At 71.2% G+C, this 56,133-nt stretch carries 57 protein-coding genes (2 of these 57 running past the window's edge); 34 read left to right on the top strand and 23 right to left on the bottom strand.

Annotation, left to right across the window (positions count from 1 at the left end):
* Positions 1–889 carry the 5' portion of a DNA recombination protein RmuC gene (locus AB4Y83_RS03665; RefSeq protein ID WP_442296060.1) on the bottom strand. 371 nt of this gene lie to the left of the window's left edge, so only the first 889 of its 1,260 coding nucleotides appear in the window; the start codon lies at positions 887–889; the stop codon falls past the left edge of the window.
* A 141-nt stretch (positions 890–1,030) separates the two neighbouring features.
* On the opposite strand from AB4Y83_RS03665, the gene AB4Y83_RS03660 reads away from it, so the two are divergent.
* From AB4Y83_RS03660 to AB4Y83_RS03645, 4 genes are all read left to right on the top strand, one after another.
* Complete coding sequence (locus AB4Y83_RS03660; RefSeq protein WP_442275170.1) at positions 1,031–1,879, top strand: thioesterase family protein; 849 nt, start codon at positions 1,031–1,033, stop codon at positions 1,877–1,879.
* On the top strand, positions 1,876–2,415 hold the full coding sequence (locus AB4Y83_RS03655) for a histidine phosphatase family protein (RefSeq protein ID WP_442275169.1): 540 nt from the start codon (positions 1,876–1,878) through the stop codon (positions 2,413–2,415). The genes AB4Y83_RS03660 and AB4Y83_RS03655 overlap by 4 nt, the downstream gene beginning before the upstream one ends.
* Before the next feature lie 67 nt (positions 2,416–2,482).
* Positions 2,483–3,577, top strand: a complete 1,095-nt coding sequence (gene ychF, locus AB4Y83_RS03650; protein WP_442296059.1) for a redox-regulated ATPase YchF — start codon at positions 2,483–2,485, stop codon at positions 3,575–3,577.
* 122 nt (positions 3,578–3,699) lie between these two features.
* On the top strand, positions 3,700–4,113 hold the full coding sequence (locus tag AB4Y83_RS03645; protein ID WP_442296058.1) for an acyltransferase: 414 nt from the start codon (positions 3,700–3,702) through the stop codon (positions 4,111–4,113).
* Positions 4,114–4,340: 227 nt separating this feature from the next.
* On the opposite strand, the gene AB4Y83_RS03640 is transcribed toward AB4Y83_RS03645, so the two are convergent.
* Together AB4Y83_RS03640 and AB4Y83_RS03635 are read right to left on the bottom strand one after the other, a co-directional pair.
* A complete protein-coding gene (locus AB4Y83_RS03640) occupies positions 4,341–4,625 on the bottom strand; it encodes a hypothetical protein (protein WP_442296057.1) in 285 nt (94 codons plus the stop codon).
* A 197-nt stretch (positions 4,626–4,822) separates the two neighbouring features.
* Positions 4,823–5,026 (bottom strand): cold-shock protein, encoded by a 204-nt coding sequence (locus tag AB4Y83_RS03635; protein WP_009777120.1) that lies wholly within the window; start codon positions 5,024–5,026, stop codon positions 4,823–4,825.
* 359 nt (positions 5,027–5,385) lie between these two features.
* On the opposite strand from AB4Y83_RS03635, the gene AB4Y83_RS03630 reads away from it, so the two are divergent.
* Positions 5,386–5,721, top strand: coding sequence for a DUF4760 domain-containing protein (locus tag AB4Y83_RS03630; protein WP_442275166.1), 336 nt, complete (start codon positions 5,386–5,388; stop codon positions 5,719–5,721).
* Between the two features lie 17 nt (positions 5,722–5,738).
* Here AB4Y83_RS03630 and AB4Y83_RS03625 read toward each other — a convergent pair whose 3' ends face one another.
* Complete coding sequence (locus AB4Y83_RS03625; protein WP_442296056.1) at positions 5,739–6,305, bottom strand: hypothetical protein; 567 nt, start codon at positions 6,303–6,305, stop codon at positions 5,739–5,741.
* 138 nt (positions 6,306–6,443) lie between these two features.
* Between AB4Y83_RS03625 and AB4Y83_RS03620 the strand changes: the two genes are divergently transcribed.
* Positions 6,444–6,800 carry an ArsC/Spx/MgsR family protein gene (locus tag AB4Y83_RS03620; RefSeq protein WP_442296055.1) on the top strand — a complete coding sequence of 119 codons (357 nt, stop codon included), beginning with the start codon at positions 6,444–6,446 and terminating at the stop codon, positions 6,798–6,800.
* A 2-nt stretch (positions 6,801–6,802) separates the two neighbouring features.
* On the opposite strand, the gene AB4Y83_RS03615 is transcribed toward AB4Y83_RS03620, so the two are convergent.
* On the bottom strand, positions 6,803–8,095 hold the full coding sequence (locus AB4Y83_RS03615) for a DUF1479 domain-containing protein (RefSeq protein WP_442296054.1): 1,293 nt from the start codon (positions 8,093–8,095) through the stop codon (positions 6,803–6,805).
* Between the two features lie 88 nt (positions 8,096–8,183).
* On the opposite strand from AB4Y83_RS03615, the gene AB4Y83_RS03610 reads away from it, so the two are divergent.
* The 4 genes from AB4Y83_RS03610 (at position 8,184) to AB4Y83_RS03595 (ending at position 15,520) form a co-directional block, all read left to right on the top strand.
* The gene (locus AB4Y83_RS03610; protein WP_442296053.1) at positions 8,184–9,395 is read left to right on the top strand and encodes an ROK family protein; all 1,212 of its coding nucleotides are present in this window, start codon (positions 8,184–8,186) and stop codon (positions 9,393–9,395) included.
* 74 nt (positions 9,396–9,469) lie between these two features.
* On the top strand, positions 9,470–12,136 hold the full coding sequence (locus tag AB4Y83_RS03605; RefSeq protein WP_442296052.1) for an MGH1-like glycoside hydrolase domain-containing protein: 2,667 nt from the start codon (positions 9,470–9,472) through the stop codon (positions 12,134–12,136).
* An 83-nt stretch (positions 12,137–12,219) separates the two neighbouring features.
* Positions 12,220–14,082, top strand: coding sequence for an amylo-alpha-1,6-glucosidase (locus AB4Y83_RS03600; RefSeq protein ID WP_442296051.1), 1,863 nt, complete (start codon positions 12,220–12,222; stop codon positions 14,080–14,082).
* 10 nt (positions 14,083–14,092) lie between these two features.
* Positions 14,093–15,520: an MFS transporter gene (locus tag AB4Y83_RS03595; RefSeq protein WP_442296050.1), complete on the top strand. Its 1,428-nt coding sequence runs from the start codon at positions 14,093–14,095 to the stop codon at positions 15,518–15,520.
* A gap of 57 nt (positions 15,521–15,577) precedes the next feature.
* On the opposite strand, the gene AB4Y83_RS03590 is transcribed toward AB4Y83_RS03595, so the two are convergent.
* Positions 15,578–16,045, bottom strand: a complete 468-nt coding sequence (locus AB4Y83_RS03590) for a methylglyoxal synthase (RefSeq protein WP_442296049.1) — start codon at positions 16,043–16,045, stop codon at positions 15,578–15,580.
* Positions 16,046–16,292: 247 nt separating this feature from the next.
* Positions 16,293–17,057: a DUF5995 family protein gene (locus AB4Y83_RS03585; protein WP_442296048.1), complete on the bottom strand. Its 765-nt coding sequence runs from the start codon at positions 17,055–17,057 to the stop codon at positions 16,293–16,295.
* A 112-nt stretch (positions 17,058–17,169) separates the two neighbouring features.
* On the opposite strand from AB4Y83_RS03585, the gene AB4Y83_RS03580 reads away from it, so the two are divergent.
* A complete protein-coding gene (locus AB4Y83_RS03580; RefSeq protein WP_442296047.1) occupies positions 17,170–17,523 on the top strand; it encodes a hypothetical protein in 354 nt (117 codons plus the stop codon).
* A gap of 6 nt (positions 17,524–17,529) precedes the next feature.
* Positions 17,530–18,420 carry a hypothetical protein gene (locus AB4Y83_RS03575; protein ID WP_442296046.1) on the top strand — a complete coding sequence of 297 codons (891 nt, stop codon included), beginning with the start codon at positions 17,530–17,532 and terminating at the stop codon, positions 18,418–18,420.
* A gap of 181 nt (positions 18,421–18,601) precedes the next feature.
* On the opposite strand, the gene AB4Y83_RS03570 is transcribed toward AB4Y83_RS03575, so the two are convergent.
* On the bottom strand, positions 18,602–19,981 hold the full coding sequence (locus AB4Y83_RS03570) for a ferredoxin reductase family protein (protein WP_442296045.1): 1,380 nt from the start codon (positions 19,979–19,981) through the stop codon (positions 18,602–18,604).
* 104 nt (positions 19,982–20,085) lie between these two features.
* A complete protein-coding gene (locus AB4Y83_RS03565) occupies positions 20,086–20,922 on the bottom strand; it encodes a class I SAM-dependent methyltransferase (protein ID WP_442296044.1) in 837 nt (278 codons plus the stop codon).
* A 201-nt stretch (positions 20,923–21,123) separates the two neighbouring features.
* Between AB4Y83_RS03565 and AB4Y83_RS03560 the strand changes: the two genes are divergently transcribed.
* Positions 21,124–21,807: a winged helix-turn-helix transcriptional regulator gene (locus tag AB4Y83_RS03560; RefSeq protein ID WP_442275152.1), complete on the top strand. Its 684-nt coding sequence runs from the start codon at positions 21,124–21,126 to the stop codon at positions 21,805–21,807.
* A gap of 14 nt (positions 21,808–21,821) precedes the next feature.
* Here the strand turns inward: AB4Y83_RS03560 and AB4Y83_RS03555 are convergent, their stop codons facing one another.
* From AB4Y83_RS03555 to AB4Y83_RS03515, 9 genes are all read right to left on the bottom strand, one after another.
* Positions 21,822–22,541, bottom strand: coding sequence for a DsbA family oxidoreductase (locus tag AB4Y83_RS03555; protein ID WP_442296043.1), 720 nt, complete (start codon positions 22,539–22,541; stop codon positions 21,822–21,824).
* Positions 22,542–22,583: 42 nt separating this feature from the next.
* A complete protein-coding gene (locus AB4Y83_RS03550) occupies positions 22,584–23,738 on the bottom strand; it encodes an ABC transporter ATP-binding protein (RefSeq protein WP_442296042.1) in 1,155 nt (384 codons plus the stop codon).
* A 67-nt stretch (positions 23,739–23,805) separates the two neighbouring features.
* On the bottom strand, positions 23,806–24,945 hold the full coding sequence (locus tag AB4Y83_RS03545; RefSeq protein ID WP_442275149.1) for an ABC transporter ATP-binding protein: 1,140 nt from the start codon (positions 24,943–24,945) through the stop codon (positions 23,806–23,808).
* Complete coding sequence (locus tag AB4Y83_RS03540; RefSeq protein ID WP_442275148.1) at positions 24,942–25,955, bottom strand: ABC transporter permease; 1,014 nt, start codon at positions 25,953–25,955, stop codon at positions 24,942–24,944. Before AB4Y83_RS03540 ends, AB4Y83_RS03545 begins: the two co-directional genes overlap by 4 nt.
* Positions 25,956–26,071: 116 nt before the next feature.
* On the bottom strand, positions 26,072–27,853 hold the full coding sequence (locus tag AB4Y83_RS03535) for an ABC transporter substrate-binding protein (RefSeq protein ID WP_442275147.1): 1,782 nt from the start codon (positions 27,851–27,853) through the stop codon (positions 26,072–26,074).
* 45 nt (positions 27,854–27,898) lie between these two features.
* Positions 27,899–28,891, bottom strand: a complete 993-nt coding sequence (locus AB4Y83_RS03530; protein ID WP_442296041.1) for an ABC transporter permease — start codon at positions 28,889–28,891, stop codon at positions 27,899–27,901.
* A gap of 455 nt (positions 28,892–29,346) precedes the next feature.
* A complete protein-coding gene (locus AB4Y83_RS03525; RefSeq protein ID WP_442296040.1) occupies positions 29,347–30,360 on the bottom strand; it encodes a hemolysin family protein in 1,014 nt (337 codons plus the stop codon).
* Positions 30,357–31,955 carry a hemolysin family protein gene (locus tag AB4Y83_RS03520; RefSeq protein WP_442296039.1) on the bottom strand — a complete coding sequence of 533 codons (1,599 nt, stop codon included), beginning with the start codon at positions 31,953–31,955 and terminating at the stop codon, positions 30,357–30,359. Before AB4Y83_RS03520 ends, AB4Y83_RS03525 begins: the two co-directional genes overlap by 4 nt.
* 223 nt (positions 31,956–32,178) lie before the next feature.
* Complete coding sequence (locus tag AB4Y83_RS03515) at positions 32,179–32,487, bottom strand: 4a-hydroxytetrahydrobiopterin dehydratase (RefSeq protein WP_442275143.1); 309 nt, start codon at positions 32,485–32,487, stop codon at positions 32,179–32,181.
* 72 nt (positions 32,488–32,559) lie between these two features.
* Between AB4Y83_RS03515 and AB4Y83_RS03510 the strand changes: the two genes are divergently transcribed.
* From AB4Y83_RS03510 to AB4Y83_RS03490, 5 genes are all read left to right on the top strand, one after another.
* Positions 32,560–33,036 (top strand): (deoxy)nucleoside triphosphate pyrophosphohydrolase, encoded by a 477-nt coding sequence (locus AB4Y83_RS03510; RefSeq protein WP_442275142.1) that lies wholly within the window; start codon positions 32,560–32,562, stop codon positions 33,034–33,036.
* Between the two features lie 67 nt (positions 33,037–33,103).
* Positions 33,104–35,002, top strand: a complete 1,899-nt coding sequence (gene typA / locus AB4Y83_RS03505) for a translational GTPase TypA (protein ID WP_442296038.1) — start codon at positions 33,104–33,106, stop codon at positions 35,000–35,002.
* A 7-nt stretch (positions 35,003–35,009) separates the two neighbouring features.
* Complete coding sequence (locus AB4Y83_RS03500) at positions 35,010–36,782, top strand: ABC transporter substrate-binding protein (RefSeq protein WP_442275140.1); 1,773 nt, start codon at positions 35,010–35,012, stop codon at positions 36,780–36,782.
* A gap of 45 nt (positions 36,783–36,827) precedes the next feature.
* Complete coding sequence (gene mshB / locus AB4Y83_RS03495; RefSeq protein ID WP_442296037.1) at positions 36,828–37,760, top strand: N-acetyl-1-D-myo-inositol-2-amino-2-deoxy-alpha-D-glucopyranoside deacetylase; 933 nt, start codon at positions 36,828–36,830, stop codon at positions 37,758–37,760.
* Between the two features lie 109 nt (positions 37,761–37,869).
* A complete protein-coding gene (locus AB4Y83_RS03490) occupies positions 37,870–39,597 on the top strand; it encodes a VanW family protein (RefSeq protein ID WP_442296036.1) in 1,728 nt (575 codons plus the stop codon).
* A 45-nt stretch (positions 39,598–39,642) separates the two neighbouring features.
* On the opposite strand, the gene AB4Y83_RS03485 is transcribed toward AB4Y83_RS03490, so the two are convergent.
* Positions 39,643–40,773, bottom strand: coding sequence for a GNAT family N-acetyltransferase (locus AB4Y83_RS03485; protein ID WP_442296035.1), 1,131 nt, complete (start codon positions 40,771–40,773; stop codon positions 39,643–39,645).
* 64 nt (positions 40,774–40,837) lie between these two features.
* Between AB4Y83_RS03485 and fdxA the strand changes: the two genes are divergently transcribed.
* The 5 genes from fdxA to AB4Y83_RS03460 all read left to right on the top strand — a co-directional run bounded on the left by fdxA (position 40,838) and on the right by AB4Y83_RS03460 (position 44,155).
* A complete protein-coding gene (gene fdxA / locus AB4Y83_RS03480; protein WP_056770903.1) occupies positions 40,838–41,164 on the top strand; it encodes a ferredoxin in 327 nt (108 codons plus the stop codon).
* 2 nt (positions 41,165–41,166) lie between these two features.
* The gene (gene dapC / locus AB4Y83_RS03475) at positions 41,167–42,303 is read left to right on the top strand and encodes a succinyldiaminopimelate transaminase (RefSeq protein WP_442296034.1); all 1,137 of its coding nucleotides are present in this window, start codon (positions 41,167–41,169) and stop codon (positions 42,301–42,303) included.
* A 148-nt stretch (positions 42,304–42,451) separates the two neighbouring features.
* Positions 42,452–43,732, top strand: coding sequence for a citrate synthase (locus tag AB4Y83_RS03470; RefSeq protein WP_081633811.1), 1,281 nt, complete (start codon positions 42,452–42,454; stop codon positions 43,730–43,732).
* A gap of 27 nt (positions 43,733–43,759) precedes the next feature.
* Positions 43,760–43,891: a hypothetical protein gene (locus AB4Y83_RS03465; RefSeq protein ID WP_442296033.1), complete on the top strand. Its 132-nt coding sequence runs from the start codon at positions 43,760–43,762 to the stop codon at positions 43,889–43,891.
* 6 nt (positions 43,892–43,897) lie between these two features.
* A complete protein-coding gene (locus AB4Y83_RS03460) occupies positions 43,898–44,155 on the top strand; it encodes a hypothetical protein (protein WP_442296032.1) in 258 nt (85 codons plus the stop codon).
* A 58-nt stretch (positions 44,156–44,213) separates the two neighbouring features.
* Here AB4Y83_RS03460 and AB4Y83_RS03455 read toward each other — a convergent pair whose 3' ends face one another.
* Positions 44,214–45,086, bottom strand: coding sequence for a hypothetical protein (locus tag AB4Y83_RS03455; RefSeq protein ID WP_442275136.1), 873 nt, complete (start codon positions 45,084–45,086; stop codon positions 44,214–44,216).
* Between the two features lie 52 nt (positions 45,087–45,138).
* A complete protein-coding gene (gene dapD / locus AB4Y83_RS03450; protein ID WP_442275135.1) occupies positions 45,139–46,071 on the bottom strand; it encodes a 2,3,4,5-tetrahydropyridine-2,6-dicarboxylate N-succinyltransferase in 933 nt (310 codons plus the stop codon).
* A 125-nt stretch (positions 46,072–46,196) separates the two neighbouring features.
* Between dapD and dapE the strand changes: the two genes are divergently transcribed.
* Genes dapE through AB4Y83_RS03430 form a run of 4 tightly spaced genes read left to right on the top strand, consistent with a single transcriptional unit; the run spans position 46,197 to position 49,765 of the window.
* Entirely contained in the window at positions 46,197–47,321 is a 1,125-nt protein-coding gene (gene dapE, locus AB4Y83_RS03445) for a succinyl-diaminopimelate desuccinylase (protein ID WP_442296031.1), read from the top strand.
* Between the two features lie 22 nt (positions 47,322–47,343).
* Positions 47,344–48,117 (top strand): TIGR00730 family Rossman fold protein, encoded by a 774-nt coding sequence (locus tag AB4Y83_RS03440; protein WP_442275133.1) that lies wholly within the window; start codon positions 47,344–47,346, stop codon positions 48,115–48,117.
* Positions 48,114–48,554: a cell division protein DivIVA gene (locus AB4Y83_RS03435; RefSeq protein WP_442275132.1), complete on the top strand. Its 441-nt coding sequence runs from the start codon at positions 48,114–48,116 to the stop codon at positions 48,552–48,554. Before AB4Y83_RS03440 ends, AB4Y83_RS03435 begins: the two co-directional genes overlap by 4 nt.
* Complete coding sequence (locus AB4Y83_RS03430; protein ID WP_442296030.1) at positions 48,551–49,765, top strand: hypothetical protein; 1,215 nt, start codon at positions 48,551–48,553, stop codon at positions 49,763–49,765. Before AB4Y83_RS03435 ends, AB4Y83_RS03430 begins: the two co-directional genes overlap by 4 nt.
* 147 nt (positions 49,766–49,912) lie before the next feature.
* Here the strand turns inward: AB4Y83_RS03430 and AB4Y83_RS03425 are convergent, their stop codons facing one another.
* Positions 49,913–50,734, bottom strand: coding sequence for an enoyl-CoA hydratase/isomerase family protein (locus AB4Y83_RS03425; RefSeq protein WP_442296029.1), 822 nt, complete (start codon positions 50,732–50,734; stop codon positions 49,913–49,915).
* Between the two features lie 152 nt (positions 50,735–50,886).
* On the opposite strand from AB4Y83_RS03425, the gene AB4Y83_RS03420 reads away from it, so the two are divergent.
* Positions 50,887–51,060: a DUF3117 domain-containing protein gene (locus tag AB4Y83_RS03420; RefSeq protein ID WP_013493416.1), complete on the top strand. Its 174-nt coding sequence runs from the start codon at positions 50,887–50,889 to the stop codon at positions 51,058–51,060.
* A 119-nt stretch (positions 51,061–51,179) separates the two neighbouring features.
* On the opposite strand, the gene AB4Y83_RS03415 is transcribed toward AB4Y83_RS03420, so the two are convergent.
* Entirely contained in the window at positions 51,180–51,803 is a 624-nt protein-coding gene (locus tag AB4Y83_RS03415; RefSeq protein WP_442296028.1) for an O-methyltransferase, read from the bottom strand.
* 72 nt (positions 51,804–51,875) lie between these two features.
* Here AB4Y83_RS03415 and AB4Y83_RS03410 point away from each other — a divergent pair, with 72 nt between their 5' ends.
* The 6 genes from AB4Y83_RS03410 to AB4Y83_RS03385 form a co-directional block, all read left to right on the top strand.
* Entirely contained in the window at positions 51,876–52,334 is a 459-nt protein-coding gene (locus AB4Y83_RS03410; RefSeq protein ID WP_442275128.1) for a hypothetical protein, read from the top strand.
* A gap of 166 nt (positions 52,335–52,500) precedes the next feature.
* On the top strand, positions 52,501–53,148 hold the full coding sequence (gene sigE, locus AB4Y83_RS03405; protein WP_442275127.1) for an RNA polymerase sigma factor SigE: 648 nt from the start codon (positions 52,501–52,503) through the stop codon (positions 53,146–53,148).
* A 19-nt stretch (positions 53,149–53,167) separates the two neighbouring features.
* Positions 53,168–53,890: a hypothetical protein gene (locus AB4Y83_RS03400; protein ID WP_442275126.1), complete on the top strand. Its 723-nt coding sequence runs from the start codon at positions 53,168–53,170 to the stop codon at positions 53,888–53,890.
* Positions 53,887–55,545: a trypsin-like peptidase domain-containing protein gene (locus AB4Y83_RS03395; RefSeq protein WP_442275125.1), complete on the top strand. Its 1,659-nt coding sequence runs from the start codon at positions 53,887–53,889 to the stop codon at positions 55,543–55,545. Before AB4Y83_RS03400 ends, AB4Y83_RS03395 begins: the two co-directional genes overlap by 4 nt.
* A gap of 55 nt (positions 55,546–55,600) precedes the next feature.
* Complete coding sequence (locus AB4Y83_RS03390) at positions 55,601–55,957, top strand: twin-arginine translocase TatA/TatE family subunit (RefSeq protein WP_442275124.1); 357 nt, start codon at positions 55,601–55,603, stop codon at positions 55,955–55,957.
* Positions 55,958–56,010: 53 nt separating this feature from the next.
* Positions 56,011–56,133: the 5' portion of an ABC transporter ATP-binding protein gene (locus AB4Y83_RS03385; RefSeq protein WP_442275123.1), read on the top strand. 1,692 nt of this gene lie beyond the right edge of the window; only the first 123 of its 1,815 coding nucleotides appear in the window; it begins with the start codon at positions 56,011–56,013; its stop codon lies off the right edge, out of view.

Here is a 56,133-nt window from a genome sequence, read left to right as displayed (position 1 = left end):
GGCCGATGACGAGCAGCTCGCGGGCGTTCTGCTCGAGGGCGTCCTGCTGCCAGATCGCCCCGATGGTGCGCAGCACGGCGAAGAGCGTGCCCGGGGAGGCGAGGACGACCTTGCGCGAGAGGGCGTGCTCGTAGAGGCCGGGGTCGTCGGAGAGGGCGGTCGCGAGGATCGCCTCGCCGGGGACGAAGCAGATGACGACCTCGGGGGAGCGGGTGAAGGCCGTCCAGTACGCCTTGGCGGCCAGGCCCTCGACGTGCCGCCGCAGCGAGGTGGCGTGGGCGGCGAGCAGCTCGGCACGCTCGACCTCGGACACGGTGTCGCCGTGGGCCTGGAGGAAGTGCGCCATCGGCGCCTTCGAGTCGACGACGACGTGACGGGAGCCGGGCAGGTTGATGACCGCGTCGGGTCGCACCGTCGCGCCGTGCCGGCTGACGTGGGTCACCTGCTCGTCGAAGTCGCAGCGGGCGATGAGGCCCGCCAGCTCGAGCACGCGCCTCAGCTGGACCTCGCCCCAGGCGCCGCGGACGGTGGAGGCGTTGAGGGCGCTCGCGAGCGTCGCCGTCTCGGAGCGGAGTGACTCGGTCGAGCGGCTCACCTCGGTGAGCCGCTCGCCCAGCTGACCGAACTGGAGGGACCGGTCGCGCTCGAGCGCCCCGACCTGGCGCTCGACCCGGCCGATGGTGTCGCGCAGCGGGGCGAGCAGGCTCGCGGTCGTGTCGTCGACGTCGCGGGCGGCCTCGAGGTCGGCCACGCGCTCCCGGAGCACGTCCCGCTCGGCCTCGGCGCCGGCCGACCGGGCCAGCAGCGCGGAGCGGGCCGAGAGCCAGGCCAGTAGGCCCCCGACGAGTGCCCCGATGGCGAGGCCGACGAGCAGAGCGGTGAGGTCCATGCGAGCACCGTCCCAGACGGCGCCGACACCGTGGGGACGCGACACCCGGCCACGTCGCAGAACGCTGCGGTGGGCGGGACGTGGCGGACGGCATACGCCCGGGGTGGGCGGCGCGTCGGGGACGTCTGTTACACCTTGTCCGTGAGCGAGTACGACGACGCGACCCGGCTCGAGACCGGCGACGACCCCACGCAGCGGCACGGCACCTTCCACGAGGAGTGGATGATCGGCAACGCCGTCAACGGCGGCCTCGTCATGACGACCGCCCTCCGGGCCCTCGGCGAGCACCTCGCCGCCGACCCGACCGAGACGACCGAGCACGTCGACCCCGTCGTGCTGTCGGCGTACTTCATGACCGCCTCGCAGCCCGGGCCGTTCACCGTCACCACCGAGGTGATGCGGTGCGGCCGGAAGCTCTCGACGGGGCAGATGACGATCCACCAGACCGGCGACGACGGCCGGCCCGTCGAGCGGATGCGCGCCATCGGCTCGTTCGGCAACCTCACCGACCTCGACGTGCAGCGCCAGGCGAGCCCGCCCGAGATGCCGCCGCCCGAGCAGTGCGTCTCGGCCGAGCAGGCGCCGCCCGACTTCCTCGCCAACGCGAAGTTCCTCGAGCGTCTCGACCTGCGGCTCGACCCGAGCACGGCCGGGTGGGCGCTCGGCAAGCCCTCGATGCGCGGGGTCATGCGCGGCTGGCTGCGGCTGCGCGACGGCCGCGCGCCCGACACGACCATGCTCATGATGGCGCTCGACGCCCTCCCGCCCGTCGCGTTCGACCTCGGGCTCTTCGGCTGGACCCCGACGCTCGAGTTCACCGGCCACGTGCGCCGTCGGCCCGAGCCGGGCTGGTTGCAGGTGACGCTCGGCAGCGACACCCTCGGCGGCGGGATGATGGAGGAGGACGCGATGATCTGGGACTCCGCCGGCAACCTCGTCGCGCAGTCCCGCCAGCTGTGCGGCGTGCGGCTGCCCAAGGCCGGCGGGTGAGCGTCGAGCTCGTCTACGAGACCCACTCGATCACCGACGACAACGAGGCCGGGGTCGCGACCGGCTGGCTCCCCGGTCGTCTCTCGGAGGAGGGTCGTCGTCTCGCCGTCGAGCTCGGGCGACGGCGACCCGCGGCCGGGTTCGCCGCGGTCTACACCTCCGACCTGGCCCGTGCCGTCGAGACGGCCGAGCTCGCCTACGGCGGCACCGACGTGCCCCGGCACGCCGACGCCCGGCTGCGCGAGTGCGACTACGGCCGGCTGAACGGGGGGCCCGTCGCCGACCTCGAACGCGTGCGGCTCGACCACGTCGACGTGCCCTTCCCGGGCGGCGGCCAGAGCTACCGTGACGTCGTCGACGCGACGGCGGACGTGCTGCGCGACCTGCGGCGCGACCACGACGGCGAGCGTGTGCTCCTCATCGCCCACTCCGCCAACCGCTGGGCGCTCCAGCACCTGCTCGACGGGGTGCCGCTCGAGCAGCTCGTCACCGCGCCCTTCGCGTGGCAGCCCGGCTGGGACTGGACGCTGGGGTGAGCGGGGGAGGGCGGCATACGCCCTCGTGGTCGGAGCCGGGCCCGATCGCCACTAAACTCTTGTCCTCGTGGCACTCACCATCGGAATCGTCGGTCTCCCCAACGTCGGCAAGTCGACGCTCTTCAACGCGCTGACCAAGAACAACGTGCTCGCCGCGAACTACCCGTTCGCGACGATCGAGCCGAACGTCGGCGTCGTCCCGCTGCCGGACTCGCGCCTCGGCGCGCTCGCCGAGATCTTCGGCTCCGAGAAGATCCTCCCGGCTACGGTGAGCTTCGTCGACATCGCCGGCATCGTCCGCGGCGCCTCCGAGGGGGAGGGGCTCGGCAACAAGTTCCTCGCCAACATCCGTGAGGCCGACGCGATCTGCCAGGTCGTCCGCGCCTTCGAGGACGGCGACGTCGTCCACGTCGACGGCAAGGTGAGTCCCGCGAGCGACATCGAGACGATCCACACCGAGCTCATCCTCGCCGACCTCCAGACGCTCGAGAAGGCGGTGCCCCGCCTCGAGAAGGAAGCCCGGGTCAACAAGGACAGGAAGGCCCCCGTCGACCTCGCGGTCGCCGCGCAGAAGGTCCTCGAGGAGGGTCACACGCTGTATGCCGCCGGGCCGGCCGCAGGGGTGGACCTGGCCGAGGCGAAGCAGCTGGGTCTGCTGACGACCAAGCCCTTCATCTACGTCTTCAACCTCGACGAGGACCAGCTCGCCGACGCGGACCTCCAGGCGTCGCTGCGTGAGCTCGCGGCACCGGCTGATGCCGTCTTCCTCAACGCCAAGCTCGAGATGGATCTCATGGAGATGGAGCCCGACGAGGCGCTCGAGCTGCTCCAGAGCTTCGGGGCCGAGGAGTCCGGCATGGACCAGCTCGCCCGAACCGGCTTCCACACGCTCGGGCTGCAGACCTACCTCACGGCCGGCCCCAAGGAGTCGCGTGCGTGGACGATCGGCAAGGGGTGGACCGCCCCGATGGCCGCCGGCGTCATCCACACCGACTTCCAGCGCGGCTTCATCAAGGCCGAGGTCGTCTCGTTCGACGACCTCGTCTCGGCGGGGAACATGAACGCCGCCAAGGCCGCCGGCAAGGTCCGCATCGAGGGCAAGGACTACGTCATGGCCGACGGCGACGTCGTGGAGTTCCGGCACAATGTAACTACTAAGTAACGGGTCGGGGGAGTGAGGCGGTGTTTGGAATCAAGTGGCGTCTGTCGGCCGCCGCCCAGCAGTTCGCATGTAGTCGGTACATGGGGGGCGTCCAGCGACTTCAGACCCTACGCAGACTGGGCATGGTAGGAATCGGCAATTGTTGGATCGAGCCTGGCGTCGAGTTCCGGTTTCGCGACATCCAGATCGGGGACGGCTCCTACATCAACACCGGCAGCTTCTTCGAGGGCGACCCCCCGGTTGTGATCGGTCGTAACGTCGCGGTCGGGCCATACTGCCGGGTGCTGACTCGCTCGCATGAGTTGGATCGCGGTGAACGTCGAGCGGGACCACTAACCTATGGATCGGTCACCATAGGCGACGGCACCTGGATCGGTGCCAGCGTCACGATCCTGCCAGGAGTCGATGTCGCGCCTGGGTGTGTGATAGCGGCCGGGGCGGTGGTCGCCAAGTCGACCGCGCCCGACGGTTTGTATGCAGGGGTCCCGGCGCATCGGATCCGTGACCTTCAATCTCACCGTGGTGAGCACGGCTAGAACCGTGCGAACGGACGGCGACGCGTCGAGTTCCGCTTCAACGTCTGAGCGGCTCACCCCCAGGGTCGGTTCGCGCTGTCACGCATGCGTTTGACCTCGAGGAGCTCCCGGCTGCCGCACCGCTGGCAGATGATCACGTCCTTGTCACCCGGCTGGCGTCGATACATGTGCCCCATGACCCAGCACGGGGCGTTCCTCAGTCGCATGATCGGTCCTCTCGCCCGCGCTCAACAGCCGCCGCTGCCGTCGCCACCGCAGCCGCCGCCGTCGAAACCGCCCCCGTCGAAGCCGCCGGAGAATCCCCCGCCGAACCCGTCGCCGTTGGAGTAGCCCCAACCGCTCTCGGCCCCGAAGCCGGCGGAGTCGCATCGACCTGCGCCGAGCCGGGCGCCTCGCGCACCGGGACGGTGCCTACCGCACTCCGTGCAGGTGCGGCCGTGTGTCGGGCCGTCCGCCGCAGGCTCCCAGCGGTGCCGGCCGATCATGCACGTGAAGCTCTTGGTGGTGTCCATGCCTCAGGATCGGCCGCGACCGGCCCGCCGTCTGTGCGCGTCGCTACACATGGCGAGGTTCCCTGCTCGTGGCGACCGGTGGACAGCGAGCCGTCACCGCCGGTGCGGCCTGCGAGGGCTCGCCCGTGAAAAAGCAGATCCCCGACCAGAAGGTCGGGGATCTGCGCGGGACCGAAGTCACCGAAGGCTGTTGGGGGTCAGATGCCCTTGACCTTCTCCGCCTGGGGGCCCTTCGGGCCCTGCGTGACGTCGAACTCGACCTTCTGGCCCTCCTGGAGCTCGCGGTAGCCGCCGCTCTCGATGGCCGAGTAGTGAACGAAGACATCGGCGCCGCCGCCGTCCTGCTCAATGAAGCCGAAGCCCTTTTCGCTGTTGAACCACTTCACGGTGCCTGTTGCCACTGGTGTTGCCTCTTCTTGTCTGCGAGGCCTCCCGTGCGGAGACCTCAGGCTGCCGCTGGTCACGACGGGCGCGTCACGCGAACCTTCGCGCAGCAGCTTCGTCGTGCCGAGCCCGCACCTGACGGACTGGGACGGCAACTGGGAACGAAGGTAGCAGTCGCAGGCTCCCCTGACCCCGTCCCGGTGGGTGCGAGCCCAGTGTGTCCGGACCTCGAGATGCGCCGGGGACCGCGTTGGCGCACGGTCCACGTGCATTCGGTGCCGCTCCTGCGTCGCAGTTCTGACGAAGGCCTGTCGGGCGCGACAGCGACGAGTAGCGTTCGTAGGAGTCACATCGGGCCCGGACGAGGGAGATCGAGATGCCGAACCAGGCAGACGGAGCACTGCTCGTGCAGGTGGCCCAGTGGGGCTCCACGATGGGCATCGAGGAGGCCCAGCAGGCGATCTGGTCCGACGACTTCGACCCCGAGACCGCCTCGACCGACGACGTGCTCGTCGCCCGAGTCCTCAACTGGGGTGAAACCATCGGGACGCTCACGAAGAACGGGCTCCTGGACACCGACCTCGTCCTCGACTGGCTCTGGATGTCGGGACTGTGGTCGCGCGTCGGGCCCGCAGCCAAGAAGCTGCGCGAAGAGCACGGCGTGCCCGAGCTGTACGAGAACTTCGAGGCCCTGGCCACGCGGCAGGTTTGAGGCGCACCCCCCGACACTCAGTGGCCGGCGACGCCGGTGTGTCGGGCGAGCGTCGAGCCGTAGGTGCCTGCGCCGGGACTGCGGACGAAGAGCGAAGGGTCGACCTGCGCGGCCTCCGGAGAGTTGGGGAAGCCTGCGAGCCATTCCGTGACCGCAGGTGACACGGCCACCGCGGCGGCGACGGACGCGAGGAGCGAGTGCGCGTAGAGCAGCGCGCCACCCTCAGCCGCGCCGGAACCGACCGCGTGCCCTTCGGTGACACCCTGGCCCGGGCGGCGCAGGATCCTGACCAGATGTCCGTGGTCGAGCAGCTCCGCCGAGAAGGCGGCCTGGGCGAGGTCGGCCGGCTCTGCAGTCGGCGGCCGCAGTCCGTCCGGCAGGTCGTGGTCGAGACGCAGGAAGAGGGCCTCCGACTGCTCCGACGAGAGCGTGGCGAAGGCTTCGCGGTGTGCTTGGCGGAGCGCGTCCGAGGACGCCACGCGCAGCAGGAAGGCGTATCGGGCGACGTCCAGCGCCTGCCCGTCGGATGCGTCGTCACCGTGCTTCCGTGGCCTGACCTTGCCGAGCCTGTCGCCAATCCCCATGAGCACTCCTCGAGCACCACGCGTCGTCGCCGCGGACCATCCTGACCCGTCGATCGTCCTCCGGTGTCGTACGAGGGGACAAGGGGCTGGGCCACCCTCGTCCCGGTGCGTCGCCGGTCGACGCTAGGGTTCGGCGCCATGAGCGACGTGACGATCCTGCACAACAACCGCTGCTCGACGTCCCGGGCTGCCCTCGAGCGCCTCGACGACGCGCACGTCGCGGCCGAGGTCGTCGACTACCTGCGCCACCCGCTCGACGCGGCCGCGCTGGGCGGCCTGCTCGACAAGCTCGAGGACCCACCGACCGACCTCGTCCGCCGCGACGCGCACTTCGCCGAGCTCGGGCTGACCGACGCCGACGTCGAGACCCGCGAGCAGGTCGTCGCCGTCTTGGCCGAGCACCCACGGCTGCTCCAGCGACCCGTCCTCGTCAGGGGTGACCGCGCCATCATCGGCCGGCCGAAGGAGCGGGTCGCGGCCTTCCTCGCCGACTGAGCTCAGTCGAGGCCGAGCCCCCGGCGTCCCGTCTCGTTGAGCTGCTCGGGGGCGAACCGGTCGGGCCAGCTGCGCTCGTAGTCCTCCTCTGGGAAGTCGCTCGGGCTGGAACCGCTGAGGAACGCCTCACGCACGCTGGCGGCATACCGCTCGTTGCGCTCGCACCAGGGCGCGGCGGGGATGTACATGACGTTGCCCCAGCCCTGCTGGTCGGTGACGGGCGCGACGCTGTGGATCATGTCGCAGTGCCACCACACGGAGTCGCCCGCGCGGACGTCCGGGATGCCGCTCAGGGCCTCGAGCAGGAGCGGGTGCCACCGCTCGCTGGCCGGGAAGACCTGGTTCGTCGTGACCCCGCACATGTCGTCGTCCGGGACGTCGTCGAGCAGCGGGCGGAGCATGAGGTATGCCATCGCCTCGGGGATCGGGACCGTGTGCAGGACGCCCTGGTCGTGGTCCATGTCGGACAGCGCGGTCCAGCCCTGGAAGGTGCGGAAGGCCGAGCACATCGTCGTGCCCGGGTACTGCGGGCCGGAGGTGCGGTGGGCGGCGTCCCAGGGGTCGTACTGCTCGACGCTGCCGTCGAAGAGGTGGCGGAAGGCCTGCTGGTAGCCCTGCGTCATCCAGAGGTCCAGCGTGCCGGGGTCGCAGTGCGCCCCGAGGCCGTTCGAGTCGGCGCCCGGCGGCCGGCGGCGGATGCGGTCGGGGTAGAGGGAGTCGCGGTCGGGGTCGAACCACTGCACGCCGTCGGACTCGTGCGTCCACTGCGCGTTGAGCAGCGACTGGACCGTGGCCATGCGCTCGCTCTGTCGTGCCTCCATCTGCGCGGGGGACCAGTAGACGGGGTAGATCTCGGGCTTCGAGCCGACGCTGCCGAAGAAGTCGTCGCCCGGCCCCCGGTAGCTCTCGAAGAAGGCGTTGCCCTCGACGTAGTCGACGATGCCGGCATCCCAGGCGAGCGCCTGCTCGCGCGGGAAGTGGCCGCGGACGACGAGGCAGCCGCGCCGACGCAGCGCCTCGAGCTGCTCCGGGGTGACCGTGCCCTGCTCGATGTCGGCGTAGTGGATGACGGGCCAGACGTCCTCGCCGCGCTCGCGGGCCGCGCGGATCTCGGCGACGCGCTCGGCGACCCGCGCCTCGACGACCGCGAAGACCTCGGCGACGGTGCGGCCGGACGCCTCGATGCGCGCCCGGATCGCGCTCTTGACCTCGCGGATCGCTGCGGGCAGGTCGTCGGGCGGGGTCTCCCAGTGCGGGAGGTCCGTGTCGGCGGGGGTGACGTGCGTGGTGGTCATGATGGTTCCTTTGGTCAGGACTCCTTACGAAGAATGACGGTAGCGCGTCGTGACGCATTTGGGCAAGAGTCCTAACTAGAATGGGTGCATGTCGTCCGCGAAACCGAGCCTCGACCTGCTCCGCTCGCTCACCGAGGAGCACGTGCTGCACGCCCTGATGGAGCACGGGCGCCTCACCCGGGCCGAGGTCGCGGCCCTGACCGGCATCTCGAAGCCGACGATCTCCGAGGGAGTGCGGCGTCTCGTCGACGCCGGCCTCGTCGTCGACACGGGGGAGCGCAGCTCGGGCCGTGGTCGGGCCGGGTCCTACTACACGCTCGCGCCCGACTCCGGCGCCGCCCTCGTCGTCAGCATCACCCCGCACGGGGTCGTGGCCGAGGCCGTCGACGCCTTCGGCGAGGTGGTCGCCGCGACCGAGATCGCCTTGGCGCGCGACGCCGGCGTCGGCGCCGTGGGCCTGGCCCTGACGCGGGCCGTCGCCGAGATCGCCGGCGGCGGACGAGCCGGCACCGGCGAGCGTGCGGGGGCGGGCGCGGCGCCCAGGCTGCGCGTGGCGGTGGTCAGCGCGGCCGACCCCGTGGACCGCGGGACCGGCCGGCTCGTGCACCTGCCCGACGCCCCCTTCCTCGTCGGTGACCTCGACGCGCCGGTGCTGCTCGCGGGAGCCGTCGAAGGGCCCGTCCTCGTCGACAACGACGTGAACTGGGCGGCCCGGGCCGAGCGTGCGTCCGGCGACGCCGGGGCCGTCGGGGGCTCGCACGACTTCGTCTACCTCTACCTCGACGAAGGGCTCGGCTGCGCCGTCGTGTCCGACGGTGAGGTACGGCGTGGTCACGCCGGCCTGGCCGGGGAGATCGCCCACCTCCTGACGGAGGGGCCGGACGGTCGGGCCGTGCGTCTGACCGAGGTCTTCGCCCACCTCGGGCTGCGTCGACCGGGCTCGACCGCCATCGACGTCGAGCTGTTGCGGAAGAGGATCGGCGAGGCCGCCGCTGGCGACAGCACGCTCGTCGCCCTGGGCACCGCCGTCCTGGGTGTCCTCGGCGCGGCGATCGCGCTCGCCGACCCGGAGATGGTCGTCGTCGGTGGCGCCTGGGGGCGCGACGTCGCGTTCGTCGACGAGCTGCGTCGCCGGTCCGCCGAGCTGCCGCGACCCGTTCCGGTCGTCGCTGCTCTCGACGGCGACCGGCCGCAGCTCTCCGGTGCCCGCGCGGCGGCCCTGCACCAGCTCCGCGAGTCGGTCGTCGCCGCGGTACGTGCTCCAGCCGGGCGGCTGGTCGACCGGCAGTCGCCCCGGTAACACGCCGAGTCACGGAGTTCATCCCGTCGACATCTTCATCCGCTGTACTGGACCTCCGACGAAGGGGAGCCCACATGTCCGGAACGGAACGCAGCAGGGTGGATTCGTTCAGCCACCCCGAGGACGGCCTCCACGGGGCCACCCCGTGGTACGACTGGGGGCCCTACCTCTCCGAGCGGGCCTGGGGAACCGTGCGTGAGGACTACAGCGCCGGCGGGGCTGCCTGGGACTACTTCCCCCACGACCACGCCCGCTCCCGGGCCTACCGCTGGGGCGAGGACGGCATGGCAGGCGTCAGCGACGTCGACCAGAACCTGTGCATGGCCCTGGCGCTGTGGAACGGCCGCGACCCGATCCTCAAGGAGCGGATGTTCGGCCTCACCGGCCCCGAGGGCAACCACGGCGAGGACGTCAAGGAGTACTGGTGGTTCCTCGACGCCCTGCCGAGCCACGCGTGGCTGCACTGGCGGTACCACTACCCGCAGGCCGAGTACCCGTATGCCGCCCTCGTGGCCGAGAACGGCCTTCGCGACCAGACGCAGCCGGAGTACGAGCTCATGGACACGGGTGTCTTCGACGACGACCGCTACTGGGTGGTCGACGTCGTGCACGCCAAGGCCGACCCGTACGACCTGCTCATGGAGGTCCGCGTCACCAATGCGGGCCCCGACGTGGCGACGCTGCACGTCCTGCCGCAGCTGTGGTTCCGCAACACGTGGTCCTGGGACGTGGGCGCCACCCGGCCCTCGCTGAGCGCGACGGGCCCCGACCGGGTCGCGGTGGAGCACCCGCGGTTCGGCGAGCTCGAGTGGGAGCTCGCGCCCGGGCCCACCGGTGAGTCGCCCGAGCTGCTGTTCTGCGAGAACGAGACCAACAGCCGGCGGCTGTACGGCTCCGACTCCTCAGCGGACTACCCGAAGGACGGGGTCAACGACCACGTCGTGACCGGCGCGCCGACGGTCAACCCGGAACGGGTCGGGTCGAAGAGCGCGGCCTGGTACCGCCTGACCGTGGCCCCGGGCGAGACGCAGGTCGTGCGCGTCCGCCTCCGGGCGCCGTCCTCGGCGCCCGCCTTCGGCGCGCCGTTCGACGCAGTCATCGAGCAGCGTCGCGCCGAGGCCGACGAGTTCTATGCCGAGGTGATCCCGGCAGACGTCGAGCAGGACGCCCGCCTGGTGGCGCGGCAGGCCTTCGCGGGGATGATCTGGGGCAAGCAGTTCTACCGCTACGACGTGAAGCGCTGGCTGGAGGGGGACCCCACGCAGCCCCCACCGCCGGCGGAACGACGGTCCGGGCGCAACGCCGGCTGGCTCAACGTGGACGCCCGCGACATCCTGTCCATGCCGGATCCGTGGGAGTACCCCTGGTTCGCTGCCTGGGACATGGCGTTCCACACCGTCGCCCTGGCTCATCTCGACCCGGCGTTCGCCAAGTACCAGCTGCTCGTGCTCTGCCGGGAGTGGTTCCAGCACCCGAACGGGGCCCTCCCGGCCTACGAGTGGGCCTTCGGCGACGCCAACCCGCCCGTGCACGCCTGGGCGGCCCTGCACGTGTGGGACATCGACGGCAGGCGCGACACCGACTTCCTCGCCCGCCTGATGCCCAAGCTGCTCATGAACTTCACGTGGTGGGTCAACCGGATGGACCCGGAGGGCGACAACCTCTTCGCCGGTGGCTTCCTCGGTCTGGACAACATCAGCGCCATCGACAGGTCGCACCTGCCGCCGGGTGGTCGACTGGAGCAGGCGGACGGGACGAGCTGGATGGCGTTCTACTCGCTCACCCTCCTGGAGATCGCGAGGATCCTCGCCGAGAAGGACGACGCCTGGACCGACATCGAGGTGAAGTTCATCGAGCACTTCGTCCTCATCGTCGACGCCATGCACTCCCAGGGACTCTGGGACGAGGAGGACGGCTTCTTCTACGACGTCTTCCACTCCACCGACGGCAGCACGGTCCCGATCAAGGTGCGGTCGATGGTGGGGGTGCTGCCGCTGATGGGGATGGTCGTCGTGGGGCCCGACCTGCTGGCAACGCTGGCGACCCTCCAGAAGCGCTTCTCGGGCTTCCTCGGCCGACAGGACTCCAGCCACCCGGACCGCGGCGCTGGACGAGTGGTCCCGGTTCCCGGCACCGAGGCGGTCGCGTTGGGCGTGGTCCCGGCGAAGGAGGTGCGCCGGGTCCTGGCCCGGGTCTTCGACGAGGACGAGTTCCTGTCCTCGCACGGGCTGCGAGGGCTGTCGAGGTACCACCTTGAGCACCCCGTGTCGCTCGAGCTCGCGGGGTCGACGGTCACGGTCGACTACGAGCCCGCCGAGTCCACGACGGGCATGTTCGGCGGCAACTCCAACTGGCGCGGACCGGTCTGGATGCCGGTCAACTACCTCGTGCTGCGCAACCTCCAGCGCTATGCCCACTCACTCGGTGCAGCGGGTGAGGTCGAGTACCCCACGGGCAGTGGACGCACGCAGGGCCTGGGCGACTGCGCCGAGGATCTGCGCCGGCGTCTGATCTCGTTGTTCCTCAGGGGCCCCGACGGCCGTCGGCCCTGCCACGGCTGGGTCGACAAGCTGCAGGACGACCCCCGATGGCGGGACAACGTGACCTTCTACGAGTACTTCCACGGCGACAACGGCGCCGGCCTGGGAGCCAGTCACCAGACCGGGTGGACCGGACTCGTGGCAGACCTGATCTGCCGGCCCGACCCGTTCGCCGGCAGCGAGCAGCCGTGGGGCCCGTGAGCCCCCCGAGGCCCGCCACCGGGATCGCGTTCGGTCGGGGTGTCTGCGGCTCCCTCGACGAGGCATCGTCGAGGGAGTGGCTGGTGACCGACGGGCTCGGCGGGTACGCCTCCGGCACGGTCTCAGGCCTGCACACCCGTCGATACCACGGCCTGCTGTTGGCCCCCACGGCACCGGCTGGTGCGTCCCGGATGCTCGGGCTGGCCGCGCTCGACACGGTCGTGGTGGTCGGCGACCGCCGCATCCGGCTGTCGACCCACGAGTGGGAAGGGGGCGTCGTCGATCCCCGCGGGCACGAGCAGCTCGCCTCGTTCGACCTGGCCGACGGGGTGCCGCGATGGCGCTTCGACCTCGGCGCCGTCCAGCTCGAGGTCGAGGTGGCCATGGCTCACGGTCTCAGCGCGGTGGCGGTGGTGCACCGCCTGCTCGGCGGGGAGGCGCGCCTGGAGGTGACTCCGCTCTGCACGTGGCGCGACCAGCACGGTGACCGGTTCGCCGGTGCCGACCCTGACGTGGAGCCGACCGGGTCCGGCCTCGTCTTCGAGTCCGCCTACCGGGTGGAGGGCCCGAACTACCGTCCCGGGGGCGAGTGGTACCGCGGGGTCCACCATCGGGAGGAGGCGGCCCGAGGGCTGGGTGCGACCGAGGACCTCTGGGCCGCAGGCACCTTCACCGCCGAGCTCAGGGCCGGTGACGTGCTCGCGGTGACGGCTACGACAGACCTGGGCGCCCCGTCTCCGGACGCGGTGGCCCTCGTGGCCGACGCCCGGGCGCGTGCCGACGCGCTGGCGGTGCAGGCCGGTGCACGTGGCGCTGTCGATCGGACCCTGGCCGTCGCGGCGGACCGGTTCGTGGTGCGGACCCCGAGCGGCCCCACCGCGGTGGCCGGCTACCCGTGGTTCGGTGAGTGGTCGCGTGACCTGTTCACCTCCTACGAGGGACTGTTCCTCGCGACGGGCCGGGCCGAGGAGGGCCGCTCGGTGCTCGTCCGAGCGGCCGACAGCGTGTCCGAGGGCATGCTGGCCAACACCGCTGACGTCGGCACGCTGGAGTACAACACCGTCGACGCCACGCTCTGGTTCCTGCACGCACTGGGTCGGCACGTCGCAGGCACCGCTGACCTGGACCTGGCCGCGCAGCTCGCCGACACCGTCGTCGACATCCTGTCCGCACATCGGGCCGGCACCCGCTTCGGCATCCGCGTCGACCCGGCCACCGGTCTCGTGCGGGGCGGGGCCGACGGATGGGCCCTGACCTGGATGGATGCGCGGATCGACGGCCGGCCGGTCACCCCGCGTTCCGGCTGTCCCGTGGAGGTCGAAGCGCTCTGGATCAACGGGCTCGGGAGCGCCATCGACCTGCTGGAACAGGTCGGGCGCGCCACCGAAGACTGGGTCGCTTTGCGGGACAAGGCAATCACCTCCTTCATGACTCTCTTCCCCGTCGGCCCGAACGGCCTGCCCGACCTGGTCGACGACGCCGGACAGGCGCGCACCGAGTGCCGCCCGAACCAGCTCTTGGCCGCGTCGCTGCCCCACGGCCCCGTGCAGGACCCCCGGGCCGCTGCGGCTGTCGTCGCTGCCTGCCGCGCCGACCTGGCGAGCTCGGTCGGGCTTCGGTCCTTGTCGCCCGAGGACCCCGCCTACCTCGGCCGACACCGAGGCGGCCCCGCCGCCCGTGACCGGGCCTACCACCAGGGAACGGTCTGGCCCTGGCTCATGGGTCCGTACGTGGACGCGGTGCGCCGTGCCCAGGAGGACACGACCGGCCTCCTCGACGGACTCGAGCTGCACCTGTCCGAGTTCGGGCTCGGCTCGGTGTCCGAGACGGCGGACGGGGACGCGCCGCATGGCGCGACCGGCTGCCCCTTCCAGGCCTGGTCCGTCGCCGAGCTCATCCGGGCGAGGGCCTCACTCGCGGACGGCCCCCCGATCCCACCGACGTAGGAGCAACGCCATGAACGACACACCAGCCGTGGCCCGGACCTCGACCGACCTGCGCCGGGTCCTGATCCCGCTGGCCCTGGCCCAGTTCATCTGCAGCTTTGCCGGCTCGAACATGAACGTCATGATCAACGACATCAGCGAAGACCTGGACACGACGGTGCAGGGCGTGCAGACGGCCATCACGATCTTCCTGCTCGTCATGGCCGCGCTGATGATCCCGGCCGGCAAGCTGACCGACCGGTACGGCCGGCGGCGCTGCTTCACCGTCGGTCTCGTCCTCTACGGCATCGGCGCCCTCATGAGTGCGGCGGCCCCTGGTCTGGGGGTCCTCATCCTCGGCAACTCGATCCTCGAGGGGGTCGGCACGGCCCTGCTGATCCCGCCGGTCTACATCCTGACGACGATGCTGTTCACCGAGACCACCTCACGGGCCCGCGCGTTCGGCGTCATCAGTGCCCTCGGCGGGGTCGGGGCCGCAGCCGGCCCACTGATCGGTGGCCTGATCACCTCGGCAGTCAGCTGGCGGGCAGCGTTCCTGTTCCAGGCCGTCGTCGTGGGCGTCATCGTCCTGCTCAGCCGGCGGATCGAGGACCCCGTGCCAGCGGATCCCACGCGTCAGTTCGACACGCGCGGGGCGGTGCTGTCCGCGGTCGGTCTCGTGCTCGTCGTCATGGGCATCCTCGCTGCCGACGAGAGCGGCTGGCTGATGGTCGCCCTGCTCGCCCTCGGTGCAGCGGTGCTGTTCTGGTTCTTCCGCTCGGTGATCGCCATGGAACGCGCAGGCGAGGAACCGCTGCTGTCCACCTCGCTCTTCCACAACCGCACCTCGAACCTGGGGCTCATCACGCAGAGCGCGCAGTGGCTGATCCTCATGGGTGTGTCGTTCGTCGTCTCGGCGTACCTGCAGGTGGTCCGTGGCTACGACGCGATCTCGACCGGCGTGATCTTCACGGCGGCCACGGTCGGCCTGCTGGTCTCCTCCTTGGCAGCCGGCCGTCTAGCCCAACGTCTCGCCCAGCGGACTCTCATCCTGGCGGGCTTCGCCATCTCGACCAGCGGCATCGCCTTGCTCCTCGCCCTGGTGACGGGGTCGTCGAACGCCTGGGCCTTCATCCCAGGGCTGCTCATGATCGGCGTCGGCCTCGGCACGATGCTGACCCCCTCGGTGAACGTGGTCCAGTCCAGCTTCAGCCAGGACCGTCAGGGCGAGATCTCGGGGCTGTCGCGAAGCGTCTCCAACCTCGGCTCCTGCCTCGGGACGGCCGTCGCCGGCACGATCCTCGTCGCCGGTCTGACGACGACCCCGGAACGGGGCTACGGACTCGCCATGGCCGCTCTGGGCGTGGTCGGGATGGCGGGCCTCGCCGCTGCCGCGCGGCTTCCTCGGGCGGCCGCCACCCGATCGACCTCGGCCACGGACCCGGTGCAGCAGACCTGACCAGAAGGGGCCGCCCTGACACGCCCTGCGTGGCGGGCACGGTCCCCGGCGCGCACGTCAGGCCACGAGGGGCGGCCCACCCGCCGGGACGTCGTCGGTCAGGGAGCGGTCGCCGAAGTCGGGACGCACCGGCGTGTAGTCACCCGAGAGCAGGGGCGAGGAGATCATCAGATCGGCGCTCGCGACGTTGCAGGCGACGGCCGTGTTCCAGACCGCGGCCACCCGCAGGAGCGCCTTGACGTCGGGATCGTGCGGTTGGGGCTCGAGGGGGTCCCAGAAGAAGACGAGCAGGTCGATGAGGCCCTCGGCGATCCGGGCGCCGATCTGCTGGTCGCCACCGACCGGACCGCTGAGCAGCCGGGTGACGGGCAGGCCCAGCTCGTACTGCAGCAGCGTGCCCGTCGTGCCCGTGGCGAAGAGGCGGTGCTTCGCGAGCGTCTCGCTGTTGAAGGCAGCCCACCGGAGAAGGTCGGGCTTCTTGTTGTCGTGGGCGACGAGGGCGATCCCTCGTTCGGTCGTCGTCATGGCGTCTGGCCTCCGTTCGTCGGGGCTGGTCACACCACGGTGACCGGCCGACGTGACGCCGCGGTTGCCAGCGCGTGAGCCCCGTGTTGCGGCTGAGGTGGATGGCGCGGAACAAACTTCTCGGATCGCTGTAACGCCCCGGCTGGCCCTGCCGATGGAGGGGTCAGAAGAGGCGCCACTCGGACCCCCGAGCGAGTGGCGCCTCTCCTGTGTCCGGGAGGCCTGCTCGCGTATGCGTGTGGCGGCGTCAGCGCGCCGGTGGCAGCACGACGCCGAAGCCGGCCACGGCCAGCCGGAGCAGCACCTGTCCGGGGGCGAGCAGGTCGGCGATGCGAGCGGCGCTGAGCACCTCCAGCTCGGCGAGCCGGACGGCATACGCCTCCGGGCCGTCGACGCGAGCCCGCTGGAGCTCGGTCGTGTTGTGCCACACCTTGTTGCGGGCCTCGCGCAGGAAGCGGGTCGAGGCGGCGCGGTTGAGCGGCGTCAGCACCCGGTCGAGCGCGCTCTTGGCACTCAGGGTGGCCAGCTCGTCGTCCTCCGCGGCGACCCGGGCGGACAGCACCCCGTCGATGCGCTCGTGGTCGCGTCGCCGCCGGTCGAGCAGGACGGGGTCGGCGAAGTCGGCGTCGCTGATGACGCCGAGGAGGGCCTGCGGCAGGTCGTAGTTGATGTGCGCGTTGATCCCGAGGAGCACCTGCCGCAGCGGCGGCAGGTCGGCGGGAGCCCCGAACGCGAGCCGCCACGGCCGCGGTGGCTGACGTCCCGGGTCACCCGACAGGTCGGCGTCGAGGGCGTCGAGGTAGAGGTCGGCGAAGACGACGTCCCACACCTCGACCCACTCCGGGTCCTCGAAGGCGGCGGCCTCGATGGCGTCGCCGACGGCCCGCGTCGTGCGCTGGTAGGTGGCGAGGAACGCTCGCCGGGCGGAGAGCTCCGGCGGTATCTGCTCGAGGGTCGCGGTCATCCGCTCGAGGACGTCGTCGATGGTGCGCCCACCCTCGGTTCCGGTCATCGCGTTCTCCTCACGCATGCCGCCCCTCGCTCCTATTCTGGAGCGGGAGTCGCACGGTGTCAGTCGAATCCGGACGCCGTCGCGCGGGGGCGCTCCTGGTCGAGGAGGCCGGATGAGAGCACGGACGCACGGGCCCAGGTCGTTCGCCGCGGTCGCCGTCGGGCAGCGCGAGACGGATGCGTGGGTGGCCCACTACCGGCACGAATGGGCGACGTTCCTGCGCGCGTCGGTGGCGATGGTGGCGGCGGGCGTCGGGATGAACGGGCCCGACACGCTGCGCGGTGCGTGGCTCGTGCTCCGGGCCAACCAGGCGTGGGCGCCCTTCCCCGACAAAGACCCCCAGCGTGCGCGTGACCTGATGCGCCGCTTCTACGCGCTCGTCGCGGGGGCGGCGGGCCTCGACCTCGACCCCACGCAGGCCAGCGCCCTCGTCGACCTCGACGCGGTCGGACGATCGAGGGGTTGAGGGGCCGTGGCGCGCGTCGACCCTGCGTCCCCGCCCTCGACGACTCGGAGGGACGACCGCGTCCTGCCGGCCACCCGGGTCCTCTGCGTCGTGCTCGTGCCGATCCTGCTCACCGCGTTCGTCATCCTCTACGGCTTCCCGTCCGACACCGGGCGCCTCTTCGCCTGGACGATCAGGCCGAGCCTGACCCCCATGGTGCTCGGGTCGGCCTATCTCGGCGGGGCGTGGTTCTTCGTCCGCGTCGCGCGTGAGCGGCGGTGGGCGCGGGTCGGTGCCGGCCTGCTGTCCGTCACCCTCTTCGCGGCCCTGCTCGGGGTCGCCACGGTCATCCACTGGGACCGGTTCAACCACGGCCACGTCGCCTTCTGGCTCTGGGCCACGCTCTACTTCGTCGCCCCGTTCCTCGTGCTCGCGGCCTGGGTGGCCAACACCAGGGTCGCCGCGCTGCCCTGCCCCGACGAGCTGCGCCTCCGGCCGGGTGCGCGGGCGGTCGTCGCCGGCGGTGCTGGCCTCGCGCTCGCGCAGGGCCTCGTGATGTTCGCCGTCCCGAGCCTCGTGATCCCGGTCTGGCCGTGGCTGCTGACACCGCTCACGTGCCGCGTCGTCGGTGCGGTCTTCTGCCTCGGCAGCGCCGGTCTCGTCGTGCTCCGTGACACCAGGTGGGTACGCCTGCGGCTCATGGTCGAGGTCGAGGTCGTCATGCTGACGCTCATCCTCGTCGGGGCCGTGCGGGCGCGGTCCGACCTCTACACCGACCGTCCCCTGACCTGGCTGCTCCTCACCGGCCTCGCCGCCACGCTCGGGACCTCGCTGCTGCTCTGGAGGGCCATGGCAGGGCGTGAGCGGGCGCGAGGGACGTCCGCGCGACCGGCGCCCCCGCGGACGTCCGCCCGCTGAGGTGGAGCCTCAGCGCGGTGAGAGCACGAGGAACGGCGGTCCCCGGAGCAGGTCGTCCGTCACCCACGTCGGGTCCGACGACGTGACGACCGGCAGGCGCCCGTCGTCAACGTCGTCGCATCGTGCTCATCGTCCTCTCGACCATCCCGGTCTGGCTGGCCCAGCGGCTCGGCGGGCGTACCTAGACGACGTCGAACAGCTCGGTGTGGATGCGCCGCGAGGGCACGCCGCGGTCGCCGATGATCTCCGTCGCGGCGGCCACCATGGGCCCGGGTCCGCAGACGAAGTAGTCGACGACCTGCTTGGACCGACGCTGGGGCAGAGCCCGCTCGAGCACCGCCGCCGTGAACCGCCCCACCTCGCCGTCCCACTCGTCCGGCGGCTCCTCGAGGATCTCGACCACGTGGAGGTCGAGTCGCTCGCCGAGGTGCTTCCCGTCGGCGCGGTGCAGCAGGTCGTCGGCCGTGCGGCCGGCGACGACGAGCAGCACGGGTCTCTCGTCGCCCCGGTCGGCCAGGGTGCGGATCATGCTGAGCATCGGGGTGATGCCGACGCCGCCGGCAATGAGGACGAAGCGGTCGGAGCGCAGTCCGTCGAGGGTGAACGACCCGTGCGGTCCGTCGATGAAGACGCTGCGTCCGGGACGCAGGCCCGCGATGAGCTCGCTGAAGTCGCCCATGCCCTTGATCGTGAACTCCTTGCGCCAGGGCTCGGTCGCGGCCGAGGCGATGGTGAAGGGGTGCTCCTCGAAGACGTACGGCGAGGTGCCGATCTTGAGCCAGGCGAACTGTCCGGGCCGGAAGGCCACGCCGGAGTGACCGGCGGCGTGCAGCACGAGGGTCGTCGCGGTCGGCGAGACGTGCCGCACCTCGTCGACGACATAGCGGTTGCGGTAGGACCGCAGGGGTCGCCAGACCCAGCGGTGCACGAAGGCGAGGACGAGGAGCAGGGCGAGACCCTCGAACCAGAGGCGAGCTGACGAGAAGCGGGTCAGGTCGTCCAGCCACAGGACGTGCAGTGCCGTCGCGAGGAGCACCACGTGCGCGAGCAGCACGTGGACGAGGCGCCACCCCTCGTACCGTGGCCGCCGGCGCCGGCGGCTGAGGCCCAGCGCGACGACGCCGACCAGACCCACCGTCGCGATGGTCGCGGCCCAGACGCGTGGCGGCGCGACACGGAGGTCGAGCAGCGCGATCCCCGGGCCGGGCCGCAGGACCACGACGACGACGTGGGCGACGACGAGCGCCACCGCCGCGAGCGCCAGGGCTCGGTGGTTGCGCAGGAGCCGCTCGACGCCGAGGTAGCCCGTGACGGGGCGGAAACGGCTCGGCAGCACGAACGTCAGCACGAGCAGCGAGGCGGCGGCGAGGGCCGTGACGAGCGAGACCACCCTCAGCGGCCCCTGGTGCGCGCCGTCGGGCGCCGACCACAGAGCCCACAGCGGCACGACGAGGGCAGCGGCGACGAGCAGCGCCCACAGTGCAGGGGCGAGTCGCCGCCGAGATGCGCCGCCCCTGCCGCCCCACCACATGCGCCGACCGCCGACGGGGGTCGAGCCCACGATGACTCCATCCGGAGGCGGAAGATCCTCCCGAGCCTACGGAGTCGCTCGACCAGCCGCCTCAAGCCCGGGTCAAGAAACCCTTAAGCCGGACGGACCGGATCTCACGCCCGTCGGGCCGTGACGAGGAGGTACTCCCACCCCATCCGCCCGTGCGCGTCCAGGTGGTCGCGGGCCAGGTCCAGCAGGGCCGCGTCGAGGGCTGCGACCGCGTCCGGGGAGTCGGCGATGCCGCGGTAGGTGACGATCGTCGGACCGTAGGCGCGCTTGAAGAAGTCCCGGAAGTCCTCGGGGTGCTCGAAATGCACTGCGAGCGAACGCTTCTCGGCGGTGAGGTCTGCGACCTGGCTCCCGAGGAGCTCGCGTACGTGCGACTCGTCGCCCCACAGCGGGGGCGGCTGCGCGCCCGGAGGCGGCGGCGCGGCATACGGCTTCATCGTCGCGAACATCTGCCCGATGAAGCCCTGCGGCGTCCAGCTGGCGAGCCCCACCGTTCCGCCCGGTCGTGCGACGCGGACGAGCTCGTCCGCAGCGGCCCGGTGGTGCGGCGCGAACATCACGCCGACGCACGAGAGGACGACGTCGAAGGAGGCGTCGGCATACGGAAGGGCCTCCGCATCGCCCTGCTCCCAGTCGATCGCGACTCCGGCCTCGGCGGCGAGCCGGCGGCCGACGTCGAGCAGCTCGGGGGCGAGGTCGCTCGCCACGACGCGTGCGCCGGTCCGGGCTGCGGGGATGGCGGCGTTGCCGGTCCCTGCGGCGACGTCGAGGACGTCCTGTCCGGCCGCGACGCGGCACGCGTCGACGAGCACGCGGCCGAGCTCCGGGATGACCTCCCGGGCCACGGCCGGGTAGTCGCCGAGCGCCCACATGGCGGCATGCCGGGCCTTGAGTGCGGCGTCGGCGGCGGTGGCCTCCGTCGTCCGGGTGTGTGTCGTCATTCGCGTTCCCTCCATCGGTGACGGGACCGGTGCGATCCGGCGGCCCGGCGGCCCACCCGGGCCGTCTGTCTCCAGCGTCCGCTGCGGCCGACGCGGGCTCCAGTACACGAAGTGGACTGACGCGGTGCACGTCGAGGACCGATACTGGGCGGTGGGCCGCGGTGCAGGTCAGGGTCCGCGGCCTCCGACCGGAGGTGGGCCATGGGACGACATGATCCCGGGGCGGGCCAGTACTGCCCGATCTCACGGACGCTGGACGTCGTGGGGGAGCGGTGGTCGCTGCTCATCCTGCGCGACCTGTTGACGGGGACGACGCGCTTCAACGACCTCTCGCGGGGCCTGCCCGGGCTGTCGCGCACGCTGCTGACGAAGCGGCTGCGCCATCTCGAGCGGTACGGCGTCGTCGAGCGGTCGGGCACCCGCTACGTGCTGACCCCATCGGGGCGCGCGCTCGAGCCGGTCGTCTTCGGTCTGGCGCAGTGGGGAGCCGATTGGATGTTCGGCGATCCGCAGCCGGAGGAGCTCGACGCCCAGCTGCTCGTCTGGTGGATGCACACGCGCGTCGACACCTCCGTCCTGGCGGGTGACCGGCACGTGCTCCACCTGCGTTTCGACGACGATGCGCGCCACTTCTGGATCCTCGTCGAGCACGGCACGCCCTCGGTGTGCATGACCGACCCGGGCTTCCCCGTCGACGTGACGATCAGCAGCGACGTGGCGTCGTTGTATGCCGTGTGGCTCGGCCGTCTGCCCCTGACCACGGCGCTGCGGTCGGGCCGGGTGCACCTCGACGGGTCGACGGCGGTGACGCGCCGGCTCGACGAAGTGCTCCGGCTCAGCCCGGTGGCACCTTTCGTCGCGGCCATGCGAGCGCGGCCGGCGTGACCCCGGGGGAGCGCTCAGCAGCCCTCGGGCCCGCAGGCGACCGTGTCGGTGGCGTCGGTGGCGATCCCCGTCGCGACGGGCTGGAGCATGACGAGGGGGTGCGACTCGCGCCAGGCCTGCTCGAGCGCCTGGGTGAAGAGCTCGGTGGGCTGAGCGCCGGACACGCCGTACTTCTCGTCGAGCACGAAGAACGGAACGCCTCTGATGCCAAGGGAGTTCGCGGCGGTGATGTCGGCGACGACCGCGTCCCGCCACGTGTGTGACGCGAGGTCGCGCGCGATCTCGTCGGCGTCGAGCCCTGACTGGACGCCGATGCGAACGAGGACCTCACGGTCGCCGATGTCCTCCCCGTGCTCGAAGTGCGCCGACAGCAGCGCCTCCTTGACCTCGTCGCCCACGCCGCGGGCCTTCGCGAGGTGGAGCAGCTCGTGCCCGGCGAAGCTGTTGGCCACGACGACGGACCCGAAGTCGTAGCGCAGGCCCTCGTCGGCGGCGATCGCCGTCACCTGGTCGAACATCTGGCTCACCTGGGCGCGCGACATGCCCTTGCGGTCGACGAGGTAGTCGAGCTCCGTGCCGTCGTGGTGGTCGGGCAGCGTCGGGTCGAGCTGGTAGCTGCGCCACTGCACCTCGACCTCGTCGCGGTGCGGGAACGCGGCCAGTGCCTTCTCGAAGCGGCGCTTGCCGATGTAGCACCACGGGCAGGCGATGTCAGACCAGATCTCGACCTTCATGCACCGCTCAACGACGGCGACGGGGGATTGCTTCCCCGAGGGTCAGGCGCGCAAGCCGTCGCCGTCGTCGGTGGCGTCCCGCTCGGGGGTGAGGGGGGCACCGGTGGCGTCCGCGCGGGGGGCGTCGTCGGGCACGACGTCGCCGAGCGGGGCGCCCGCCCGGGCCGGTGCCGGAACGTCGGTGTTCTCCGGGAAGTGGCAGGCGACCTGGTGCAGGGGCGCGAGCTCGACGAGCGGCGGCTCCTGCGTCTTGCAGATCTCCTGGGCCTTCCAGCAGCGCGTGTGGAACCGGCAGGCCGGCGGCGGGTTGACCGGGCTCGGGACGTCGCCCTCGAGGCGGATGCGCTCGCGCTTCGTGCGCCGCTGCGTGTCGGGGATCGGCACGGCCGAGAGCAGCGCGGTCGTGTACGGGTGCATCGGTCGCGTGTAGAGCTCGTCGCGCTCGGCGATCTCGACGAGCTTGCCGAGGTACATCACGGCCACGCGGTCGGACATGTGGCGCACGACCGACAGGTCGTGGGCGATGACGACGTAGGTCAGGCCCAGCTCGTCCTGGAGGTCCTCGAGGAGGTTGATGACCTGCGCCTGGATCGACACGTCGAGGGCGGACACGGGCTCGTCGGCGATGATGAGCTTGGGCTTGAGGGCGAGCGAGCGCGCGATGCCGATGCGCTGGCGCTGACCGCCCGAGAACTCGTGCGGGTAGCGGTTGTAGTGCTCCGGGTTGAGGCCGACGAGCTCGAGGAGGTCCTGGACCTCACGCTTGATGCCGTGCTCGGTCTTGATCCCCTGCAGGTGGTACGGCGCCCCGACGATGGTGCCGACGGTGTGTCGCGGGTTCAGCGAGCCGTAGGGGTCCTGGAAGATCATCTGCACGTCGCGGCGCAGTGGCCGCAGCTTGCCGGCGGACCAGTGGGTGATGTCCTCTCCCTCGAGCAGGATCGTGCCACCGGTCGGCTCGAGCAGGCGGGTCAGCATGCGGCCGGTCGTCGTCTTGCCGCAGCCGGACTCGCCCACGAGCGACAGCGTCTCGCCGCGCGACACGTTGAACGTCAGGCCGTCGACCGCCTGGACCGCACCGACCTGGCGCTGGAGCAGGCCACGCGTGATCGGGAAGTGCTTCGTCAGGCCGGTGACCTGCAGCAGCGACTCGCCCGCCTGCTTGGACGCGGTCGGCTTGACGTGGGTGGTGGTCACGATGGGGCTCCTGTGCTGAGGTCGCGGGCTGCGCGGCCGGACGCGGTGTGGACGGTCGGCGCGGGCATCACAGCGTCGGCCTGATGTCGTTCTCCCAGATCGCGGTCCGCTCCTCGCGAGTGAGGTGGCACGCGGAGTAGTGGCCCGGGTGCGTCTCGGCGAAGGGCGGCCGTTCGGACTGGCTCAGCCCGTTCGTGCGGTCGGCGTAGGCGCACCGCGGGTGGAACGGGCAGCCCGACGGCACGTTGATGAGGCTGGGCGGGGCGCCCTTGATGGGGCGCAGGCGCTCGGTGCGCACGCGGTCGAGGCGGGGCATCGAGCTGAGCAGCCCCCACGTGTAGGGGTGCTGGGGCCGGGTGAAGACCTCGTCGGCCGTGGCGTACTCGACCGAGCGGCCGGCATACATCACCATGATGTCGTCGGAGAGCTCGGCGACGACCCCGAGGTCGTGGGTGATGAGGATGACGGCCGAGTTGAACTCCGACTGGAGGTCGCGGATGAGGTCGAGGATCTGGGCCTGCACCGTGACGTCGAGCGCCGTCGTCGGCTCGTCGGCGATGAGCAGGTCCGGGTCGCACGACAGGGCCATCGCGATCATGGCGCGCTGGCGCATCCCGCCCGAGAACTGGTGGGGGTAGTCGTCGACCCGGCTCGAGGGCTGGGGGATGCCCACGCGTCCGAGCATGTCGATCGCGTGCTTCTTCGCGACGGACGTGCTGACCTTGTTGTGGATCCGGTAGGCCTCGATGATCTGGTGGCCCACCGTGTAGAAGGGGTGCATCGCCGAGAGCGGGTCCTGGAAGATCATCGCCATGCGCTTGCCGCGCAGCTCGCGCACGCGCTCGGCCTTGGCGCCGATCAGCTCGGTGTCGTCGAGCTTGATCGAACCCGTCATCCGGACCGTGCCGGGCTTGTGCAGGCCCATGATCGACATGCTCGTGACGCTCTTGCCCGAGCCGGACTCACCGACGATGCCCAGGGTCTTGCCGCGGGCCACGTCGAAGGAGAGGCCGTCGACGGACTTCACGACGCCGTCGTCGGTGGGGAAGTGGACGCGGAGGTCACGCACCGACAGGAACGCGTCGGCGGCCGGGGCCCCCAGGCCCCCGATGCCGTCGAGGGTGTTCGCCGACGTGGCGCCGCCCTTGTCGCTGCGGCGCGTGCGGTCGTCCGCGCGGCTCGTGGTCTCGTTGGTGGACTGGCTCATGAGGTGCGCACCCTGGGGTCGAGGACGGCGTAGAGGAGGTCGACGATGAGGCTCGCGAAGATGACGAACACGGCGCCGAAGAGCGTCACGCCGAGCACCTTCGGCAGGTCGTTGTTCGTGATCGCCTGAACAGCGTAGTAGCCGATGCCCTGGAGCGAGAACGTCGTCTCCGTCAGCACGGCGCCACCGAGCAGGAGGCCGAGGTCGAGACCGAAGATCGTGAGGATGGGCGTCAGCGCCGAGCGCAGCCCGTGCCTGACGACGACGTCGTGCTCCTTGAGGCCCTTGGCGCGGGCCGTGCGGATGTAGTCCTCGTTCATCGTCTCGAGCATGCCGGCGCGCGTCAGGCGGGCGTACGACGCCGCGTAGAGGAACGCGAGCGTGATCCAGGGCAGCAGCATGCGATGGACGAGGTCGAGCGGACCGGTGGCGTCCATGGGACTGGCGCCTCCGGCATACGTCCATTTGAGGCCGTAGCTGAAGATCGTCAGCGAGAGCAGGCCGGTGAAGAAGATCGGGAGGGACACGCCGGCGAGGGCGACGCCCATGAAGCCGCGGTCGAGGACGCTCCCGCGCTTGAGCGCGGAGATGACGCCGGTGCCGACGCCGCCGACGAGCCACAGGAACGCGGCGCCCGCCGCGAGGATCCCGGTGACGGGGAGGCGGTCGAGGATGTCGGGCAGCACGGGGTTCTGCGTGATGTAGGAGTAGCCGAGGCACGGGGCCGGGCAGTGGTCGATGCCGGCACCGGTGTCGTAGTCGGATCCCGTGAGGACGCCCTTGACGAACCGGCCGTACTGCACCCAGATCGGGTCGGTGAAGCCCAGCTTGATCGCCTGTGCGTGGATCTGGGCCTCGCCGGCGCTCTTGCCGACGTAGCGGGAGGCGAGGTCGTCCGCCGTCGCGCCACCGATGCGAGGTACGAGGAAGAAGATGACGAAGACGACCGCGCTCACGATGAAGAGCAGCAGGACGGCGGCGAAGAGCCGGCGGATCAGGTACGTCAGCACGATGTGGTGGCCGGACGCGACGACGAGCAGCTCGATGCTGCTCGTCGCCGCGTCACGCCTTCACCTACTTTCGATGAAAAGGTTCGAACCGGAGGACCCGAGGACGGGTCCGTGGGTCACGGGTTGGCGACGCCCGTCGAGGCGTAGTCGTAGTAGGAGTAGCCGTCGTTGACGAACACGTTGGCGATCGTGTCCGGGCGGAAGAGCAGCGACTTGGGCCAGACGCCGGGGATGACCTCGGCGTTCTCCATGACGACCTTGTCGATCTGGCCCCAGATGGCCTCACGCTTGGTCGTGTCGGCCTCGTTGAGCGCCTGGTCCATGAGCTTGTCGACCTCGGGCAGCTTGATGCCGAGGTTGGTGTTGCCCGCGGGGCGGATGACGCGGCTGTCGACGATCTGCTGCAGGAACCCGAAGCCGTCAGGCCAGTCAGCACCCCAGCTCATCACCATGAGGCCGAGCTTGTTGGCCTTGGCGAAGTCCGGCTTGCCGGCGTAGAGCTTGAAGTAGTCACCGGCCGGGTACGGCTTGAGCGTCAGCTTGACGCCGATCTTGGCGAGCGACTGCTGCATGGACTCGGCGGCGGCCTTCTCCTTCGGGCGCTCCGGGCGGTAGGAGATGTTGGTCTCGAAACCGTTGGGCTGACCGCACTTGACGAGTGCGGCCTTGGCCGAGTCGACGTCTCCGGTCGGCTTGGACTTGGAGTTGTAGAGGTCCATCTCCTGGAAGCCGGGGATGATCGGGGGCAGCAGACCGGTGGCGATGGTGCCGCCGATGTCGCCGCCGTAGGCGCGCTGGTAGCCCGTCTTGTCGGCCGCGAAGATGACGGCCTTGCGGCAGTCGATGTTGTCGAACGGAGCGACGTCGCCGTTGATCTGCGCGTAGTTCGCGCGCGCGGTCGTCGGGTTGTCGGTGCGGGCCTTGAGGGCCGGGTCGGCGAGGATCTTGCCCTGCGCCGCAGCCTGCACGCCGGTGCCGGCCAGGTCGATGTCGAGGTCACCGGCCATGAGGCGGTTGTCGAGGTCGGCGGCGTTGACGCCGATCTCGACGGTGATCTTGTCCGGCAGCGCCTTGCGGCCCGTGTCCGGGTCCGTGGCGGGGTCGTACTGGTCGTTGCGGACGAGCTCGATGCGCTTGCCCGTCTGGTAGACCGAGAACTTGTACGGCCCGCTCGAGATGACGTGCTCCTTGTACTTCGAGCCGGTGTCCTTGGCCTGAGGCACGGGGGAGGTGTTGGACAGCTGGGCGAAGTAGTCGAAGCCGGCGAAGGGCTTGCTGAGGTGGAAGACGATCGTCTTGTCGTCGGGCGTCTCGATGGCCTTGAGGCTGTCGAGGTTCTTGTCCTTGTAGACCGAGTAGCCCTCAGGGACGTTGGCGAGGAAGTCGTTGAAGTACGTCGGGCCGTTGGGGAACGTTCCCTTGTCGAGCGAGCGGGCGACGCCGTACTTGATGTCCTTGCTCGTGATCGGCGTGCCGTCCTCGTACTTCAGGCCGTCACGAAGGGTGTAGGTCCACGTCTTGTTGCCGTCGCTGGCCTTGCCGAGCGAGGTGGCGAGGTCGGGCACGAGCTGCGCACCCTCCTTGCCCGGCGCCGACTTGAACGACACGAGCTGACGGGCGTAGTTGCGCAGGAAGTCCCACGACAGGCCGTAGTACGTGTCACCCGGGTCGACGGAGTCCCAGTCGCTCGAGATGCCGAAACGCAGCGTTCCGCCCTTCTTGTCGGACGGGTTGAAGACCGCGCTCAGGGCGGCGTTCGCGGTAGGGGTCGTGCCACCTCCGCCGCCGCCGGCCGTGCCGCTGGGCGTCGTGCCCGGCGTCGTGCTGCCCGCGCACGCGGACAGACCCAAGGCGAGGGCGGCCGCGGTCGCGGCCACCATCACGCGTGTGTTTCTCATGAGTGGATGCGCTCCTTCGTGTTGCGGGATGCGGCCTGCGGTGGGTTACCGAGACCGCGGATCGAGGGCGTCACGCAGGCCGTCCCCGAAGAGGTTGAAAGCCAGCACCGTCACGAAGATGGCGAGGCCGGGCCAGAGCATGAACCAGGGGTCGATCTGGTACCACTGGGCGGCGTCGGAGAGCATGCCGCCCCACGTGGCGGTGGGCGRCTGGACGCCGACACCGAGGAACGAGAGGCCGGCCTCGAAGAGGATGTTGCTCGGGATGAGCAGCGTCGCGTAGACGAGGATCGGCGCCAGGAGGTTGGGCAGCAGCTCCTTGAAGAGGATGTAGGGCGTGCGCGCCCCGAGGCTGCGTGCAGCGTCGACGAACTCACGCTCACGCAGCGACAGCGTCTGCCCGCGCACGATGCGGCCGATGTAGGGCCAGTTGAAGAAGCCGATGATGAAGACGATGACGGAGATGCGCAGCGCGTCGCCCTTGAGCCCGAACGCCTCGTCGGGCACGACGCCGGCAAGGGCCAGCGCGAAGACGAGCAGCGGGAAGGCGAGGAAGACGTCCATCGTGCGGCTGATCAGGGTGTCGATGGTGCCGCCGAAGAAGCCGGCGACGACCCCGAGGACCGTGCCGATGACCACCGAGAGCAGGGTCGCGAGGAAGGCGATGAGCAGGGAGACCTGCGAGCCGTAGATGACGCGGCTGAAGATGTCGCGGCCGTTGACCGGCTCGAGACCGTAGAGGAAGTCCCAGGACATGCCGCCGTAGGGGCCGATCGGGATCTGGGTGTTGGGATCGATGAGCTCCTGGTGGAACTCGTTCGGCGGGTGGCCGAGCAGGCCGACGACGAGCGGCGCGGCAATCGCGACGACGATGAGGTAGAGGACGAAGAAGCCGCCGGCGAGGGCGACCTTGTCGCGCTTGAGCCGCGACCAGGCGATCTGACCCAGCGACCTGCCCTCGATGCGCTTCTCGCCCTGCAGGACCGACTCGGGCTCAGCCGAGGTCGCGCCGGGCTCGAGGTCAAGGGGAGTGCTCATGGATGCCGTCACCTCCGGGTCGTGATCGGTGCCGGAGACCGGGTCGGCCCTCCAACATGCTGGGTAGCAGCCGCAACCTACCGCCCCCACGACCGCGCGCTTCATCATTCAGCGGCTTTACACGGTCAGCAACCGACTTGGCCGAATCGTGACTCGGAGGAGATCTTCCGGCGACCTGGCCCGCACGACCGGAAGATCGCCCGCGCCCGCCGCCCTGCGTCGTGAGCCCGTCGTGAGCCCGTCGTGAGCCCGTCGTGAGCCCGTCGTGATTTCCCCCGTGGGACAGGCCGGCCGCCCCCGAGCGGACCCCGGACGCCCGCGACGGCCACGAGGCCCCTCCGAGCGAACTCGGAGGGGGCCTGGAGGAGGCTCGGAGGGGACTCCCAGCAGGAGCCCAGCGCCACCCGTGACGCACGCGGCCGTACGCGTACGGCCCGGTCCGGACGGACGCGCGCCTACGCGTCCGTCTCGTCGTCGAACTGACCGAGGACGCGCTCGAGGAGGTCCTCCATGGTCACGAGGCCGGCCGGGCCGGACGGGCCGTCGACGAGGACGAGCTGGACGTGCTGCGCTCGCATCGCCGACACGGTGTCGAGCAGCGAGAGCGCGGCGTCGACGTGGACCGCCGGCGACGTGACGGTGGTGACGGGCGCGCCGGGAACCGCGCGGACGATGTCGCGCACGTGGGCGACGCCCACCGGCGTGTCGCCCTCTCGGACGACCAACCTCGAGCGGCCGGTGTCGCGCGACACGGCCTCGGCCTCGGCGCACGTCGCGGTCGTGTCGACCCCGACAGCCCGCTCGATGGGGACGAGGACCTCGCGGACCGGTGTCGTGTCGAGGTCGATGGCACCGGCGAGGACGCGGTGCTCGGGCTCGGCGAGCATGCCGTGGTCCTTCGAGCTCGCGATGAGCAGCTGCAGCTCCTTGGGTCCGTGGACCTGGCCGAGCTCGTCCTGCGGCGTCACGCCGACGAGGCGCAGGCAGCCGTTGGCCATGGCGTTGAGCAGGCTGAGCGCCGGGCGCATCACGCGGGCGAAACCGCGGAACGGCAACGCCAGCAGCACCGCTGACCGCTCGGGGTGGGCGATCGCCCACGACTTGGGGGCCATCTCACCGACGACCATGTGCAGGAACACGACGATGCCGACGGCCAGCACGACGGAGACGACGTATGCCGCCGCCTCAGGGACGCGCACGAAGGTGAACACGGGGGTGAGCAGCTCCGCCACGGCCGGCTTGGCCAGCGAGCCGAGCCCCAGGGTGCACAGCGTGATGCCGAGCTGGGCGCCGGCGAGCATGAGCGAGAGCTCACGGCTGCCGCGCACGGCGGCCCGCGCCGCGACGCTGCCACGCTCGGCGAGGTCCTCGAGCCGGTGGCGCTTGCTGGCCACGAGCGCGAACTCCGCCGCGACGAAGAAGGCGTTGAGCACGAGGAGCAGGAGGGACACGAGCAGGGCGGTCGTCATCGGCCGGACTCCGTCCGTGAGCCGGCCGTGCGGTCGGTCGCATCGCCGCCGGCGGCGTCCGACCCGTCGGGGTCGGAGCCGGGGTCGATGTCGAGGGCCTCGAGGTCGGACATGAGGTCGAGCACCTCGACGCGCACCGCCGACGGCACGTGTCGCTCGACGGCCTCGACGGTGAGCCGAACGGAGACCGGCAGGTGCCGGTGCTCGCGGTCGTGCTCGCGGTCGGGCTCACCCGGGTCGCCCCAGCTCCCCGGGGCCTCGTGGTCGCCGGCCGGCTCTGCGTTCTCGTCGGCGTCACCGGCGCGGACGTCGGCACCGTCGCCCTCGGAGCCGTGGTGACCGTCGGACACGACCTCGCGGCGCGCCTCGACGTGGACCTCGTCGCCGACGACGGCCGTGCGGCCCAGGTCCTCGAGGATGAGTCCGCTGATGGTCGAGTACTCGTCGCTGCTCGCGAGGCGCAGCTCGGTCGCGGTGTCGAGCTCGTCGAGGCGCAGGTGGCCCGGGACGAGCCACGTGTCGGCGCCCGTCTCGACGACGCCCGGCTCCGGGGTGTCGTCTTCGTCGAGGATCTCGCCGACGACCTCCTCGGCGATGTCCTCGAAGGTGACGATGCCGGCGAAGCCACCGTGCTCGTCGACGACGACGGCCAGCTGCCGGTGGTCGGCCCGGATCTGCTCGAGGACGCGGGGCAGCGGAGCGCTCGTCGGGACGACGGTCGGGTCGGAGACGACGGAGCCGACCGTCGTCGTGCGGCGCCGGTCGGGCTCGACGGCCAGCACCTCGGCGATGCCGGCGACCCCGACGATGTCGTCACCGTCGCGGCCGGTCACCGGGAAGCGTGACCAACCGGTGTCGAGCAGGTCGACGAGGGCCGAGACCGGGGCGTCGGCGTGGATCGTCGTGACACGGACGCGCGGCGTCATGACGTCTCCTGCGTCGAGCTCGCGGAAGCGCAGGCCGCCCTCGAGCACGTCGGACAGGTCGTCGTCGAGCAGGCCGCCCGCGTGCGACTCGTCGATGATGCGGGTGAGGTCCTCGGCCGTCGCGCCCTGCTCGAGCTCCTCGACCGGCTCGATGCCGACCCTGCGCAGCAGGGCCGTCGACGAACGGTCGAAGAGCCGCACGATCGGGCCGGCCACCGTGAGGTAGGCGAGCGTCGACCGGCTCAGGGAGCGGGCCAGGGGCACGGTCCGCGCGATGGCGAGGTTCTTGGGCGCGAGCTCGCCGAAGACCATCTGCACGACGGTCGAGAAGACGAGGACGGCGGTGACCGAGAGGCTGAGCCGGGCGGCATACGACATCGAGGGGTCGAGCAGCTCGGCGATGCCGGCGCCGACGAGCGGCTCGGAGACGTAGCCGACGAGCAGGGCGGTCACGGTGATGCCGAACTGGGCGGCCGACAAGGTGAACGACAGCTGCGACGTGACGCGCAGGGCGCGTTCGGCGGGGGCGTCACCCTCGGCCGCGAGCTGCTTGAGGGCGTTGCGGTCGACGGCGACGTAGGCGAACTCCTGGGCCACGAAGTAGCCGGTCGCCGCCGTCAGGGCGAGGATCAGTGCGATGCCCAGGCAGATGCCGAGGGCGGTGCTCATGCGTTCACCACCCGGGCGAGCGAGCGGTGCGTCTGGGGCGGCCGGATCGGGTCCGGCCAGGGACTATGGCCCTCCCGGGACTCGGCACGCGAGTCGGAGCGTGAGTGGGATCGCATGAGGCAATCCTAAGTTACGGGCGCGACCCGCCCACCCGGCGACGTCCAGACCGGACCCGGGCGATCCTCAGGCGACTCCCAGAGGTCCTCGGCCGAGCCGGCACGGCTCAGCCCGTCGCGGCGGCGCCCCGGCGGATGGCCTCCTGGCTGATCTGGTGCGCGAGCTCGACGTCGAGCTGGGTCAGGCCGCCCTCGGAGTGGGTCGACAGCGCGAAGGCGACGGTGCGCCAGCGGATGTCGATGTCGGGATGGTGGTCCATCGTCTCCGCGGCGGACGCGACCTCCTGCACGAGGGCGATGCCGGTCAGGAAGTCCGGCGCCTCGAAAGAAGCCCGGATCGTGTCGTCGTCACGCGTCCAGTCGGGCAGGTCGCCCAGCTGGCGCTCGATCTCCTCGTCGGTGAGCCGTCGTGTCATGTCACCAGTAAACGCCCCACCGTGCTCGCCCGGTCGTCCTGGACCTCGTGCTGTGGCACCATCGGTGGCGCCATGAGCAGCCCAGACCCCGTCCAGCACCCGGTACGCCTCGTCGTCGGGGCCGCCGTCGTCGACGACCTGGAGCGACCGACCCGACTGCTGTCGGCCCGCCGCACGGAGCCGTCGGCGCTCGCCGGCGGCTGGGAGCTGCCCGGCGGCAAGGTCGACGAGGGCGAGTCCCCGCTGTCGGCCCTGCACCGCGAGCTGCTCGAGGAGCTCGGCGTCCGCGTGCGCCTCGGCGCGCACGTGCCCGGTCCGAAGCCGGGCTCCACGTGGCCGCTGGGCGATCGGTACGAGATGCTGGTGTGGTTCGCCGAGGTCGTCGAGGGCACGCCCGAGCCCCTCGAGGACCACGACGAGCTGCGCTGGCTCGACCGGGGCGACCTCCGTGCCGTCGGGTGGCTCCCCGCCGACCTGCCCATCGTCGAGCAGCTCGAGCAGCTGCTGCGCCCGCCCGCGTCCGACCCGGACGCCCGAAGCGCCTCCTGAACCACACGCGAACCACCCACGACGCCGTGGTCCGAACCACCCTCGAAACCCTGAGAGACTGTCCCTCATGCCCATGAAGACCCGCGCGGACATCCGCAACGTCGCCATCGTCGCCCACGTCGACCACGGCAAGACCACCCTCGTCGACAAGATGCTCTGGCAGTCCGGCGCGTTCGGCGAGCACCAGCACGTCGACGAGCGCGCGATGGACTCCGGTGACCTCGAGCGCGAGAAGGGCATCACGATCCTCGCGAAGAACACCGCGGTGCACTACACGGGCAAGGCCGCCCAGGACCGCGGCCTGACCGACGGCGTCACGATCAACATCATCGACACCCCCGGCCACGCCGACTTCGGTGGTGAGGTGGAGCGCGGCCTGTCGATGGTCGACGGTGTCGTCCTGCTCGTCGACGCGTCCGAGGGCCCGCTGCCCCAGACCCGCTTCGTGCTGCGCAAGGCGCTCGCCGCGAAGATGCCGGTCATCCTGTGCATCAACAAGGTCGACCGTCCGGACTCGCGCATCGCCGAGGTCGTCGACGAGGCCTACGAGCTCTTCCTCGACCTCGACGCGACGGAGGAGCAGATCGACTTCCCGATCGTCTACGCCTCGGCCAAGGCCGGCCGCGCGTCGCTCGAGCGCCCCGACAACGGTGGCCTGCCGGAGGGCGAGGACCTCGAGGCCCTCTTCGAGACGATCCTCCAGACGATCCCCGCGCCGACGTACGACGACGAGGCGCCCCTGCAGGCGCACGTCACCAACCTCGACGCCTCCAACTTCCTCGGCCGCCTCGCCCTGCTCCGTGTCTTCAACGGCACGATCAAGAAGGGCCAGCAGGTCATGTGGTGCCGCCACGACGGCTCCCAGCAGCGCGTCAAGATCACCGAGCTGCTCATGACCGAGGCGCTCGAGCGCAAGCCCGCCGAGGAGGCGGGCCCCGGTGACATCATCGCCGTCGCCGGCATCCCCGAGATCACCATCGGCGAGACGCTCGCCGACCCCGAGAACCCCGTCCCGCTGCCCCTCATCACGGTTGACGAGCCGGCGATCTCGATGACCATCGGCACCAACACGAGCCCGATGGTCGGCCAGGTCCGCGGCTCGAAGGTCACGGCCCGCATGGTCAAGGACCGCCTCGACAAGGAGCTCATCGGCAACGTGTCGCTGCGCATCCTCAACACCGAGCGTCCGGACGCCTGGGAGGTCCAGGGCCGTGGTGAGCTCGCGCTCGCCATCCTCGTCGAGCAGATGCGCCGCGAGGGCTACGAGCTGACCGTCGGCAAGCCGCAGGTCGTCACCCGCGAGGTCGACGGGAAGGTCCACGAGCCCGTCGAGCGCCTCACCATCGACACCCCCGAGGAGTTCCTCGGAGCCATCACGCAGATCATGGCCGCCCGCAAGGGCCGCATGGAGCAGATGACCAACCACGGCACCGGCTGGATCCGCATGGAGTTCCTCGTGCCCAGCCGTGGCCTCATCGGCTTCCGCACCGAGTTCCTCACCGAGACGCGCGGCACGGGCATCGCCCACCACGTCTTCGAGGACTACGAGCCGTGGTTCGGCGCCATCACGACCCGTACGAGCGGCTCCCTGGTGTCCGACCGCAAGGGCGTCGTCACCTCCTACGCCATGGTCAACCTCCAGGAGCGCGGCACGCTCTTCGTCGACCCGACGACAGAGGTCTACGAGGGCATGATCGTCGGCGAGAACTCCCGCGCCGACGACATGGACGTCAACATCACCAAGGAGAAGAAGCTCACCAACGTGCGCGCCTCCTCCTCGGACAACTTCGAGAAGATCGTCCCGCCGCGCAAGCTGAGCCTCGAGCAGAGCCTCGAGTTCTGCCGCGAGGACGAGTGCGTCGAGGTCACGCCCGAGTCGGTCCGCATCCGCAAGGTCGTCCTCGACGCCGGCGAGCGCGCCCGAACCGCGTCACGGGCGCGTTCGGCGGCGAAGGCCGAGGGCTGACCGAGCCGTGCGCAACGTGGTGCGCGGGCTGAGGAGGTCGTCGGCCGTCGCGGTCGTCGCTGCCGTCCTGGCAGCGGGCGCCGCGGCGTGCACCGGGTCGAGCGACCCGACGAGCACCCAGGAGGCCTTGGGGGCCGCCCCATCGGCAGCGACGGGGCAGCCCCAGCCCGGCGGGACGCTGCAGGTCCTCGTCTCGGGCACCATCGCGACGTGGGACCCGCAGCTGATGTACGTCGGGCCCGAGGCGTTCTTCGCCCAGCGCACCTTCGCCCGCGGCCTCACGGCATACGGCACGGGTGAGCACCAGCGCGACGTCGAGGCCGACCTCGCCACCGACACCGGCACCCCGAGCGACGGCGCACGCACGTGGTCCTTCACGCTGCGCGAGGGGCTGACCTGGCAGGACGGCTCGCCGATCACGTGCGACGACGTGCGCCACGGCGTCGCGCGCACCTTCGACCGGCGCACGCACGTCGGCGGCACCAACTACGCGAGCTACCTGCTCGCGATGCCGACGAAGGTGACGCCCGAGGGTCTCGAGAAGCCCGTCTACGCCGGGCCGTCCGACAGGGCCCACCAGTCCGACTTCGACCGCGCCGTGTCGTGCAAGGGCCGCACCATCACCTTCCGGCTGCGCGACGCCGAGCCCGACTTCGCGCACATCGTGGCGCTGCCCGAGTTCGCGCCGCGCAAGGTCGCGGCCGACACCACGAGCGACAAGGCGACGTATGCCGTCATGTCGAGCGGGCCCTACCGCCTCAAGGAGCCGTGGGTCATCGGCAAGGGCGGCACCTTCGTGCGCAACGAGCACTGGGACGCCCGCACCGACCCGATCCGGCACGCCTACCCCGACGAGATCCACGTGACGTCCGGGCTGGGGGAGTCGACGGTCATCCAGCGGCTGCTCAACCAGCAGGACGACGACGCGTACGCCGTGTCGTGGGTCCAGGCGAGCCCCACCCTGCGCAACCAGGCCGGCACCGACCTCCAGACGCGGCTCACCTTCCCCTACACGGGCAACGTCGACTACCTCGCCGTCAACATGCGCAGCAAGGTCATGTCCGACCCGGCAGTGCGCAAGGCGCTGTCCCTGTCGACGAACCGCGCGACCTACGTCACCGCGACCGGGGGTGAGGGGGCGGGCACGCCGACGTGGTCGGTCCTGTCTCCTACGGTCGACCCCGAGTCCGTGTCGCCGCCGCCCGGCCTCGGCGTCGAGGGCGACCCCGAGGGAGCCCGGAAGCTGCTCCAGAAGGCCGGCGTCACCCTCCCCGTCCCGCTGCGCGTCGTCTACGCCCGCTCGGTGCTCGGCGACAAGGCGTATGCCGCCCTCGCCGCCGGGTGGGAGCGCGCGGGCTTCAAGGTCGAGCTCACGGGCGTGCCGCCCGAGGAGTACTACGAGACGATCGAGAAGCCGACCTCGGTCGACTCCTACGACGTCTTCCGTGGGGTGTGGACCCCCGACTGGCCGTCCGCCGGAGGGGTGCTGCCGGCGCTCTTCGACCCCCGCATCAACATCGACTCGTCGGGTCCGGGCCAGGACGTCGGCTACTTCAGCAACGACGCCGTCAACGCGCTCATCGACAAGGCCGACGCCACGGCCGACCCCGCTGCCCGGTCCAGGGTGTGGGAGCAGGCCGACCGGTCGATCCGCGACGAGGGCGGCTACATCGCGCTGTCGGCGACGAAGGCCCTCTACCTGCACGGAGCGGGCGTCAAGTCCTATGAGGACCACAGCGTCGGTGGCATCGTCGACCTCGCCACCGTGTCCGTGCGCTGACGCACCGAGCGCCCCGACGCTCCCCGACGCTTCGAGAGGACCACCGTGCCCCGCCTGCTCTTCGTCCACGCCCACCCCGACGACGAGACCCTGACGTGCGGCATCGCGATGGCCCACCACGTCGCCCGTGGCGACGAGGTGCACGTGCTGACGTGCACCCTGGGTGAGGAGGGCGAGGTCATCCCCCCGGGGCTCGCCGAGCTCGAGGGTGACCCCGACGACCGGCTCGGACCCTACCGCCACGGTGAGCTGACGCGCGCCCTCGACCGGATCGGGGCCGTCGTGCACGTGCTCGGGGCCGACGAGGCGGCCGGGCGGCTCTCGCGCTTCCGGGACTCCGGCATGGTCGGCTCCCCGGCTGCGGCTCGCCCCGAGGCCTTCGCGGCGGCGGACCTCGACGTGGCCGGCGGTCTCGTCGCCGAGCTCGTGCGCGACCTGCGACCCGACGTCGTCGTCACCTACGACGAGCACGGCGGCTACGGCCACCCCGACCACGTCCAGACCCACCGGGTCACGCGGCGCGCCCTGGAGCTCCTCGACGCCGCCGACCGGCCTACGCGCGTGTACGAGATCCTCACGCCGCTCGGCTGGGCGCGCGAGGACCGCGCGTGGCTGGCCGCCGCCCACCCCGACCTGCTCGACACCAGCGCGTGGTGGAGCCGTCAGGATCTCGGCCCGGAGCCGCCCGCGCCGCCGCGGCTCGGCGTGCCCGCGGCCCACGACGCGTTCCCGCCGTCGGTCGTCGACGACGACCGCGTCACGCACGCCGTGGTCGACGAGGCCGCGCGCACGGTCCAGAGCGACGCGTTGCGCGAGCACGCGACCCAGGTCATCGTCGCGAGCGCGGACGTGCACGCCCTGTCCAACCTCGTCGCCGCGCGGACGACGGCCCGCGAGGGCTTCCGGCGTGTCGACCCGCTCACGTGGCAGACCGTGGGTGGACCCGTGCAGGCGGGCGAGGCCGGCCTGCTCGCCTGACCGACGGCAACGATCTCGTCACGGAGCCGACACCTCGCGGTGCTTCGCTGCAATCGGAGCGCCGCGGCGTTACCTTCGTGCCACACGATGTCCCCTGCCCGGAGAGCCGATGGCCCACGACTGGTCCGACGACACGCGCCGCGAGCGGCGCTCGACGGTGCTGCGCCTGCTCGTGGCCACGATCGTCCTCGGCGGCGGCTACGCCGGCCTCTGCGTGTGGTCCTCCCAGCACGTCCCGGCATCCGTGTCGGTGGGTGACATCCGGGTCGGTGGGATGACGCCCGAGTCCGCCCGGGCGGCCATCGACAAGGGCTCGCGGTCGCTGCTCGACACGCCCATCGTGCTCAGCGTGCCGGGCCGTGCCGCGCCGATCGAGGTCGTGCCGCGTGACGCCGGACTCACGGTCGACGCCGAGCGCTCCCTCGAGGGGCTCACCGGCTTCACGCTCGACCCGCGGGTCGTGTGGGACAAGCTCACGGGGTCGGTCCGGACACCGCTGCTCACGGCCGCGGACGACGAGGCCCTCACGGCCTACCTCGACCGGCTCGCACCCGGACTGGCCGTCGCCCCCGTGGAGGGCGGGGTGACCTTCCCCGACGGCTCCGTCTCCGTCGACATGCCGGCGCCGGGCAGCACGCTCGACGTGGCCGCGACGAAGCTCGCGCTGCGCCGCGCCTTCCCCGACTCCACGCAGGCCACGGCAGTGGTGCGCCAGGTGCCGCCCGCCGTGAGCGCGGACGTCGTCCAGCAGGTCGGCTCGCAGTTCGGCAGCACGGCGATGTCCCGGCCGCTCACCCTCGTGTCCGGCTCGACGCGCGTGCTGCTCTCCCCGGCCGAGTACGCTCCGATGGTCTCGGTCGTGCCCGACGGGTCGGGCGGGCTCACGCCGCGCTTCGACGAGCCCGGCCTCGCCCGGCTCGTCGCCGGCAAGGTGACCGTGCCGAGCCGGACGGCGAGCAGCGCCCGCTGGGTCTTCGAGCCGAACAACGGCAAGCCCCGCCTCGTGCCCTCCGTCGACGGGCTCACCTTCGACGAGGACGCGGTCGCCAGGCAGGTCGTCGCCGCCATCTCCGGCACCGAGCGCACGGTGGACGTGCGGCCCGCGGTCGCCCAGCCACCCTTCACCACCGAGGACGCCCAGCAGGCCGGTGTCACCACCCTCGTGGCGGACTTCCGCTCGCCCTTCCCGACGAACGACGCGACGCGCACCAACAACCTCGTCGTCGCGACGAAGCGCATCAACGGCATCTACGTGCCGCCCGGGGGCACCTTCAGCCTCAACGGGATCCTCGGCGAGCGCACCGAGGACAAGGGGTATGCCGACGGCACCGTCATCATCGACGGCAGGCTGACACGCGGGACCGGGGGCGGCATCAGCCAGGTGTCCACCGTCGTCTACAACCTGGCCTACTTCGCCGGCGTCGACTTCCTCGCGTTCAGCCCGCACGCGTTCTTCATCCCGCGCTACCCGGAAGGCCGTGAGGCCACCGTCTACTGGCCGACGATCGACAACAAGTGGAAGAACGACACCCCCTACGGGATGCTGCTGCAGACCTGGGTCGAGGGTGGCTTCGTCCACGGACGGGTGTGGAGCACGAAGACCTGGGACATCACGTCGGTCAAGGGCCCGAGGCGAAACGTCGTGCCCCCCAAGACGATTCGCACCGACAGCCTGAAGTGCTACCCGCAGCAGCCCAACCCGGGCTTCGACGTCACCGTGACGCGTGAGTGGCGCCGCCCCGGGTCGAGCACCCTCGTCAGGAGCGAGCCGGTCAGCACCCACTACGTGCCCGAGGACCACATCATCTGCACGAACCCCGCCGCCACGCCGCCGTGACCGGTGCGCGCCCGCGACGGTGCTACGCCGGGTGCGCCCCGGTGCTCAGGCGGTCGGACGGGCGAGGTAGGTGTACTCGTGGTGCACACCGAACCCCAGTCCCTCCCAGAACGCGACACCGTCGGTGTTGTCGGCCGAGACCTGCAGGTAGATCGCCGGCATGTTGTTCTCGCGGGCGACCATGGCGATCGCCGAGACGATGGTCGTGGCCAGGCCCTTGCGGCGGTGGTCGGGGTGCACCCAGAGCCCGAAGATGCCGGCCCACCCGGGGTGGATCGCCATGCGCGCCAAGGCGATGATCCGCCTCGACTCGGGATCGGTGACCGAGAGGAAGAGCTGCCCGTCGCTGCCCGTGAGGACCGCCTCGGTCGCTCCCGGCACGACGGTGCGCTGCTCGGCGTAGCTCATGAGCCAGTCGAGCTTGAGCTCCGCGTCGGCGGTGACCGGGACCGACGCTTCGGTGAGGGGCGGCACCGCGGCGGACAGGCCCGTCATGACGAGGACCCGCTGCCAGTCGTCACGGCCGCCGCCGATGGCATAGCCGCGCTCGAGGAGCGCAGCAGCAGCTGGGATCCCGTCGACGGCGAACCCACGCTCGCCGTGGACCTGGAAGATCGGCGGACGGTCGCGCTCGGCGTACCACTTCTCGACGAAGTCGATCGCCTTGTCGACCGGCAGGCTCGGGTCGCCCACGACGAGCGCCGAGTTGGCCCGACCCGTGAAGCCGTCGGACGCGCGGAGCACCCAGTCGCCGATGCCGCCGCGGTCGAGCGCCTGCCAGCCCTTGGCCATCAGCTTCTCGAGGTCGTCGGCCGACACGCGCTCGTGCGCGCGGCCCGGGCGGCTGGCGGGCGGCGGCACGTCCTTGGCGGCGAGGACGTCCGTACGGATCAGCTTCACCCGCTCCGTCTTCGTGTCGACGACGAGGAAGTCGTCGTTGCGGGCGACGAGCTCGCCGACGAAGTCGGTGGCGGCCGCCTCGGCGCCCTCGGCGAGCCGGTAGCGCACGACGACCCTGCTGCCGATCGTCAGGCCCGCGGTGAGGCGGTGGCCGGTGGTGTCCGCGGCAGCGGTGGGGGAGATCGGGGTCGCCTCCGAGCCCTTCGTGGTGTCCTCCGAGGACGTCGTCTCCGGGTCGGTCTCATCCGTGGGGCCGTGCGTGGGCTCGCCGTTCATGTCCGGCATACTAGGCCGTGCAGCATCCGCTCCCGAACGCTCCACAGCAGGAGGTCCGCTCCCCATGACCTATGTCATCGCCCAGCCTTGCGTCGATCTCAAGGACCGTGCCTGCATCGAGGAGTGTCCGGTCGACTGCATCTACGAGGGCAAGCGGTCGCTCTACATCCACCCCGACGAGTGCGTCGACTGCGGCGCCTGCGAGCCCGTGTGCCCCGTCGAGGCGATCTACTACGAGGACGACGTCCCCGAGCAGTGGGCCGACTACTACAACGCCAACGTCGAGTTCTTCAACGACCTCGGCAGCCCCGGTGGCGCCGCCAAGCTCGGCATCATCGACAAGGACCACCCGCTCATCGAGGCGCTCCCGCCGCAGGAACACGACGAGTGACCGTGCCCGGCGCGCCCAGCGCGTCCGTGCGGGGGCTCGACCTCCCGGACTTCCCGTGGGACTCGCTCGCGCCCTACAAGGCGCGAGCGGTCGCACATCCGGAGGGCATCGTCGACCTGTCGGTCGGCACGCCGGTCGACCCGACCCCCGAGGTCGTGCGTCGGGCGCTCGCAGACGCGTCCGATGCGCCGGGCTACCCGCTGACCGTCGGCACCGCCGACCTGCGGGCCGCGATCTGCGAGTGGTTCGAGCGTCGCCGCGGCGTCCCGGGCCTGACCGTCGACGCGGTCCTGCCGACCATCGGCAGCAAGGAGCTCGTGGCCTGGCTGCCCACCCTGCTCGGCCTGCGCGCCGGTGACGTCGTCGGCATCCCCGCGGTCGCCTACCCGACCTACGACATCGGCGCGCGCATCGCCGGCGCGACGGGCGTCGTCGCCCAGTCGCTGACGAGCCTCGGCCCGCTCACGGCGGCCACGACGCCGAAGCTGTTGTGGCTCAACAGCCCCGGCAACCCCAACGGCCAGGTGCTGGGCGTCCCGCACCTGCGCAAGGTCGTCGAGTGGGCGCGTGGGCACGGGGTCGTCGTCGCCAGCGACGAGTGCTACGCCGAGCTCGACTGGCGCGAGGGCCACATCGGCACCGCGACGCCGAGCATCCTCCACCCTGACGTCTGCGGCGGGTCCCACGAGGGCCTGCTCGCCGTCTACTCGCTGTCCAAGCAGTCCAACCTCGCCGGCTACCGCGCCGCGTTCGTCGCCGGCGACCCCGCGCTCGTCGGCGCGATCCTCGAGGTGCGCAAGCACGCCGGAATGATCATGCCCACACCCGTCCAGCACGCCATGGCTGTCGCCCTGCGCGACGACACCCACGTGCAGACGCAGCGGACGGCATATGCCCGCCGTCGCGAGCAGCTGCTCGCCGCCGTCACCCGAGCGGGGCTGCGCGTCGACCACTCCGAGGCCGGGCTCTACCTCTGGGCCACCCGCGAAGAGGACTGCTGGACAACGGTTTCCGATCTCGCCGACCGCGGCATCCTCGTCGCGCCGGGCGCGTTCTACGGCGCGGCCGGCAGCCAGCACGTGCGCATCGCGCTCACGGCCACCGACGAACGCATCGCCGCCGCCTGCTCCCGGCTCTGACGCCGAGACCGTCTTGGCCCCCGTTGCGGCCCGACGTCGTGCGGTGGTATGGGGTGGACCTGTTTTCTCAGCGGACCCGACGCTGGGGTAACGTCGCTCGCGGATACGTCCGGCGCCGTTGGGCCGGAGTGACAGGAGGCGAGGAACAGTGACGAAGGCAGTGGACGCGACACTCAAGGTCGCAGACAAGGAACTCACGTTCCCGGGAGTCGACGCCGTCGAGGGCAACGACGGGCTCGGGGTGGGGTCCCTGCTGAAGGAGACCGGCCTCGTCACCTATGACGTCGGCTTCGTCAACACCGCGTCGTGCAAGAGCGCGATCACCTACATCGACGGCGACGAGGGCATCCTGCGCTACCGCGGGTACCCCATCGCCGAGCTGGCCGAGAAGTCCACGTTCGTCGAGGTCTCCTACCTGCTCATCTACGGCGAGCTGCCCACGCCTGAGGAGCTGACCCGCTTCGAGGACTCGATCCGCCGGCACACGATGCTGCACGAGGACCTCCGCGCGTTCTTCAACGGCTTCCCGCGCGACGCGCACCCGATGCCCGTGCTCAGCTCGGCCGTCTCGGCGCTCGGCACGTTCTACCAGGACAGCCTCGACCCCTTCGACCAGGAGCAGGTCGAGATCTCGACCGTCCGCCTCCTCGCCAAGCTGCCGACCATCGCGGCCATGGCGCACAAGAAGAGCGTCGGCCAGCCGTACATGTACCCCGACAACTCGCTGTCCTTCGTCGAGAACTTCCTGCGGATGACGTTCGGCTACCCCGTCGAGCCCTACGAGGTCGACCCGACCGTCGCCAAGGCCCTCGACCTGCTCTTCATCCTGCACGCCGACCACGAGCAGAACTGCTCGACCTCGACGGTGCGCCTCGTCGGCTCGGCCCACGCGAACCTCTTCAACTCGGTCTCGGCCGGCATCCACGCCCTGTCCGGCCCGCTCCACGGCGGCGCCAACCAGGCGGTCCTCGAGATGCTCGGCAAGCTCCACGAGTCGGGCGACGACCCGAAGAAGTTCATGGAGAAGGTCAAGAACAAGGAGGACGGTGTCCGCCTCATGGGCTTCGGGCACCGCGTCTACAAGAACTACGACCCGCGCGCCGCGATCATCAAGAAGGCCGCCGACGACATCCTCGAGAAGCTCGGCCAGAACGACCCGTTGCTCGAGATCGCCAAGGGCCTCGAGGAGATCGCGCTGGCCGACGACTACTTCGTCGAGCGCAAGCTCTACCCGAACGTCGACTTCTACACCGGCCTCATCTACAAGGCCATGGGCTTCGAGTCGAAGATGTTCACGGTGCTCTTCGCCATCGGCCGTCTCCCGGGCTGGATCGCCCAGTGGCGCGAGATGATGACGGACCCGGAGACGAAGATCGGCCGTCCGCGCCAGATCTACACGGGCGAGGCCCAGCGCAGCTACCCCGCCTGAGCCGTCGGCTCACCCGAGATCCACCCGATGCCCCCGCCCCTCCTGGGACGGGGGCATCGGCATGATGGGGCGATGGCCAAGTACCTCGTCAACGACGCGGCCGTCGCCCGGTGCCGCGACCTCATCGACAAGCGGCAGTACGTCCTCGACAGCGACTAGGGACAGGTGCAGCCGGATGCAGAGGCGCAGAACGCCTACCTCGAGCGGCACCCGTGGGACGACTACGCCGCGTGGCACCTCGGCCTGACCGAGGGCGCGAACGACGGGACCAAGGCGCGCTACGCCTTCGTCGTCGGCGACTTCCGGCGAGTCCACCGAACGGCGCTCATCGCCTGCGTCTACCGCGCGAGCGAGTGGCGGCACAAGGACGTCGAGCTCGCCGCGCACGACCTGCTCCAGCACCTCGACCGGGTGTCCGGCTGACCACGACCCGTCCCACGGAGCCGGCAGGGAGCCCGCCCGGGGGCGTATGCCGCCGGGCTCAGCCGAGGGTGATCGTGACCGTCGTGCCGTCGGAGCCGGACGACCAGCCCTCGTCGCCCTTCGAGCGGTCCCACACGCGGTCTCCGATGCTGACCTTGCTCGCCCCGTAGATCTCGGCGCGCGCCACGGCCCACTGCGCGACGGCCCAGGCGGTCGTGCGGTCGCGGGCCGTCACGGTGAGCATGCCCTCACCGGGTCGGACCGAGGTGACGCCCATCTGCTCGGACAGGTCGGCAGCCACGCGCTGCGGCGCGAGGCTGGTCTTCACCGCGTCGAGGCGGCACGTCAGGCCGGCGGGGGAGTGCCCGGTCAAGGTCGAGGCGAGCACCCGGCCCTGGCCCTCGTGGTCGCGGTAGGCCTCGGGGAAGCCGCTCTTCTGGACGCGCTGGGCGATCTTCGTGATGTCGGCGGTCTCGTAGCCCTGGTACTTCTCGAGGGCGTCGTAGAACGCGTTGGTCGCGTGGACGGGGTCAAGGATCTGCTCCTTGGTGCCCCAGCCCTGGCTCGGCCGCTGCTGGAAGAGGCCGAGCGAGTCGCGGTCGCCGTAGCGCAGGTTGCGGATCTTCGACTCCTGGAACGCCGTCGTCAACGCGATCGTGGCCGCACGCGGCGGCATCTCACGTTTGATCGACAGCGCCGCAATGAGGGCGGCGTTGGCCGTCTGGTCGGGGTCGAAGGTCTCGGTGATCCCGCCGGCCTTGATCGTGCACTGCGGGTTGACGACGCTCTGGATGAGGAAGCGGGCACCGAACCACCCGGCCGTGCCGACGACCGCCAGCACGAGCAGGATCGGCACCCAGCGGGGGCGGCGACGAGCGCGCGGGCGGCCCCGGGAGTCGGCAAGGGTCGGGCCCGGTCGGTTCTTCGGCATGGGGTCCTCAGGTGGTCCGGCTCTGGTCTGAACCGGTGGCGTCCGGTCTGGGTCAGTCGTTGGCGTGCAGGGCGGCGTTGAGAGTGATGCCCGTCCCCGCGCGGTCGCGGGCCTCGACGGCACCGCTCACGCTGTTGCGGATGAACAGGATGTTGCTCGACCCCGACAGCTCCCTGGCCTTGACCACGGTGCCGTCGGGCAGCGTCACCTTCGTGCCCGCCGTCACGTAGAGCCCGGCCTCGACGACGCAGTCGTCCCCGAGCGCGATGCCGATGCCGCCGTTGGCTCCGACGAGACAACGCTCGCCGATGCTGACGCGTTCCGTCCCGCCACCGGACAGGGTGCCCATGATCGAGGCGCCGGCGCCGATGTCGGACCCGTCCCCGACGACGACGCCCTGCACGATGCGACCCTCGACCATCGAGGTGCCGAGCGTGCCGGCGTTGAAGTTGCAGAAGCCCTCGTGCATGACCGTCGTGCCCGCCGAGAGGTGCGCGCCGAGGCGCACCCGGTCGGCGTCGGCGATGCGCACGCCCTGCGGTACGACGAAGTCGGTCATCCTCGGGAACTTGTCGACGCCGTAGACGGCGACGTGCTGGCCCCGGGCCCGCAGCCGCATCCGCGTCTGCTCGAAGCCGTCGACGGCGCACGCACCGGCGCTCGTCCAGACGATGTTCGGCAGGGCACCGAAGACGCCGTCGAGGTTGATGGTGTTGGGCTCGACGAGGCAGTGCGACAGCAGGTGCAGACGCAGGTAGGCGTCCGGCGCGTCGGCCGGGGGGGCGTCGAGGTCGATCTCGACGAGCCGGACCTCGGTGCGCACGCGGCGCGCCTCGTCGGTGCCGACGAGGGCGTCGAGGCCCTCGGGGACGGTCGCGCCGGCCGGGCGCTCCCCGAGCGCCGGCTGCGGGAACCACGTGTCGAGCACCTGCCCGTCATCAGTGGTCGTCGTCAGTCCGTGTCCCCATGCGTTGCGCTCCGACATGGCCGCAAGGATATGGGGACCGCCCGCACCGGTGAAACGCGGACCCGCACCGTGGTCACCGGACGGTGACGGTCGGACGGTCCCGCGGGCGCCGCGACCTGGTGGCCTCCGGATAACCTTCGCGTATGCCGTCCACCTCGCCGCCCGCCGACCCGACCACCGTGCCCGCCGACACGGGGGCCCGCGCCGCCACCCTCGACCTGTCCGCCGATGTCACGACGCTCACGGCCGCGATCTGCGACATCGAGTCGGTCAGCCAGGACGAGGCGGCGCTCGCCGACGCGATCGAGGCCGCCCTGCGGCCCCTCGCGCACCTCGAGGTCGTCCGCGACGGCAACACCGTCGTCGCCCGCACCTCCCTCGGCCGCTCGGAGCGGGTCGTGCTGGCCGGACACATCGACACGGTGCCGCTGACCGCGGTGCCCAACCTGCCCACGCGCCGCGTCGACGGCGAGCTGTGGGGTCGGGGCACGGTCGACATGAAGGGCGGTGTCGGCGTCATGCTCCGCATCGCGGCGCAGGTGCCCGAGCCGAGTCGTGACCTGACCTTCCTCTTCTACGAGTGCGAGGAGATCGACGGGAAGTACAACGGTCTGGCCCGCCTCGCCGACACCTCGCCAGAGCTGCTCGCCGGCGACTTCGCCGTCCTCCTCGAGCCGACCGACGGTGCCATCGAGGGCGGCTGCAAGGGCACCCTCCGCGCCGAGGTCGTCACCAAGGGCGTCGCCGCCCACTCGGCCCGCCCGTGGAAGGGCCACAACGCCATCCACGACGCCGCGGCGGTGCTCTCGCGGCTGACCGCCTACGAGGCCGAGACCATCACCGTCGACGGACTCGACTACCACGAGGCCCTCCAGGCCGTCGGGATCAGCGGCGGGATCGCCGGCAACGTCATCCCCGACCGGTGCACCGTCACCGTCAACTACCGCTACGCGCCCGACAAGAACACCGAGGAGGCCTTCGCGCACGTGCGCCAGGTCTTCGACGGCTTCGACGTGACGCTCGGCGACGCGGCCGACGGCGCGCGACCGGGTCTGCTGCTGCCCGCCGCCAAGGCGTTCATCGACGCGCTCGGTGTGCCCGTCAACCCGAAGGAGGGGTGGACCGACGTCGCGCGCTTCTCCGCGCTCGGCATCCCCGCCGTCAACTTCGGGCCCGGAGACCCCAACCTCGCGCACATGGACGACGAGCGCTGCCCGGTCGAGCAGTACGTCGAGGCCGAGGCCGCCCTGCTGCGCTGGCTCGGCTGACCTCTCCGCATAGGGTGGCGCTGTGACCGACCACCAGCCTGCACCCGTCACCTCGGGGAGCCCGCACGAGGACCGGCGCCAGACCGGTCCGGTGACGCTGCGCCGTCACAAGGTGCCCGTGACGACGACCGACCAGCGACTGCTCGAGGCGCACCAGCAGGGCGAGTGGCTGCACGCCGACCCGTGGCGCGTCATGCGCATCCAGTCCGAGTTCGTCGAGGGTTTCGGCACGCTCTCCGAGCTCGGACCGGCGGCCGCGGTCTTCGGCTCGGCGCGCACGCGACCCGAGGACCCGGCATACGCCATCGGGGTCGAGGTGGGCCGCCTGCTGGCGGAGGCGGGCTACGCCGTCATCACCGGCGGTGGGCCGGGGGCGATGGAGGCGGCCAACAAGGGTGCCTTCGAGGCGAAGGGGACCTCGGTCGGGCTCGGCATCGAGCTGCCCTTCGAGACGGGACTCAACGAGTACGTCGACCTCGGCATCAACTTCCGGTACTTCTTCGCCCGCAAGGTCATGTTCCTCAAGTACTCCCGCGGCTTCATCGTGCTGCCGGGAGGCTTCGGCACCCTCGACGAGCTCTTCGAGGCGCTGACGCTCGCGCAGACGCAGAAGGTCACCGAGTTCCCCATCGTGCTCATGGGCGCCGCGTACTGGCAGGGGCTCATCGACTGGCTGGGCGACACGGTGCTCGACCACGGCATGATCAGTCCGGCGGACCTCAAGCGACTCATCGTCACCGACGACCCGGACGAGGCCGTCAAGGCGATCCGCACGTACGAGGAGCCGCGCGCGTGAAGTGGTTCATCCTCCTCGTCGGGATCGTCGTCCTGTGCTTCGTCGTCGCGCTCATCCTCGGGCTCGCTGGCGGTGGCCTCGGCCGCAACACGACGAGCCTGAGCCACGAGCCCCTGCCCGACGAGCCGATCCGCGACACCGACTTCGACGACCTCGTCTTCGACGTGGGCGCCCGGGGCTACCGGATGAGCCAGGTCGACGGGGTCGTCGACCGGCTGAGGCGCGAGCTCCGCGAGAAGGACGAGGAGATCGCCGTGCTGCGCCGGGACACCCGGGCTCACTCCGCGCCCGAGCCGGCCGAGCGGTCCGACCCCGCGGAGCCCGCCGAGGCGGCGGAGCCCGCTGAGGCGGCCGAGGCGGCGACGGAGGGGCTCGAGCCGACCCCCGAGCCGGCCGAGCCGTCCGATCCGACGGTCGGCCGCGAACGCACCACATGACCGAGGTGTTCTCGCTGCGTTCGCGGGGCGTCTTCGTCGCCTGGGTGCTCGCGGTCTACGCGCTGGCCCGGGTCGTCACGACGACGATCCTGCTGCTCGTCATGCAGCACCAGGTCCCGTCCGGCATGACCGGCGGCGACGACGTGCCCGTGTCCTACTTCCCGTTCACGGCACTCTGGGATGGCCAGTGGTACCAGACGATCGCCCAGCACGGGTACCCCTCGGAGCTTCCGGTCGGCGAGAGCGGGGCCGTCCAGCAGAACCCGTGGGCCTTCTACCCGCTCTTCCCGTTCATGGCCCGCGCCGGCATGGCCGTGACCGGGCTCGACTTCCCGGCGGTGGGCTCGACGATCGCGCTCCTCTGCGGGGCCGGCGCGGCCGTGCTCATGGGACTGCTGCTGCGTGAGCGCATCGGCGACCCGGCCGCATACCTCGTCATCGCCCTGTGGGCGAGCTTCCCCGCGTCGGTGACGCTGCAGCTGGCCTACACCGAGTCGCTCGCCATGCTGCTGCTCGTCGGCTACCTCTACGCGCTGGCCAAGGAGCGGTGGCTCGTCGCGACGGTCGTGGCCCTGCTCGTCGGGCTCTCGAGACCGATCGCCGTGCCGCTGGGACTCGTGACGCTCGTCGTGGTCTTCCTGCGTTGGCGGGCGCGCCGCGAGCGTCCGATCAGTCGCGGGACGTATGCCGCGATGCTCGCCTCGCTCGTCGGCTGCGGTGTCGCCGGGCTGCTGTGGCCCGCCATCGCGTGGTGGCGCACCGGCGTGCCGTCGGCCTACACCGACACGATGGCGTCGTGGCGTGGCTCGGGCACCGTCGAGCCGTTCACGCCGTGGGTCGGGATGTCGGAGTATGCGTTCGGCGATACGTGGGGGCCGGTGATGCTCGTCCTCGTGCCGCTCGTCGTCATCGCCATGGTGGCCGGGCCGTGGGCCCGCAACCTGGGCGCCGACCTGCGCACGTGGACGCTCGCCTATCCGGCCTACCTCGCGGCGGTGCTCGACCCCTTCACGAGCATCTTCCGCTACCTCATCCCGCTCTTCCCGCTCCTCGTCGTCGTGCTCGGGGCGGGCTGGGCCGACCGTCGCGGCAACGCGTGGAAGCGGCTGCTGTGGCGCTTCGTCCCGCTCCTCGTCCTCAGCGTCGTGGGCCAGTACTACTGGACCGACATCCTGTGGCGCTTCGTCCCCCCGAGCGACTACCCACCGTGACCCGTCGTCCCTGATCTCACCCGCGCCCCAGCCGCGTGTGGCCGACACGGCCGCTGGTCGGGCGCGAGGTCGTGCGCCCCGTGCGCCCTGACGACAGCCGGTGCGCGATCTCGCGCGTGACCAGGTCCAGCGTGCCGAGAGCGGCGGTCAGGTGCCGGTGTAGGTGGGCTTCTCCTTGGCGAGGAAGGCGTCGACGGCGGCCCGGTGGTCGCTGCTGCCACCCGTCAACGCCATGAGCTCGGCCTCGTGCGCCAGGGCCGCGGGCAGGTCGGCGCCCGCCGAGTAGGCGACGGCCCGCCGGATCGAGCCGTAGGCCAGCGTCGGGCCCTCGGCGAGGGTCCGGGCCAGCTCGGTCACCGTCGCCTCTAGCTCGTCAGCGGGCACGACCTTCGTGACGAGCCCCATCGCCAACGCCTCTGCCGCCGAGACCGTGCGCGGCAGGAGCAGCAGCTCCTTGGCGCGGGCGGGCCCGACGAGACGGGGCAGCGTCCACGAGGCCCCGGAGTCGCACGAGAGCGCGATGCCCGCGAACGAGGTGTTGAGCCCGGACTGCTCCGACGCGACCCGGAAGTCGCACGCCAGCGCGAAGCTCATCCCCGCCCCGGCCGCCACGCCGTTGAGGGCCGCGACGACGGGCTTGTTCATCGTCGAGAGCGCGATCACGATCGGGTTGTAGTGGTCGGTCACGGTCGTCTCGAGCGTCGACGTCGGGTCGCCGAGGCTGCGGACGTGCTCCTTGAGGTCCTGCCCGACGCAGAAGGCCCGCCCGGTCCCCGTGAGCACGACGCACCGCACGGCGGGGTCCTCACCGACCTCGCGGAGCGCCGCGACGAGGGCATCCTTGAGGGCGTTGTCGAGGCTGTTCATGGCGTCCGGGCGGTTGAGCCGGAGCCAGGCGATGCCGTCGGCGACCTCGACGAGCAGGGGCTCGGTGGCGGGCGAGGAGGAGGAGTCGGGCGTCTGCGTCATGGGCGCCACTCTGTCCCAATCCGTCCCCAGGCGGAAGCGTGACGAGCCTCGGAGGGGCCGGACGTGCCCTCTGTCACATCCCCAATTAGGTCTCGCAAACGAGACACGGAATAATGGGGCCAAAGACCGAGGATTCCTAGGGAAGGGGAACCATGGCAGCAATGAAGCCGAGGACCGGCGATGGCCCGCTCGAGGTCGTCAAGGAGGGCCGCGGCATCGTGCTGCGGATGCCCCTTGAGGGCGGCGGGCGTCTCGTCGTCGAGATGACCCCCGACGAGGCTGCAGCTCTGCGTGACGCGATCCAGGGTTGTGACGGCGTCAACTGACCCTTCCGCCTGATCCAGGTTCGACGGCCCCTGACCTCACGGTCGGGGGCCGTTTCGCATGCCCACCCCGGGCGGAGGATGGCGTATGCCGTCCGGCCGGCCGGACGGCATACGTGCGCTCAGCGCTTGACGGCCACGAGCAGACCGTCGCCGACCGGCAGCAGCGACACCGTGAACTGGTCGTGCTCGCGGATCGCGCGGCCGACCTCGCGGAGGGTGCGCGTCTCGGCGTCCCGGTTGGCGGGGTCGGACTCCTTGTCGGTCCACRTCATGACGAGGGTGCCGCCGGAACGCAGCAGGCGGGTGGCCTGGGCGAGGTACTCGGGGTACTCCTCCTTGTCGGCGTCGACGACGACGAGGTCATAGGCGCCGTCGGTCATCCGGGGGAGCACCTCGAGGGCACGGCCGGCGATGCAGCGGGTGCGCTGGTGGGCGATGCCGGCAGCCGCGAAGGCGTCGCGCGCGGCCCGCTGGTGCTCGGTCTCGAGGTCGATGGTCGTGAGGATGCCGTCGGCGGGCATGCCGCCGAGCAGCCAGAGACCCGAGGCGCCCGCGCCGGTCCCGATCTCCATGACGGCCTTGGCCTCGGTCGCGGCCGCGAGCATCTGGAGCACGGCGCCGACACCGTTGCCGACGGCCGGCGCACCCAGCTCCTCACCGCGGTGGGTGGCCTCCTCGACGTGCTCGCTCGGGGTGACGAACTCCTCGGCGTGTGACCACGCGGCGACCTTCTGGGTGCTCATGTTCGTCACCCTACTGTGACGTGCCGGGCCGATTCGGCACCCCGTCGCCCTGAAGCGGGTAAGGATCAGGTCATGGACGAACACGACAAGCCGACCGCGGAGCACCTGCGTCCGGGCGGCGTCGACGACGCCACGGTCGAGGCCCTGGGCAAGCTGTCCGAGGCCCTCGAGGTCGTCGAGGACGCCCGCGGCCATCTCTACGGCTTCCACCGGCTCACGGGGATGGCGGACCTCACCCTGGGCGAGGCCGTCGACCTCTTCCGCGAGGCGGGCCACACCGAGCTCGCCGACCGGCTGCAGACCGAGCTCGTCGGCCGCAACGTCGTGCAGGGACGGTGGACCTTCCAGATCGTCGAGGAGTACGACGACGACTACTACGCGACCTTCAAGGAGCTCGAGAAGACGGCGCGCGACGACCTCGTCGGTGGCCGACGCCACCTCTTCGAGGCGGAGATGAAGGAAGACCGACGAACGCACGGCCGGGCCCACCACGAAGCGGTCCCGCACGACGGCAGCGAGCAGTCCCGCTGACCACCCCGCCCGCCGTCCGGCTACCCCGTCCACAGCAGAACCACAGGTTCTGGCTGGCGGTCGGACAGGGCAATCCGAGACGATCGACGGGAACGAAACGAGATCTGACGGCGTTCTTGTCGTTGACCCCTCTCCGTGAAAGGCCCAGCCCCCTGTGAGCACCAGCGTGACGTCCACCTCTCCCACCTCGGTGGAGCAGGCCGACTCGACGTGGACTCCCCCCACGTGGGAGGAGATCGTCGAGCAGCACTCGGCGCGCGTGTACCGCCTGGCCTACCGCCTCACGGGCAACCCGCACGACGCGGAGGACCTGACGCACGACGTCTTCGTGCGCGTCTTCCGGTCGCTGCACTCCTACCAGCCGGGCACCTTCGAGGGCTGGCTGCACCGCATCACGACCAACGTCTTCCTCGACAAGATGCGTCGCAAGCAGCGCATCCGCTTCGACGCCCTGCCCGACGACGCTGCCGGTCGGCTCCCCAGCAACGAGAAGGGGCCGGAGCAGACCTACCACGACGCCCGTTTCGACGACGACGTGCAGCGGGCGCTCGACGCTCTTGCGCCGGAGTTCCGCGCGGCCGTCGTCCTCTGCGACATCGAGGGCCTCAGCTACGAGGAGATCAGCGCGACGCTCGGCGTCAAGCTCGGCACCGTCCGCTCGCGCATCCACCGTGGCCGCGCCCAGTTGCGCGAGGCCCTCGCGCACCGCGCCCCCGAGGTGGCCGCCGCCGCCCGTACGGCCAAGCCCGAGTCGCGCGCCGCTCGCGCCGGCCTGCGCCTTCCCGGCCGCCGAGTCGCGGCGAGCTCGCGCTGATGGGTCCGGAGGTGATGTCGTGACGCCGCACCTCAAGGGATACGTCCGCGCCTACGTCGACCGCGCCCTGCCGCCGGCGATGCTGCACCTCTACGACAAGCACCTCGTGTGCTGCACCGTCTGCCGCGCCGCCGCCGACCAGGAGCGCCGCATCGTCGCGTCGCTGCGCTCCGACACCGGCGTCCCGATGAGCCTGCGCACCTCCCTCATGGGTCTCGGTGCTGCTCCTTCGGGTGAGCCCCAGCCCGCGCCCGCTCCCTCGCGTGAGACCAGGGCCCCCCGCATCCCGCTGCCGCCCGTGGGTTTCCGTATGCCGTCGACGCCGTCCTACGAGCCCGTGCCCACCGTTCGGCCCACCGCTCCTGCCCTGCACCGCTCGCCGATGCGTGCTGCGGTGGTGGCCTCGATCGCGGCGGGCGCGTCGGTCGCTGCCGCGTGGGGACTCGCGATCGCGCCCGTGCCCGGCTCGCGGACCCCTTCGGTGCGGGGCCCGGTGGCCAACTTCGGGGCCGGTCCCGTCAGCGCCGTGAACTTCGGCGGCTCCGTGCTGCCCGGCAACAGGATCTCTCCCGTCACGCGTCAGACGCAGGGTCTCGGCGACGTCGGCGCCGGCAACGTCCCGTACTGGGTCGTCACGACCCGCACGTCGGCCCGTACCGCGTCGCTGGCCGTCGACCCGACCTCCGCCCTGGTGGCCCCGGTTCGGGTCACCAACGTCCGTTCGGCACAATCAGGGCCATGAGCGACGAGTCGACGACGCCGGAGCCCGACCCCACGGCAGCTCGCGAGACCGACGAGCGCACTGAGGCCCTCGGGCACGCAGGAGCGCCCGACGTGGAGCAGACCGGCATCATCGACCTGCACGACACCCGGGCCATCCCCTCCGCGTCGCCGACGACACCGGCCCCCGTCCCGACCGCATCGGAGGCGCAGCCGCCGGTGAGGGCCTCCGACTCTCGTCCCGCCGACACGGGTGACGACGCGTGGTTCGACGTCTTCGGAGGCGAGCACCCGACCGAGGGTGCCGGCGTCCCTGCCCGGGCCGATGCCGCCTGGGGCAGCGACCGCGCCGACTCGCTCGCCGAGGAGGCCTACCGCTCGGCCTACGCCCCGCCCACCCCCGAGGCCGACGCGCCCTCTGCGACCGGGCCCGGTGCGTCCACCCCCCCGGGCGACGCGCTGGCCGGCGCCGCCGCGGCAGCCGGCGGGACGGCACACCTCGGCTCCGTGCCCCAGGCACCCGCGGGGGGCGACCCTGATCTCGGGAGCGGCCCCGTGCCGCCCGCGGGCGTCGCACTCGCCGACCCGCCGGCGCCGTCCGCCCGCCGCGGTCGCGGCAAGCTGGTCGCCGCCGTCGTCGGGCTCTGCCTGCTTTCCGGTGTCATCGGTGGCATCGCGAGCCAGGTCGCCGAGGACCGCATCAACCTCGCCGGCTCGACCCTGCCCGAGCCCGGTCCGGGCGCCACGCAGCGACCTGCCGGCTCGGTCGCCAACATCGCCGCCGTCGCCCTGCCGAGCGTCGTGACCATCAAGGTCGACGCCGGCAGCGAGGGATCGGCGACCGGATCCGGCTTCGTCATCGACGGCAAGGGCCACGTCCTGACGAACAACCACGTCGTCGAGCCCGGCGTCAACGGTGACATCGAGATCGTGCTGAGCAACGGCGACACCGAGAAGGCGACCATCGTCGGGCGCGACGCGAGCTACGACCTCGCCGTGCTCAAGATCAACCGCACCGACCTGAAGCCCCTGACGCTCGGCGCGTCCGACAAGGTCGTCGTCGGCGACCAGGTCATCGCCGTCGGTGCACCGCTCGGCCTCGACCAGACCGTCACCACCGGCATCGTCAGCGCGCTCAACCGCCCCGTGACGCCGGGAGAGGGCAGCGAGTCCTCCTTCATCAACGCCATCCAGACGGACGCGGCGATCAACCCCGGCAACTCCGGTGGCCCGCTGCTCGACATGACGGGCAAGGTCATCGGCGTCAACAGCGCCATCGCCCGGGTTCCGGGGACGAGCGGCTCCACCGGCGGCAGCATCGGGCTCGGCTTCGCCATCCCGAGCGACCAGGCCCGGCGCACCGCCGACCAGCTCATCGCGACGGGCAAGGCCACCCACCCGGTCATCGGCGTCAACCTCAGCCGCACGTTCGTCGGTGACGGCGCCCAGGTCCTCGACGCGCCCGACGCGGTGACCTCCGGGGGGCCGGCCGCCAAGGCCGGCGTCAAGGCCGGCGACGTCATCATCGGCTTCGAGGGCAAGCGCATCCGCACCCCGGACCAGCTCATCGTCTCGATCCGCGCGCGGGCCGTCGGCGACACCGTGAGCCTCAAGGTCGAGCGTGACGGCACGGAGCTCGAGCTCCAGATGACGCTGGAAGCGGATCCGGCCAAGTAGAGCACGACGCGCCACCGTAGGATGGCGCAGCCGGTACGCGTGGAAGCGAGGGACTGTGTTCGACATCAACGGGTGGGAGCTGCTCCTGCTCGGTCTGCTCGCGATCCTCATCCTGGGTCCCGAGCGCCTGCCCGAGTACGCCGCCAAGTTCGGCAAGTTCGTCCGCCAGGCCCGCGGCATGGCCGACCGGGCCAAACAGCAGCTCAAGGACGAGATGGGGCCGGAGTTCTCCGACGTGGACTGGCGGGCCTACGACCCGCGCCAGTACGACCCGCGCAAGATCGTGCGCGACGCGCTCTCCGCGCCACCCGACGAGGACGACCAGCAGTCGCCCGTCGTCGACAAGCCCGTGAGCACGCCTCGCGGCCACGACCCGTCGGTCCCGACGCCCTGGGACAGCGAAGCGACGTGAATCTCTGACCCAGAGGCATCTCTGTCGTTGGTCGGGGTTATCGTCACTCCTTGATGCCTGCTGATCCTGCTTCTCAACCGCCCGCCTCCGTCCGGTCCCTGTGGCGGCTGCGCGGCTACCTGCGCCCGCACCGCTGGGCCCTCGTCGTCATGTTCGTCGCGTCGCTCGCCGGCGTC

It is taken from the genome of Terrabacter sp. RAF57 (assembly GCF_052113925.1).
Lineage (GTDB): Bacteria > Actinomycetota > Actinomycetes > Actinomycetales > Dermatophilaceae > Terrabacter.
This window is presented reverse-complemented; position numbering and strand designations above follow the sequence as displayed.

Coding starts and splice junctions, on each gene's coding strand:
- AB4Y83_RS03645 (WP_442296058.1), top strand. CDS start 3,700: ATGGTAGGAATCGGCAATTGTTGGATCGAGCCTGGCGTCGAGTTCCGG.
- AB4Y83_RS03640 (WP_442296057.1), bottom strand. CDS start 4,625: ATGGACACCACCAAGAGCTTCACGTGCATGATCGGCCGGCACCGCTGG.
- AB4Y83_RS03630 (WP_442275166.1), top strand. CDS start 5,386: ATGCCGAACCAGGCAGACGGAGCACTGCTCGTGCAGGTGGCCCAGTGG.
- AB4Y83_RS03625 (WP_442296056.1), bottom strand. CDS start 6,305: ATGGGGATTGGCGACAGGCTCGGCAAGGTCAGGCCACGGAAGCACGGT.
- AB4Y83_RS03620 (WP_442296055.1), top strand. CDS start 6,444: ATGAGCGACGTGACGATCCTGCACAACAACCGCTGCTCGACGTCCCGG.
- AB4Y83_RS03615 (WP_442296054.1), bottom strand. CDS start 8,095: ATGACCACCACGCACGTCACCCCCGCCGACACGGACCTCCCGCACTGG.
- AB4Y83_RS03610 (WP_442296053.1), top strand. CDS start 8,184: ATGTCGTCCGCGAAACCGAGCCTCGACCTGCTCCGCTCGCTCACCGAG.
- AB4Y83_RS03605 (WP_442296052.1), top strand. CDS start 9,470: ATGTCCGGAACGGAACGCAGCAGGGTGGATTCGTTCAGCCACCCCGAG.
- AB4Y83_RS03595 (WP_442296050.1), top strand. CDS start 14,093: ATGAACGACACACCAGCCGTGGCCCGGACCTCGACCGACCTGCGCCGG.
- AB4Y83_RS03590 (WP_442296049.1), bottom strand. CDS start 16,045: ATGACGACGACCGAACGAGGGATCGCCCTCGTCGCCCACGACAACAAG.
- AB4Y83_RS03585 (WP_442296048.1), bottom strand. CDS start 17,057: ATGACCGGAACCGAGGGTGGGCGCACCATCGACGACGTCCTCGAGCGG.
- AB4Y83_RS03580 (WP_442296047.1), top strand. CDS start 17,170: ATGAGAGCACGGACGCACGGGCCCAGGTCGTTCGCCGCGGTCGCCGTC.
- AB4Y83_RS03565 (WP_442296044.1), bottom strand. CDS start 20,922: ATGACGACACACACCCGGACGACGGAGGCCACCGCCGCCGACGCCGCA.
- AB4Y83_RS03560 (WP_442275152.1), top strand. CDS start 21,124: ATGGGACGACATGATCCCGGGGCGGGCCAGTACTGCCCGATCTCACGG.
- AB4Y83_RS03555 (WP_442296043.1), bottom strand. CDS start 22,541: ATGAAGGTCGAGATCTGGTCTGACATCGCCTGCCCGTGGTGCTACATC.
- AB4Y83_RS03545 (WP_442275149.1), bottom strand. CDS start 24,945: ATGAGCCAGTCCACCAACGAGACCACGAGCCGCGCGGACGACCGCACG.
- AB4Y83_RS03535 (WP_442275147.1), bottom strand. CDS start 27,853: ATGAGAAACACACGCGTGATGGTGGCCGCGACCGCGGCCGCCCTCGCC.
- AB4Y83_RS03525 (WP_442296040.1), bottom strand. CDS start 30,360: ATGACGACCGCCCTGCTCGTGTCCCTCCTGCTCCTCGTGCTCAACGCC.
- AB4Y83_RS03520 (WP_442296039.1), bottom strand. CDS start 31,955: ATGAGCACCGCCCTCGGCATCTGCCTGGGCATCGCACTGATCCTCGCC.
- AB4Y83_RS03515 (WP_442275143.1), bottom strand. CDS start 32,487: ATGACACGACGGCTCACCGACGAGGAGATCGAGCGCCAGCTGGGCGAC.
- AB4Y83_RS03510 (WP_442275142.1), top strand. CDS start 32,560: ATGAGCAGCCCAGACCCCGTCCAGCACCCGGTACGCCTCGTCGTCGGG.
- typA (WP_442296038.1), top strand. CDS start 33,104: ATGCCCATGAAGACCCGCGCGGACATCCGCAACGTCGCCATCGTCGCC.
- AB4Y83_RS03490 (WP_442296036.1), top strand. CDS start 37,870: ATGGCCCACGACTGGTCCGACGACACGCGCCGCGAGCGGCGCTCGACG.
- AB4Y83_RS03485 (WP_442296035.1), bottom strand. CDS start 40,773: ATGAACGGCGAGCCCACGCACGGCCCCACGGATGAGACCGACCCGGAG.
- fdxA (WP_056770903.1), top strand. CDS start 40,838: ATGACCTATGTCATCGCCCAGCCTTGCGTCGATCTCAAGGACCGTGCC.
- AB4Y83_RS03465 (WP_442296033.1), top strand. CDS start 43,760: ATGCCCCCGCCCCTCCTGGGACGGGGGCATCGGCATGATGGGGCGATG.
- AB4Y83_RS03455 (WP_442275136.1), bottom strand. CDS start 45,086: ATGCCGAAGAACCGACCGGGCCCGACCCTTGCCGACTCCCGGGGCCGC.
- dapD (WP_442275135.1), bottom strand. CDS start 46,071: ATGTCGGAGCGCAACGCATGGGGACACGGACTGACGACGACCACTGAT.
- dapE (WP_442296031.1), top strand. CDS start 46,197: ATGCCGTCCACCTCGCCGCCCGCCGACCCGACCACCGTGCCCGCCGAC.
- AB4Y83_RS03430 (WP_442296030.1), top strand. CDS start 48,551: ATGACCGAGGTGTTCTCGCTGCGTTCGCGGGGCGTCTTCGTCGCCTGG.
- AB4Y83_RS03425 (WP_442296029.1), bottom strand. CDS start 50,734: ATGACGCAGACGCCCGACTCCTCCTCCTCGCCCGCCACCGAGCCCCTG.
- AB4Y83_RS03420 (WP_013493416.1), top strand. CDS start 50,887: ATGGCAGCAATGAAGCCGAGGACCGGCGATGGCCCGCTCGAGGTCGTC.
- AB4Y83_RS03410 (WP_442275128.1), top strand. CDS start 51,876: ATGGACGAACACGACAAGCCGACCGCGGAGCACCTGCGTCCGGGCGGC.
- AB4Y83_RS03395 (WP_442275125.1), top strand. CDS start 53,887: ATGAGCGACGAGTCGACGACGCCGGAGCCCGACCCCACGGCAGCTCGC.